Source organism: Acinetobacter sp. 3657, assembly GCF_031456775.1.
In the GTDB taxonomy this organism is placed as follows: Bacteria; Pseudomonadota; Gammaproteobacteria; order Pseudomonadales; family Moraxellaceae; genus Acinetobacter.
In genome coordinates this window covers 173,014-230,684 of the sequence record NZ_JAVDVH010000005.1, presented here as the reverse complement: position 1 = coordinate 230,684, position 57,671 = coordinate 173,014, and the positions used below count along the sequence as shown (strand labels likewise).

Genomic DNA, 57,671 nt, shown 5'->3' with positions numbered 1-57,671 from the left:
AAATCAGCAAAATCCACGTGTTAGTATCGATCCAAATGATCATTGGCGTAATAGCTATGTCACCCGTCCCTATTATCAAGAAGCTCAACTTGATACACCAGATTTAGATTATGACCGAGATTTTTCAAAAGCCTACGAACTCGGTAGTCGTGCTCGCTCTGAATATGACCGTGATACTCAATTCGAAGATGTCGAAGGTAGTTTAGAGAAATCATGGGAAGAGCTAAAAGCTGAATCTAGGCTAAAATGGGAACATGCTAAGCAAGCAGTTAAAGATGCTTGGGATAAATTATAAAACTGACATGTTGTAAAAAATGAGCTTATTTTTTAATAAGCTCATTTTATTTATGCAATATAATAATATCTATAATAAGAATGGTAGTTAAAAAAAATGGAAATACTTGACATCTTTATACATGATACAACATGGAATTTTATCCTGGAAATAATTATCCGTTGTTTTTTCATGTTTATTTTTATCCTCTTCTTCTTAAGACTATCTGGTAAACGAGGCATCCGACAACTCTCTATATTTGAATTGGCTATCATTTTAAGCCTCGGCTCAGCGGCGGGTGATCCGATGTTTATGGATGACATACCGCTTATCCAAGCATTTGTAGTCATGAGTACGATTATTATTCTTTATCGATTAGTGACTTGGGCGATGATGAAAAACGAAAAAATTGAAATACTCTTAGAAGGAGAATCACTCTGTATCATTGAAGATGGCATGATGGTGATACACGATATAAAGAAAGGAAAGTATTCTCATGATGAGTTTTTTGCTGAGATGCGTCAGCAGAGTGTAGAACATTTAGGTCAAATAAAAGTTGCTGTTTTGGAAACAGATGGTTCGCTGAGTATTTTATTTTATACAGAGAAAGAAACCAAATGGGGCTTACCTTTGTTTCCTAAAGATTATAAAAAAACTGAATATTTGAGTTCAGAAACCTTCTACTCTTGTATGAATTGTGGCGCAACGCAGCATTTACTGCATTTGGAACAGGAATGTCCACGCTGCCAAGCGAAGAGTTGGGCTAAGTCATTATCTACACCCCATCTTCATTAATCCATTTTATGTTGTAGTTTCTTTATATTGAAAATATGAAACTATTGCATCTTCATCTTTTTTTGTTTTATCTACAATATTCCCTAAGTCATCATAGCAATAGCTAGGTTGAATAACTTTATCTTTTATAGGTTGTTTTATTTTTTTAGTGGGGATGGTGACTTTTTCTACAAAACTCGCAAGCCACAATATATATTCATCTTTATTTTTACTTTTTGGTAAAATGCTTATGTCAATATTAATTGACACATTTTGTGAATTCATCAATAACTCTTCAAAATCTATATAATGATGAAGCATCTTAAAATTTGTATCTTTTACTATATGTCTTAACTCAATCATCAAATTATTAAGATCCTCAACTGGATCATCAGAGAATCCTTTTGATACTTTTAAATTACTATAAATTTTCTCTGCTAATTTTAAGTACTGAGGCATTTGTTAATTCCTTTATTTTATCCTTCATAAATTCTCTCAGAAGTAAAAGTAATCCTATGTTAATATTGTTTTAAGTTATGAAATAAAATTTAATAGAAAAAACATAAAAATCACATTAAACACGACACACATCTCATTATAATTTTTTTATGCGACCAAATTCACATTATATCATTACGTAAATTTATTTAAATATATTCAATTAAAATATCGCTCTAAGAATAGAAATCTTAAGTTAATTGTGGTTAAAAACTTCATAGAAAATTCTTAACCACAACATCCTTAACATTCTTAGTTTTTAATTAGAAGGAGTTCTACTTGATAAGTTCGTTTGAGTATTATCATTTGTTAAACCTGTCTCATCACTTTCGTTCATAACAGGAGCAGAACTACCATGTTGTAAATCATCATGCAACTGAGCCTCTCTAGAATGATCCATTTCTACTGGTTCCGCTTCTAAAGCATGGGGAGTCGTTGTCTCCTCTCGACTCATTGTATCAGCATCTTTATTTTTATCGCATCCAGCCAAACTGAATACAAAACATAACGTTAAACTTTTCAATAATAGATTATTCATCACTCTGTACCTCTATTTTGTTTTAGCTAATAGATAATAGGTTCTATACTTCCATCACAGCACTAATCAACTGACTATTTTTCCCTAGCCTGAGCTGATATATTCCTTTACTCCACCAATAAAATTTTTTCCAGTTTGTTTAATTTATCTTATTTTAGAGTCATTTTTATCATCGGCTATCACCTCCAATTTATACTAATAAAAAATAAAATTTCAGTTATTTCACAATATTTTTTGATACCGCTTACGCTGGGCTCTATAAAATTAGTCATAGACTGCTTCTTTTGACTGTATATATCTTAAATGCTTATATTATTGATATAAGCATCACCACTAAGATCAAATTCATAAAAAAGAAGCTTATTTAAGCTTCTTTTTTAATCTGAATTTATTTCATAAGTTTACTCAAAACTTTTTTACCTTTAACATCATCAGTTAAATCATGAGCATCACTTTTTTTATCATCAGACAATTTACTCTTATCCTTGTGAGATTTATAATAACAACCCAAAGCAACACCTGTACCTAATGTAATAATCGTTTTTAACATGCGATACCTCTTAAATGTATTTGAAGACCTATATTAGTAGCATTTTTATTGTAATCTTTAAGCCCTTATTTTATAGTTTTTCTTTAAAGAATGAAAACTTATGTAAAAAATATTATGTAGAATTATAAATAAACTTATAAATCAATCTTTTAAATTTATTTCAAAACATTACTAAAACCTTAATTTAATATAGAAAAAATTTCATAAACAAGAACATCAAAAAAATTATTTATCTGTCTAACCTATTTATCAGATAAGCAATATGAGTGAGATTAGAAAATGTATAAAATAAAATATTTTGAAGCTAAATCAATTCAAGGTTTTGAAGACTCTATTAACAAATGATTAAGATAAGAACGCTCCAACTATAATCACAAAGTAATTATTAAGAATATAAGTGATTGTCATGCCAACAATGCTTTAAATCCCATTTTTACTGCGCTGATAGTCTATAAATACGAATAGTTTATTTAAATTAAATACTTATCACATAAACGACATAGAAGTAAGAATATTTTCTTATAAAAATCTTACTATTCAATCACCTTTTTAAATAAACATAAAAATCAATACTATAAAAATTAAATTAGTATTAACTTAATATCTTTCCAGCATTATTGTTTCACAAAAGCATCATTACTCACACTAGCTACCATAACAAATACAATCAGTAACGAAAAAAACTTCATAATCTCTAAATAATATGGACTTGGCAGGAGCAAGAAATGCCACAATTTTTACGTATAGCTGAAAAAGTCTATAGAAACTTGCAAGAAAATAAAGCGGCTAACAATGATACCCTAGAAAATCTAAATACATTAATCATTGAAATTCGTAAAGAAATTAAAGGAACTAAATTAAAACTTCTTTACAATTTTATAGATTTTGAAGAATGTTTGAATAAGCCCAACCAAGATTGTAAGGTTCAGTTAGATATCAGTTTAATTCCTAAAATTAAAAATACAGATGAGTTCATTTTATGGTTGGCAGGTTTTATTCAAAGAATCACTACAGACGGGAAGAGAAAAGCACCTCCTCCTCTCAGAAGTGATATCCCACCAGATTTCCAATTCAATTCTAGCAAAAAAGTAGAGAAACCCCTTTCAAACATCGCCGAATACTCAAAAAGTGTCGAACAAATAGATACTTATTTTAAATCGGAAGAATTCACGACTGTACTAAATAAAGATCAGTAATTCAATAAAATTGTAGAAATGTGCCCTTGACCGTTCACACTTCTATTATTTGCTGAGTAAATTCAGCAACCGCCTGTACGGGGCGGTTTTCTTTTTTATATGATAAAAAATTACGATTTAATTAATAAGCTCTTTTTCGCTACTTATTTCGCCATCCATTTCAGGATTACTTTTTCTCAATCAGCTCAAATTTGTTAAGATGGCAAAGCTGAGAAAAGCTGAATACGTTCTCACACACTGTTGACTCAATTTTGGCACAAATAAAAGTACACCCAAAGGTATACTTTTGTGTAGATTTACCTAGATTCGACTAGCAATTGGTTAGACAGCCAAATTTTTTAAGCATGAGATTTAGTGTTTGTTTTTAAGGATTTTTATACATGAATAGCAATGAAATCATGGCTGATCTCTCTTCCCACACCCCGATGATGCAACAATACCTAAAAGTAAAAATGGAGCATCAACACGCGCTGCTGTTTTATCGTATGGGAGATTTTTACGAACTATTCTTTGAAGATGCTCGTCTTGCTGCCAAGCTGTTGGGTATTACACTAACCCATCGTGGTAAAGCCAGTGGTGAACCGATTCCTATGGCAGGTGTACCTTATCATGCAGCGGAAGGCTATCTTGCGCGTTTGGTTAAATCAGGTCGGACGGTTGCCATTTGTGAACAGGTCGGTGAGGTTACTGGAAAAGGTCCTGTGGATCGGCAAGTCGTTCGTATTCTAACACCGGGTACTTTAACCGATGATGCTTTACTTGGTAGCTATCAGTCCTCAAATCTTGTTGCGCTATGTATCCAACAAAATCAAGTTGGTTTCGCCTTGCTAGACCTCAGTGCAGGTATTTTTAAAGTTCAGCAACAAGACTATAAACCAGAACAACTCCCGATCGAATTGGCTCGTTTAATGCCAAGCGAAATTCTGATCGATGAAGATTTAGTTGATCAAGATATTATTGAGCAGATTAAAAAGAATATAGACTGTCCAATCACCAAACGCCCAAACGTTGATTTCAATTTAAATAACGCACAAAAAACCTTGTGTGATCAATTCTCCGTCTCGACTTTATCGGGTTTTGGATTAGACCCAATTCCGTTAGCAAAAGCTGCCGCGGCGGCACTGATTCACTATGCCAAAGAAACACAAAAAACGGCGCTACCCCATATTCGCGCAATTCAAATCGAACAAAGCACCGATTTTATTGCACTCGACCCAATTACACGTCGTAATCTAGAAATTATTGAGCCGTTATTTGACCATGGTACCTCCCTGTTTCAACTGGTGAATGACTGTCAAACAGCCATGGGGGGACGCTTACTCAGCCGAACCCTGATGCAGCCCATTCGTGATACAGCTGTTTTAGATGCCCGCCTTGATGCTACAGAACAGCTTTTAAAGGGATACCATGAAGCACCGCTGCGTTTAGTGCTAAAAGAAATTGGCGATATCGAACGCGTTCTAAGTCGCGTGGCCTTAGGCAGTGCCCGTCCACGTGATTTAGTCCAACTACGTCATGCCTGTGCGCAAACTCCTTTTCTACGACACGCATTAGCGCCTGTTTTACAAGCTAAACAATCTAAATTATTGACCCAACTTGATCATGAGCTTGGTGACTTTAAAAGCTTGTATCAGCAGTTAATGGCAGCGATTGTAGAAAATCCACCTGTACTCTTGCGTGATGGCAATGTAATTGCAGAAGGCTATGATGAGGAATTGGATGAATTGCGCAAGATCCGTGATCATGCAGGTCAATTCTTAATTGATTTAGAAATTAGAGAACGTCAACGTACTGGAATCAATACACTTAAAATCGGCTATAACCGCGTCAGTGGCTATTATATTGAACTCACTCGGTCGCAAGCAGAACAAGCACCTGCAGACTATATTCGTCGTCAAACCCTTAAAAATGCTGAGCGGTATATTACTCCTGAGCTAAAAAGCTTTGAAGACAAAGTACTTTCTAGCGAGTCTCGCGCATTAGCACGAGAAAAACTGTTATTTGAATCACTGTTGGATGAGTTACGCCAAAATATTGCACATTTACAGATGATGAGTAGCGCAATTGCTTATATTGACATACTTGCCAACTTTGCCCATCAAGCACGATTAAACAATTGGGCACGACCAGAATTCAGTCCTGAAACAGGGATTAAAATTCAAGCAGGTCGTCATCCTGTAGTCGAAGCTTTAAATAAAACACCGTTTACCCCAAATGATACATTTTTAGACGCCCAACACCGTATGGCGATCATTACGGGTCCAAACATGGGTGGTAAATCGACATTTATGCGTCAAACTGCACTGATTAGCCTCCTCGCCTATTGTGGAAGTTTTGTGCCCGCAAAATCAGCAAAACTTGGCCCAATTGATCGTATTTTTACCCGTATTGGTTCAGCCGATGATTTATCAACTGGAAAATCAACGTTTATGGTCGAGATGACCGAAACCTCACAGATTTTGCATCATGCCACCAACCAGTCCTTGGTGTTAATGGATGAAGTTGGTCGTGGAACCAGTACTTATGATGGCCTTTCCTTGGCTTGGGCATGTGTCCTTGATTTGACTAAGCGTGTGAAATGTCTATGTCTTTTCGCCACACATTATTTTGAGCTAACAGAACTTGGCAGTGAAACAGGTATCGATAATTATCACGTTACTGCACAGGAATTGAATGGTAATTTAATTTTATTACACAAAGTTCAGCATGGCCCCGCAAGTCAAAGTCATGGCTTACAAGTTGCAAAACTGGCGGGTATCCCAGCAAGTGTGATTAAAGAAGCACAAAAACGTTTGAAAATTCTTGAAAAGCAACAACATCACATCTTGCAAAAAACTGTGCAAACAGATTTATTCAGTTCAATTGATCCTCAAATTGAAACACAAGTGATTGAGAAAATTATTGAAGTGGAAGTCCATTCACCAGCTTTAGATTTGTTACAACGCATTGATGTAGATGATCTTACGCCTCGTCAAGCACTTGAACAACTCTATTCACTCAAAGCAGCACTGAGATCCTAAAGACATTTTCCCAGAACGAGTGACTGAGACTTGTTCTGGGGAAAAATTTGTGAAAAAGATAAACCGCATCGTTATATCATCCCCCCCATCATCAGAATAAAATGAGTAATCAATCGAAGGGACAAATGCTGAATTTTGTGCTCAGAAAACTACAGGTTTCAGAAATCGATTTAATCTGGCAACAGATCAGTCGTCGCGAATTAATCACTCAAATGTACGTGCAACACAAACAACATTTAGACATAGTCGATTGTTTTTATGATGTTGAGAATTGGGATGCCTTTCATCTAGATAATGATCCACCTTTATTAAAAAAAATCCATCAACAAGGCGGATTATGTATCGGGGTATTTAACTCACATGATCAGCTAATTGGTGTTCAAGTCGTATCCAATCAACTTATAACAGATTATCCTGAAGCAAAATTACTGCAATACTTTTATGTCGATGCAGATCACCAAGGTCAAGGCATTGGGGCATTACTCATGCATTCCGCAATAGAGTCAGCACAACAATTGGGTGCTAACCAACTCTATATTTCGGCAACGCCAAGTAAACGAACTGTAGACTTTTATCTCAAACATGGTGCCCACCTATTAACACAACCAGATCAACATCTATGGGGGTTAGAACCAGAAGATATTCACCTGATGTGTTCTATATAGTCATTTATAAAAAACAACGCACAATGAAATCCTAAAGGGAAAGATAAAAACAACTGATTAAGACAAATACTTAATCGCATTATGTCTTTAAAATCAACGAATCAATAGAACATATTTATTTTTATCAATATGTTATCCTGTTTTTCATATGTATAAATAAACAATATCAATAAAAGCAATTGTTTGTTCCCCCCATTTTTGCCTACAATAGCCCATTCCAAACAAAAACCGTATTTTTAGGTAGCTGTCGCCATGACCTTTGTTGTCACTGAAAATTGTATTAAATGTAAATATCAAGATTGTGTTGAAGTTTGCCCTGTCGATTGTTTTTACGAAGGCCCGAACTTCCTTGTCATCAATCCAGATGAATGTATTGACTGTGCGCTTTGTGAACCTGAGTGCCCAGCAAATGCGATTTTCTCTGAAGATGAACTACCTGAAGGTCAAGAAATCTTTATTGAGCTCAATACTGAATTATCTGAAAAATGGGCAGGTAACAATATCACTCAAATTGGTGAACAACCTGCTGACCGTGAAGAATGGAATGGAAAACCAGACAAACTGCAATATTTAGAAAAGTAATTGAAAAGACCAGTTTTACTGGTCTTTTTTAATACTTGAATCACACATTTCTTTGCAATTGTCCCATTATACCTGCGTTATTTTGCATTAAAATAACGTGTCTATAAATTATGAACTGCCTTTTATGTTGCGAAATAAATTACAGGGTTTTTTATCATTTTTTATCATCCCTGTGATGATGGTCGGCTGTGTCAGTTCAAAGACAGAAGTAAGTAAAGGTAAACGAATCCATATTCCTCAGGAAAAAGTAACGGTTACTCGACCAACACCAGATAAAGTAGAGCCTGCATCCTATCGTCGCTGGTTAGCACAAGGTGAAAACTATGCTCGTGTTCGCGAATATGAACAGTTTTTAACACGTAATCAAGTTGCTCACATTATCCCAAGTTTTGAATTATTAAGAACCGCAAGAGATTGGCAAAAATGTGGCCGCAATGAGTATGCAGTACCAAACCGTGAATTGTGGGGCAACTCGCTTTCAACTTTACGTGTATTTAAATACCTGATTTCTGCCAAAATCTTAACCGATTTTGAAGTGACCTCTGTCTATCGTGATTTACCTTTAAACGAATGCGCTGGTGGTGCAAGTTCATCTAAACATTTATTTAACTCTGCCATTGATTTTCGCATTGGTCCTGAATACCCTCGGCCGCAGGATTATGCATTTATTGAACAATCCAAATTTAAATTATGTCAGTTTTGGGTTCAGCATGGTCAAAGCTTAAATCTAGGTATTGGTCTATATCGCTCAGGTCAGATTCATATTGATACTCAGGGTTATCGCACTTGGGGACCAGACCTAACCCGCAACAGTTCAATGTGTAACTTTTAAAATAGAAAAATAGCTTCCCCAAAGAGAGCAAAATGCTCTCTTTTTTACGCGAACAATGATGAATAATGAAGCAATCAAATTGCACTCTGAGCATAAATGTTTAAAATGCTGCAAACAGATTCAAAGGAAAGCCTGATTATGCAACAGATGTGGACCGACATTGACGACTATATTAATGCACATTTAATCCCCTCAGATCCTAAACTTCAACATGCATTAGACAATACCGATACGCAAGGTCTTTCTAATCATTTGGCTGTTGCACCGAATCAAGGTATGTTCCTGCAAATGTTGATTCAAATGAATCAATGTAAACGTGTATTGGAACTTGGAACTTTTGCCGCTTATAGCACAATTTGGTTGGCACAAGCGTTACCAGCTGATGGTTACCTACTCACGGTTGAAGGACGAGATAGCCATGCTGTCATCGCCCAAGAAAATATTGATTATGCCGATATGCCTACCCATATTGAACTTAAAAAAGGACGCGGCGCAGATATCATGAATCAACTCATTGCAGAATCCAGTGAGGCATTTGATTTGATTTTTATTGATGCAGATAAACAAAGTTATCCTGAATACTTGGAGCTCAGCTTGAAGCTATCTCATTCAGGAACGATTATTGTATTGGATAATGTGATTCGTTCAGGCGCGATATTGGATGAAAATAATAAAAAACCAAGTATCGAAGGCATTCGTGAGACCTTCACCGCACTGAAAAATCACCCGAAGCTTTTATCTTGTACAGCACTACAAACAGTGGGTTCAAAAGGACATGATGGCTTCGCAATTGCGATTGTAAAGTAAAGATCAAAAAACGAACTGATTTTTTTAGTTATTAAATATCAACCACATACAAATATACAAAGTGCTTTTCCATATAGTTATCCACAGTATTTGCGGATAACTATATGGAATAAAATGAATTACTTAGCCACCAATAACGGTACATTTGCATTTCTAAATATAGAGGTTGTAATGCTGCCTAAGAAAAATTGATGAATTTTACTATGGCTAAAAGCACCTAAAACAATTAACTGCACATTATGTTCTCTTTGATATTCCAAAATATTCTGAGCCACATCACCATAACGATAAACAGGCATTACATCTAAGCCAGCATCTGTTAAATACTTTGCAGGCTCAGTTAACATTTCGGGATGATCACCGACATAAAGCAGATGGCATTGTAGCTTTTTCAACAAATCACTTTGAGCGATCCGCTGCAACATTTTCTGACAGGTTGGTGAATACTCGTATGCAAAAATAAAACGTCTAGGCGGTTCAAAATGCTCTCCAACCGTTATTACGGTACAATTTGCACCACGTATGAAGTTCTCAACATTACTACCAATTGGTTTATTTTTCTCTGCCGCACGCTCGCCAACACGACCAATAATCACCACGTCATTTTCATGCAGAAGATTAAAACTTTGTTCAAGAAAATCGCCTTTTTCTTGAATTTTGCTGCTGGTTAAACCGTATTGTTTCTCGATTAACTCTGAAATATGATTGAGTAGGTTATTACTATAATCGAGTGCTAACTCACTTTGCTTTTGCTCTAACTCAGCAAGCTCTTTGAGCAACATGGCATTACTCTCAAAGCCAATCACACCGCTTATTTCACCTAAATGATAGCTTGCAGGATAATAGTCCAAGATTTGCAACAGCACTAATTCTCTTTGCGTTTGTTTCGCAACCCAAACTGCAGCCTCAGCCACAGCATCAATACAAGGTGAAGAATCAATACATGCAATTACGCGATTCATGTTGGCCTCTCTTTAGGTTTGACACCTTAGGTCTTCTACTTATTTTTAACTTAACACAGATAAAAGCAGGATAGGTTAAATTTATGTATAGAATCTCATACGCTTTTTAATGCTTTTTATTCAGTTCTATAACGAATCAATTTTGCTGGATTCCCTGCCACAACGGCATAATCTTCAATATCTTTGGTCACCATACTATTCATCCCAACCACAGCATGGTTTCCGATTTTGACCCCATCTTTGATCCCGACATGCGCTCCTAACCAAACATCTTTGCCGATCTCAATACCCTTTGATGTCACGGGTTGCTGATAGATGGGACGATCCAATGCCATCCCATGATCAAAAGCATATAAATGGCTATAGGCCGCTATTCTGACTTGATCGTGTAGCTGAATCCCTGCGCGCCCACCATCCAAAATACTATGATGGTTTATTGCAACCTCATGACCAATGTCTAAAGGACCATGCAAGGTACAATCAGCGGCAATGAAAGTATTGTCACCAATGGTAATTTTGCGTCCTGGCTCAGCAAAAATATGTGCCAATGGTGAAATAAAACAATTCTGACCAATCTCAACCGTTTCCATTTCCATCAAATACGCTTGATATTCAGCTTGCCATGCTTCAGCCCATTCACGTTGTTTAGGCTTGAGCGACCAATACAACCACGGCATATAATTGAGACGATGTTTATGCTGCTCTCTATATTTTAATAAAGGATCATTCATCAAGTTGTTGCCTCTCTACCTCTTTCAATTACTCACTCCCTGAGAGCGAGGAACACTGTTCCACAAGCTCGCAAGAGAGGGCGTGCAAATTCTAGTCTTCAACATGTAGATGCTCACGCCCTGAGAGCGAGGAACACCGTTCCGCAGCTCGCAAGAGAGGGCATGCAAATTCTAATCTTCAACATGTAAATGCTCACGCCCTCTAGTAACATCTTGAAGTTTTTGTCTTAAAGGTTCAATTTGATGAATTTGTAGCCGTGCCTCAATAAAAACACCATTTTCGGTATAACTTTCTTGGTATTCGATGTGTTGCTGCATAAGCTCATATTGAATAATTGCCCATTCATTAAATAGACAACTCAATTGAATCTGTTTTTTCTCAATCAGCTCAATTTTTTCAGCCAATAGCAAACATTGCCCAGCACAACCACCATAAGCACGAACTAAACCACCCGTACCAAGCTTAATACCACCATACCAACGATTGACCAATACAATCACATTGGTCAAATCATTCCCTTCGATGGTTGCTAAAATCGGACGTCCTGCGGTGCCAGAAGGTTCACCATCATCATTAAATCGAACATGATGTCCAATCTTCCATGCCCAACATTGATGTGTCGTCGATGGATCTTTCACTTCTTCTAAAAAGTTTTTGACCTGCTGTTCATTTTCAACAATCGCTGCAATCGCTTGGAAACGACTTTTTTTAATTTCTTCTTCAAAAGTTACCGAATTGGCAATGGTGAATGGCATAAAACATAAATACAAACTTTAAAAAATGATTATAGCAATTTTCTGGCGCGATGTAGGGCGCGATGATAGGGTCTGTTGACATTCCATTATAAAAAATGGGTGTGATGACTGATTATCACCACACCCGACGATAAAGGTTTCAAATCAGCAGAAACTATCGTTCACGTAATGCTTCTTTGGCTTTATTAAATGGTTTAAGCAAATAATCCATAATGGTTTTTTGTCCAGTCCGAATATCTACAGTAGCCACCATACCAGGGGTAATATCGAATGCTGTACCCGCTTTGTTATAAAGCCGATCTGAATCTGTCCGAATATAAACACGATAATAAAACTGATCTTGCTTCACTTCATCACGAATAGTATCTGGTGAAATCGTGGTGACTTTGCCTTCTAGCCCGCCATATACAGCATAATCATAAGCCGTGATTTTGACCAAAGCTTCTTGATTTGGATGAATAAAGGCAATATCACGTGGCGAAATACGTGCCTCGATTAACAATTTATCCTCTAAAGGCACAATCGTCATCAACTTACCATTTTGAGGAATGACACCACCTTCAGTTGTCACATCAATCTCTTTCACGACACCACGAACAGGCGCTCTAAATACAGCACGTTGTAAGCTATCACTTCTACCTTTGACCACTTGTAGTTGAGTTTGAATATCGGTATTGGCTTTTGATAACTCCTCACGCGCTTTTACATAATATTGATTACGAATATCATTGATTCTATTTTGTAAATCATTGGCTTCACGCTTTAAACGCAACACTTCAACTTCACTGGCGGCCCCTTTTGCAACCAACGGCTCAGTCATGGCCAATTCTTGTTGCACCAATTTAAGTGCTTGTTGATTACCTGAAATAGCCTCCTCTAAATTCATGCGACGTGAATAATAAAGTGCTGTTTCTTCTTTTATGAGTTTAGGTTCTTTTAAAACTTCTTCTGGAAAAACCAAAGCAGTATTACTGACTTCGGCACGTAAACGCGCTGCTGTCGCTTGAGCAGAACTCAATAAAGATTGTGACTCTCCCACATTTGAAGCAAGACGTGTCGGATCTAACTGCGCTAGTATTTGTCCTTTTTCAACGATATCGCCTTCTCTAACAGCGAGTTTAGTTAAAATCCCCCCTTCAAGTGATTGAATGGTTTGCTCTTTTGAAGAAGGGACAACTTTACCCGTACCTGTCGATACTTCTTCTAAACTAAATGCCCATGCCCACACGAGCAATATCACTAAACCAATCCCAATTAACCATACAATAACCGATGAACCAGGTAACTTCGGTTCCTTGTAACTCACATTCATGGGACGACTGCTGGTTTGTTCTTGCTCACTCATGAATTATCCTCTTTATTTTATTAAACTATTTTTTGTTTTGCCGATGATTGTTGCAAGACTTTATCAGCAGGTCCATCCATGACAATTTTGCCATCATTCATCACAATAATACGATCAACCAATTCCAACACCGCTCGGCGATGCGTAGCGACGATTAAAGTACGATAGCCCAGCCACCCCTTTAAATGATCTATCAATTGTTTTTCTGCGACATCATCAATCGCTGCTGTCGGTTCATCGAGTAGCAAAATATTTGGCTCACGGACTAATAATCTTGCGAGTAACAATGCTTGTCTTTGCCCACCAGAAAAGCCTACGCCACCCTCTAAAACCAGATGATCCAAACCTTCTTTCTTTTCTTGAACGAAACCCAATGCACCGGTCACTTTTAACGCTTTTAAAAGGTCTTCATCGCGTGCCAACGGCGCACCTAAAGTTAAGTTTTCTCGAATGGTTCCATAGAAAAGATAGGCGTTCTGGTTGAGTAACCCCATATCACGACGGACATCAGCAGGGTCAATCAAACTCATATCTAAATCATCTAAGTGTACCGAACCTGAATTTGGAGTCTGCATTGCAGAGAGAATTTGCAATAACGTTGATTTACCAGCGCCATTTCGACCGAGAATAGCAATTCGCTCACCCGCCCGAATCTTTAATTTTGGAATCGCCAAGCTTGGTCGAGGATCATCCTCACCATACTGGAATACCACATTTTTCAGCTCATAATCACCATGTAATACTTCTTTATGTACCAAATGTGCATGATCAGCTTGATCAACTGGACGCTGCATCAATTCATCTAAACTTTGCTTTGCCACTTTGGCTTGTTGAAAACGACCAAGAATACCTGTGATCTGTGATATTGGCGCCAACATCCGTGATGATAAAATCGAACAAGCAACCAGCGCACCTGTGGTCATTTCACCTTCCATCACAGCAAAACACCCAACCAGTACCACAATGGCATAGGTAAGCCCTTGTAGCTTCTGCGTCCAAGCTGTCAATACACCAACAATTTTACGTTGTTGCATACTGATATCAGCAGAAATCTCATTCATATGATTCCACTGATTTTGGAAACGAGACTCTGCACGTAATAGCTTAATATCTTCAATTCCCTGTACAGCCTCAACCAAAATTGCATTACGAATTGAGGATTCACGCATACCTTCTTGTGCAAGTTTAGCCAGCTTCTTTTGTACCAAGATTGCAGGCAAAATCATTAGCGGTACGATCAACAACATGACCCAAAATAAGTTTCCGCCAATAATTGCAAAGATAAACAAGAATAAAAAGAAGAAAGGAAGATCTGCAATCGCCCCCATCGTGGTTGAAGTGACAAGTTCTCGCACCCCTTCCAATTCACGAATCTGAGATATGAAGGTTCCCGTTGACTTCGAGCGCTCGCTATTTTTGATTCTTAATGCATGACCAAACACCCGATCAGAAATACGTAGATCTGCACGCTTCCCAATAATATCAGAGATATAAACACGCGAAATACGCAGAACAAACTCAAAGATTGCTGCAATCAGTACACCACCAGCAAGCACCCAAAGTGTAGGTATCGACTGTGAAGGAACAACACGGTCATAGACTTGCATCGAGAAAACGATGGTCGCCAATGCCAAAACATTTGCAATCAAAGATGCAAACATAATATCGATATAGCGCTTCCAATCACTTAAAACGATTGACCAAAACCAGCTTGGCTTATAGGGCTTAATATACTCATCAATACGTGCATCAGGAACGGACTGCTCAGGGCGTAAAATATACACACTTTTTACAATGTGTTTTAAAGCGCCTACTGCAAACTTTTGTGATAAACCTTGGTCGCCACTGAGTTGAATACTGACATGCCCAGAGCCATCTGCTTTATCAATGACCCCCACTTGGCCATCGGCTAGTTCAACTAATATCGGTAAACGCCACGGATTAATGACATCATTACTGAATTTAGCTCTGCGTAAAGTGAGCCCAATTTGCCGACTGATCAACGTCAAAACCTCATCAAGATTCTGATTTTGATTCCAGTCCAACTGTAAGCGGACACGCTCTTCCGAAGGCTCAATCCGATAATGCTTGGCAATGGTTAATATTGCCTGTAACCAAGGTTGGTAATCTATTTTTGTCATCATTGTTGCACCTCAAACCCTTGAATTTTTATATTATTCAGGTCATAGGCTTGGCGAGAACGGCCTGTGGCTGCAATATATTGAGCGATACTACTATAAATATCATAACGTGCTATTTCGACTTCTGTGTTTGCACTATGAATGGCTTGTTCTGCATTAAGTAAATCGACCAGAGTACGTGTTCCCAATTTATATTGTTCCTGATAAAGCTCGCGTGTCCGTACAGTGGTTGCTTGTTGTCCTGCTAACACTTGCATTTGACGTTGCTTATTTTCAATTTGCTCTCGACTGGTTCTGATCTGATCCAGCACATTTAAGTAAACTGTATTTACCTGTGCTTTTGCCGCTTCTTCAGCAAAACTAGCGGCTCTAATTCTCGAAGATGTCGCACCGCCTTGATAAAATTGGCTACTTGCTTCCAACATAATCGCGCTATCAAAGCCACCATTTTTATCATTGTTTGGATTGCGCCCATGTATTGCTTGGCTTAACTCACCTTTTACAGCCAATGTTGGATAATTACTGACTTTGGTTTGTATTTTCTGACTACGTGCAACCTCAATTCCAGCCTGCGCTGCAATCATTTGCGGAATGGTATTAAATTGTGGCTCTACATATAAATCAGATTGTTTAATAAAATCATCTGTAATCGCCCATTGAACATTACGCGCATCAAAACCTAATAATGTATAAAGATGTTGTTGAAACTGACTGAGTAATGATTGTTGCGCAATCAACGCTGATTGAGCTGATTGCAAATATGATTGTGCTTGGACAGGATCTGCCTGACTACTGATCCCTGCATTTGCTCTTAAGTTCGCCATTTCCTGAATACGTTTAACCCCAGCAATCCGCTGATTGGCAATTCTTATGAGCTTTTGATAACGCTGAATATTAATAATCGTTTGTGTTACATCCAGCGAGATATCATCAATTTTGACTAAAACATTCGCTTGTTCTATTACTAATTTTGCTTGTTCAGTGGTAACGCCAGACTTCACCTTCCCAAAGTCATACAGCATTTGAGAGGCATTTAAAGCTAATACTTGTCGACCTCGCTCCCCCTTTCTCGTCAAATCACCTGTATTCACGCCCCCTGAAATTTGTGGATAAAACCCTGCTTTCGCTACATCTATGTTGGCATTCTGTGCGGCTAAAGTTGCCAGGGTTTGTGAAATTTCAGGATTGCGCTGAACTGCAATCTGTATCGCATCTTTTAAGGTTTTGTTTTGGTTCTCCCATAATGCAGTAGGCACAACATCCATTGGACGACCAGATCCAACGACAGGTAATTCAGTAGGCGATGAATGAAGTGAAAAATTGCTCAACTTCTGCATACTTGCAGTTTTAAATTCATCATTACTTTTAGGCGTAAATAGCTGAGACAAATTATTCTTGAGAGAATGATACTGTTCACTTGGCGTTGAGGCATGTGTAACGGGTACAGATAAAGTTGCTATACAAAATAGCCACTTTAGATCTATACATGTTTTACGTGATCCTTCATCTATATCTATATCTTTATTAATGCTCATATTCTTGTCATGTAATTATCGTTCAAAGCGTCTTCATTCTACTCTTATTTTTGTAGAAAACACCACGTTTCAAATGCCAATTTCTCGACGGATAAGTGTTTGTTTTTTGTAAATTAGTTCACACTTTTCTTATCATGCAACGGGGATGGTACATGCACCATCCAATCCAAAAACTTATATTTATTAATGAAATAGGTAGAAAAATACCAGATCACAGTCAAATTCAAATTTCTAGTAACATGATGATTGCTACTGGCATAAAAAAAGAACCCTGAAGGTTCTTTTTCAAAGCTCAAATCTATTGTCTAAACAACAAAATCATCACCCAAATAAACTTTACGTACTTGCTCATTATCAAGGATTTCTTGCGGCGTGCCTTCAGCAATCACCGCCCCCTCACTAACAATATAGGCTTTTTCACAAATTGCCAGCGTTTCTCGTACATTATGATCCGTAATGAGTACGCCAATTCCTCTGTCTTTAAGGGTCTGAATAATGTCCTTAATATCACCTACAGAAATAGGATCTACACCTGCAAATGGCTCATCCAGCAGCATAAATTTAGGGTCAGCAGCCAAAGCACGTGCAATTTCGGCACGACGACGCTCACCACCAGAAACACTCATGCCTAATGAATCTTTAATATGATTAATTTTGAAATCATTTAATAATTCATTCAGACGTTGCTGACGTTGCTGCTTATTCAAATCTTTACGCGTTTCCAAAATCGCCATAATGTTTTCGGCAATGGTCAACTTTCTAAAGATCGAAGCTTCCTGAGGTAAGTAGCCAATTCCTTTACGGGCACGCTCATGCATGGCAAGATCAGATAGATCAAGATCATCTAAATGAATCTCGCCTTTATCCATCCGAACCAAACCAACGACCATATAAAAGCTCGTCGTTTTACCCGCACCATTCGGACCAAGCAATCCGACAATTTGCCCACTTTGCATGGTAAAAGACACATCTTTTACCACCCAACGTTTACTATAGTTTTTCGCTAGATGCTTAATACATAAAGTTTGTGGTTGTTGCACCGATTGTTCCATTAATCACGCGCCCCTGGAAAACTTTTTGAACTTGATGGTGGAATAATAATTTGCACACGATTTGTTGAAGAACCTTGAGCCTCAACATCGCCTTTATTCATACTATATTTTAAGCTATCACCACGAATACTTGAGCCATTCTGATAAAGATAGGCCTTTCCAGATAAAGTCAGAATACCCGTATCCGCATTATAAACAATCTGTTGTGCTTCACCGCGCGCTAAACCCTTATTCGTATCAATTTGCTGCTGAAATTTCGCCAGTTGACCTTTAGCCGTAATGGTCTGAATTTCTTTTTTACTATTTAAGGTAGCAATAATTGAATCTGCCTGAAGTCTCATCGTTCCCTGTTCAATCACAACATTTCCCGTATAAGTTGTGATACCTGTTCGATCATTGTATGTGGCACGATCTGCAACTAAAGAAAGTTGTTGATTACGATCAGACGGCAAAGCAAAGCTTGAACTGGAAAATAATGCAGCCACAGCAATACAAGTAAACTGTTTTAAGAAAGTAAAACGATATTTAGAATTAAGAGCTTGGCGCATACTTTCCTCGAACTTTATAAAATTCATATTGACCATCATTCAAATTTGCTTTTAAACCCTGACTCACAAATTCGGTTGTTGGGGATTGAACAATGACTTGGTGTTGGGTTTCTAGTTCTCTTGTTTTTGGATAACCGGTGATTTCATCTGTATGAAACTCCATGTTGCCCTGATCCGACAAGTTTGTGACGACAACATCTCCAGCCAATACAATCTTACGGTTTTCATCATAACCATTTGCTCGTAGGGCAGAAAAAGTGGCATCAGGTTTTCCCTGTTTGTACATAACCGCTTTCAGTTGGTCAAGCTGCGAGGTTTTCTGCTGCATATCCTGCTGTAGTTGTTTTACTTCAGCACGAATGTACAAATTACCCTGTTCATCTGTTTGCGTTAAATGAACCCCGTGCGCTGAATAAGTCATATTCTTCGCTGAGTCTACATCCAACTTTTTTGCCTTGCCACTAAAGTAGTAAAAGCCGCCACTTACAGAAGCGACCACAATAGCAACAACATATAAAACTTTGGTATCCATAAACAGGGTTACCTAACCTTTGAGCAAATCAACGCTATTAAGTATATTAATGTGGTACCGCAAGATATTTTTCAAGCAGCTCTTGGTAAACACCTTTTGCCATCAATAACATATCACAGACCTCTCTTACAGCCCCACGGCCACCCATTGCTTGCGTCACCAAGTGAGCACGTCGACGTACTTCTTCATGGCCATTCGGTACTGTAATACTCATACCCGAAATGGCAAATGCAGATAAATCAGGCCAATCATCGCCCATATATAAGCAGTCTTCAGGTAAGATATTGAACTGCGCACAAGCTTCACGTAGTGCCACGCCTTTATCTTCACGCCCTTGGAAAACCAAATCTACGCCCAAATCCGACATACGTTTTTCAACAATATGACTTTTACGGCCTGTGATAATAATCACTTTCATGCCCGCTTTTTGAACCAATTTCATCCCTAAACCATCGCGAATATCAAATGATTTAATTTCATCGCCAGAATTGGTTAAGGTTACAAAGCCATCGCTTAAAATCCCATCCACATCAAGCACCAGTGCTTGTAAATGACGTGCTTGTTCTTGTAAAGCATACGATGCCATGGCTTAATTTACTCCAGCTTCAATAAGATCGTGCATACTAATAACACCAATTACTTTTTTAGCATCATCAACAACAACGAATTGGTTAATTTTTTTCTCGTGCATTTTTTCCAATGCTTCCACGGCTCGAGCTTCTTGAGAAATCGTCATCGGATTTTCCGTCATCACAGCGGATACAGCAGCATTCACATCAAAACCCTGTTGCCGATCGATCATTCGACGCAAATCACCATCAGTAAAAATCCCCAATAAGGTATCTTGCTCATCCACAACAGTGGTCAGGCCCAACCGTTTATCAGAAATCTCATACAGCACCTTATTCATCGGTGTATCAGGATAAACTTTTGGCAACTCTGCACCGGTATGCATCAAGTGTTTCACATGTAAAAGTAGACGCTTGCCCAACGCACCCGCTGGATGTGAACGCGCAAAATCATCAGCGGTAAATCCACGCGCTTCCAATAATGCAACTGCCAAAGTATCACCTAACACAAGTGTTGCGGTGGTACTCGATGTCGGTGCTAAACCTAAAGGACAGGCTTCATCTGCTAAACCCAGCGTCAAAGCAATATCCGCATTTTGTGGCATTGGACCTTTATCATCACGACTAATGGTAATCAAAGGCACTTCTAGATGCTTGATTAAAGGCATCAACATCATAATTTCATCACTCTTTCCAGAGTTAGAAATCGCAATCAAAACATCTCCACGCACCAACATGCCTAAGTCACCATGTCCTGCTTCACCCGGATGCATAAAGAATGATGGCGTACCTGTTGAAGCAAAAGTCGCTGCCATTTTGCGACCGATATGACCTGATTTGCCCATACCCGTGATCACGACGCGCCCTTTGCACTGCAATAAGATTTCACATGCACGATCAAAGCGCTCATCAATTTGTGTGGCAAGCACTTCTATGGCTTGTTGTTCAATACGCAAGGTTTCCAATGCGCTTTTTTGGAAATTTATGACTTGTGACATGTGAGTTTGACTCAAAGTAATGCTCAATCCACTTGATAGTAGATGATTTTAATCAAAAGAATACGGCAGATTCTAGCATAACTGTGAATTATACACGTTTCTAAATGTATAAGTTTTCAAGGAAGATGAAGAGATATAAAACAAGCTAAAATCAACCATAATAAAAATACTTGTTCCCTCTGATCTTTTTTCTCCAGACAACTTTATGAAATATGGTGCATACGTTATGATGAATCACGATTTTTGTAGAGTGTTTGAAAACCCTTATGCAACCTTTTGTTTTATATAACTCAGAGCAACGTAAAAAAGTTGAATTTGTCCCACTTAACGAAGGACAAATCGATATCTATGTCTGTGGTATGACCGTATACGATTACTGTCATATTGGACATGCTCGCGTTATGGTTGCATTCGACTTCATTACCCGCTTCTTGCGTAGTCAAGGCTGGAAAGTTCGCTACATTCGCAACATTACTGACATAGACGACAAAATCATTGCACGTGCCAATGAAAATGGTGAAAGCATTCAACAACTCACTGCTCGATTTATTGAGGCAATGAATGAAGATGCGACAAACTTAGGTTGTATTGCACCTGATGAAGCACCGAAAGCCACAGATTATATTGATCAGATGCAAAGCATGATCAGCACTTTAGTAGATAAAGGTGCGGCTTATCCTGCTGCAAATGGTGATGTCTATTTTGAAGTGACTAAATTCAATAAATATGGCCGCTTATCAGGTCGCAAACTAGATGATATGCAAGCAGGTGCATCAGAACGTGTTGATGTCGAAGTTGATAAAAAACACCCTTTTGATTTTGTACTTTGGAAGCATGCCAAAGCCAATGAACCTGCTTGGGCTTCTCCTTGGGGCAATGGTCGTCCCGGTTGGCATATTGAATGTTCTGCCATGTCGACCTGCTGCTTAGGCAATCACTTTGACATTCATGGTGGCGGCTCGGATCTGATGTTCCCTCACCATGAGAATGAAATCGCGCAAAGTGAAGCTTCTACTGGCGAACAATATGTAAATTATTGGATGCACGTTGGTTTCATCAATGTTGATGGCGAGAAAATGTCTAAATCTTTAGGCAACTTCTTTACCATTCGTGATGTGATGGAAAAATTCCATCCCGAAGTCATTCGCTATTTCATCGTGTCGTCGCATTATCGTAGTCCAGTCAACTTTTCCGATGTTGCATTAAAAGAAGCCAAAACAGCACTTAGCCGTTTTTATCATTCTTTTAAAGCCTATCAACAAGTTTATGGACAAAAAACAGTTGAAACCTTAGAAGCCAGTTTCGTTGAACGTTTTAACAATGCCATGCGAGATGACTTTAATACTGCTGAAGCGATGGCGGTATTATTTGAACTAAATAAAGAATTGAATCGTGCTGTAAAAGAACAACAGGCTGAACAAGCGACCGTTCTATACTCTACGCTACGAAACCTAACCAATGTTTTAGCTTTAGTTCAACACGATGTAGATGATTTTTTAAAGTCTGATATTGGTCAAGAAGCGCTTTCACTTTCTGATACCGATATTGAAGATTTTATTCAACAACGTGTAGATGCAAAAAAAGCCAAAGACTTTGCGAAGGCAGATGCAATTCGTCAATCCTTACTCGATCAAGGTGTGGTACTTGAAGATAGCCGTCAAGGCACGATTTGGCGTCGCGCTGACTAATTTAGTCAAAAAACAACCAATCAACAACTTAGAGAGTTGACAGTTTTATTAAACACTCTATAATGCGTCCATATTGCGGGAATAGCTCAGTTGGTAGAGCATAACCTTGCCAAGGTTGGGGTCGGGAGTTCGAGTCTCCTTTCCCGCTCCAGATTCAAAGAAAGGCACTTATCGAAAGATAAGTGCCTTTTTTCTTATACATTTGATACATCTCAGTTTCATCTTAACCGTCCTGTTTTACCAAAAATTAAATAACACTTACACTCCCCTACTATTATTTCCTTTTAAAATCTCATAACTTGGGTATCAATATTTTCACAGGGTTGTATCTAAGATGAAAAAATCAATAATCGCAGTTTCGCTTGCATCTGTATTTCTAGTGGCTTGTAATAAGTCAGAAACACCAAAAGATGACCACTCAACCCCTCCTGCAGTAACAACAGAGGCTGCATCCGAACCGATGATCGATCGTGAACATACCGCAGAAAACTCTTTAGATTGGAATGGTAGCTATAAAGGTGTATTACCTTGCGCCGATTGTGAAGGTATCGAAACAAAACTAGAGCTTAATTCGGATAAAACTTTTGAATTAGAAGAAACTTATCTCGGTAAAGGTGATGGGAAATCTTTTGAAAGTAAAGGTAGCTTCCAGTTTGATCGCAACAACACATCTATTATTGAACTAGACAAAGCTGGTGATAGCCGCAAATACTTTGTTGCCGAAGGCTACTTAAAAGCACTTGATTTAGAAGGTAATGAAATCACAGGTGCACTCGCAGATAAATACCAACTCAACAAAGAAGCAGAATAATTTTATCTACACTTAAATGCTCTCAATAAAAAACCCTGCTTTATCAGCAGGGTTTTTTTTGAATCAAATCAGGGCTTAGCCACCGAATTGGTTCATTGTGTTTTTAGAATCATCACCAGCTTTCAATGCATTGTCGCCAGCGAAGATTTCTTTATGGTCATCACCGATGTCAGAACCAGCCATTGCTTGGTGTTTAACACATGCGATACCACCGCGGATTTCTTTACGTTGTACGCCAGCAACATAAGCCAACATACCTTCAGAACCGAAGTAACCTTGTGCAAGCTCATGAGTAGAAAGCGCAGCAGTATGGTAAGTCGGAAGTGTGATCAAGTGATGGAACACACCCGCTTCACGAGAAGCATCTGCTTGGAAAGTACGGATTTTAGCATCAGCATCAGCAGCCAATTCAGTCTCATCGTACTCAGCGCTCATTAATTTAGCACGGTCGTAAGCAGAAACGTCTTTACCTTCAGCAACCCAACGATCGTAAGCTTGTTGACGGAAGTTTAAAGTCCAGTTGAATGATGGGCTGTTGTTATAAACAAGCTTCGCATTTGGAACAGTTTCACGTACACGGTTAACCATGTGAGCGATTTCGTCAACGTTTGGAGTCGCAGTTTCGATCCAAAGAAGGTCAGCACCATTTTGAAGGCTAGATACACAGTCAAGTACAACACGGTCAATTTGAGTGTCAGCACGGAACTGATATAAACCAGAAGCTAAACGCTTAGGACGGTGTAATTTACCATTACGTTTGATCAAGATTTCGTCTTCTTGAGCATCAGCAATATCAATTTCAGAAGTTTCTAAATAGCTAATGTACTGAGAAGCGATGTCACCTGGCTCTTTAACCACTGGGATTTTTTGAGTTAAGTCAGCGCCTTCAGAGTCAGTACGTGCAACGATGATACCGTCATCAAGACCCATTTCTAAGAATGCATAACGTAATGCATGGATCTTAGCGATGAAGTCTTCATGTGGAACTGTTACTTTACCAGCTTGGTGACCACATTGTTTCGCGTCAGATACTTGGTTTTCGATTTGAAGTGCACAAGCACCTGCTTCGATCATTTTCTTAGCAAGTAAGTAAGTTGCTTCTTCGTTACCGAAACCAGCATCGATGTCCGCAATAATTGGCACAACGTGAGTTTGGAAACCATCGATTTGAGCAGTGATTTCAGCAGCTTTAGCTGTATCACCCGCTTCTTTTGCTTTTTTAAGCGCGCGGAATAAATCGTTTAATTCTTTCGCATCAGCTTGACGTAAGAAGGTGTAGATTTCACCAATTAACGCAGCAACTGAAGTTTTTTCATGCATAGATTGGTCAGGAAGTGGACCAAATTCTGAACGAAGTGCAGCAACCATCCAACCAGAAAGGTAGATATAACGACGTTCAGTTGTACCGAAGTATTTTTTGTTCGCAATCATTTTTTGTTGCGCGATAAAACCGTGCCAGCAACCTAATGATTGAGTGTATTTGCTAGAGTCAGCATCATATTCAGCCATATCACGACGCATAATTGCAGCGGTATATTTAGCAATATCTAGACCTGTTTTGAATTGGTTTTGCAATTGCATACGCGCAGCATCTTCTGGGCTAATATCGCGCCAAGTGTCGCCGAATTTTGCTTTTAGTTCGCGGATTGCATCAATCGCTGTTTGATATGTAGTCATGATATATTCCTTTGAGGATTGGCATCGAATGATTGCTAAAAATCATGCTTTTCGCAGTCTAGATTTCAAGCACTTCATCAACATGTTTCACAGCTTAGTCTTTGCAAACGAATTTATCCAATATTCTAGGTTAATCTTCAGTATTTTTTTAAAAAATACATGGATAAAGACGTATTCACAATAACATATAACCAATTTAAGATATTGTTTTAAATTATATTTTTTTCATTAAAAGTTCATCAGCACTGTCTCGATGCTGTTGTAACACGCAATATCTGCTTTCTTTAAATCAGAAAAAGCGTCTAAAAAAACCGATTCGATAGCGCTTCATTCTGATCTTTTTTATTATACCCATATTCTTTCCTCCCAAAAAACAGCGTAAATTGACTGCTGAACAAGACAGAATTATGCTTTCAATAGCTTACGCCATTCATTACTGTGCAATTGTTTTTATATCGTATTAAGTTACGCAAACTGCTTTAAATATGTCATAATCCAGCACAATTTAAAGATTTTATTTTCGGTATTTTTTTTATGAATCTGGAACGGGTCGATCTCAATTTATTAATATATCTTGATGTACTTCTTCGTGAAAAAAATGTCACACGCGCCGCGGAACAGCTCGGTGTTACCCAACCAGCGATGAGTAATATTTTACGTCGTTTACGTAATTTATTTAATGATCCTTTATTGATCCGTTCATCAGAAGGCATGACCCCGACTGAACGTGCTTTAGAATTACAACCTCGTATTCGTGATGCACTCTCAGACCTTTCGATGATTCTGGAACCGCGTACCGAGTTCAGACCGTATACCAGTACTCGCGTGTTTCGCATTATGACATCTGACTATGCTGAGGCAACTTTAGTTCCTCGCTTAGTCAAAGCATTACGCTCAGAAGCACCCAATGTCGTACTCGACTTTTTGACCCCAAGCGATGTCTCATATCGAGACATGGAACAAGGCAAAGTCGATTTAGCCATTAACCGTTTCAATGAAATTCCGCAAAGCTTTCACCAAGTCTTGGTTTGGCGTGATAGCTTTAGTTGTATTTTGAATGATAAGCACCCTGCCGTTACCCACCTCAACCTCAAAAGTTATTTAGATGCTCAACATATTTGGGTATCAAAAACAGGTATGGGCGTTGGCTTCGGTGTAAATCCAGACAAACAAGCGGGTTTAGGTTGGATTGATCAAGCATTAGAACGTATAGGTCAACGTCGTAAGATATCAGTCTTTACCCGACACTATCAAATGCCTGCCCTTTTAGCTCAAAATGTTGATTTAATCGCAACGCTCCCAACACGGATGGCACAACTACAAACACAAAATCAAAGACTGGTCATCAAAGATCCTCCTTTTTATATTCCAGAATTTGAACTTAAAATGGCTTGGTGTCCTTTACTTCATCATCATCCAGCGCACCGTTGGTTAAGACAACTGATTCTATTTGTCGCGCGACAAATGATTGAAGAAGAAAACCGTGAGTTTTTATTAAATAATTCACAGTTTTCACAATACTAAAATTAGCTCATTACCTTAAAGTCTTTTCACTTTAAAATATGAGTAGTGCTGAGTTGATCTAAAGATTAACTCAGCGTCTTTTTTATGTTAAAACATTATGATAATTAATAATGATGAAAATCTAGGTGACGTGTGAGTCTCGTACAAAATATCATTATCATTGCCATGCTGATTGTTGCAGCAGGCTTTTTATCACTTACTGAAATCGCGCTAGCAGGTGCTCGCAAAGTTAAACTTAAGATTCTCGCGGAATCTGGAGAGCATCGCGCTCAAAAAGTGCTCGACCTACAAGAACAGTCTGCTGATTTCTTTGCCGCTTCACAAATCGGGCTAAATGCTGTTGCTATTTTAGGTGGTATTTTAGGTGAAGCAGCGTTTCGACCTCATTTTATTGAGCTGATTAGTCGCTTTTATACAGGACCATGGTTAGAAAACATTGGGTTCGCCGTTTCCTTTACTTTTGTGACATCACTATTTATTCTATTTGCCGATTTGATGCCAAAACGTCTGGCAATGATCGCACCAGAAAAAATTGCGATCAGTGTCATCGATCCGATCCAAATCTTTATTAAGGTCTGCAAACCCTTGGCTTGGGGCATCAATGCGATCGCAAACTTGTTATTCCGTCTGTTTAAAGTGAATACTGTGCGTGATGACAATATTACCTTTGATGATATTTCCGCAGTCATGGATGCTGGCGCTCAAGCAGGTGTTTTACAAAAACAAGAACATCATTTCATTGAAAATGTATTTGAACTAGAAGAACGTACTGTTCCATCAAGTATGACCACGCGAGAAAATGTGGTTTATTTTACCCTGAAAGAAAATGAAAGTAGTATTCGCCAAAAATTAGCTGAATACCCTTATTCAAAGTTTTTAGTCTGCAATGAACATATTGACCAAGTTATTGGCTATGTCGATACCAAAGACATTTTGGTCCGTATTTTAAATAATCAATCTTTGCTACAGCTCAATGAGTCTACGATTCGTACGGTTCTCATGCTTCCAGACACCCTAACCTTATCAGAGGTACTGGATCGGTTTCGCTCAACCAAAGAAAAATTTGCAGTCGTTATCAATGAATATGCATTCGTGGTTGGTGTCATTACCTTGAGCGATATTATGATTACAGTAATGGGCGATTGGGTTACACCGCTGGAAGAAGATCTACAAATTATTAAACGTGATAATCACTCATGGTTAATTGATGGTAGCACCCCAATAGAAGATGTAAAGCATGTCTTGGAAATTGAAGAATTCCCTGAAAACGAAAACTACGAGACGATTGCAGGTTTTATCATGTATCGTTTACGCAAGATTCCCCGCCCAGCCGATGCCGTAGAATATGCTGGTTTCAAATTTGAGGTGGTCGATATTGATCATTATAAGATTGATCAGCTGCTGGTGACTCAAATCCTATCTAGCCAAGAAAGTGAGTCTTTTTCAATTCAAGAAGACTAAAATCAAACTGAAGAACAAAGCCCATTGACTGGGCTTTGTTTTATTTCATGACAAACCAAATTAAGATGGCCAAAATAAAGAAGATCAAAACAAAAAGTTTGATTCCCCCTCGACTACGCTGGGCCAACTGTTCTTGGATACGCGCCTGTTCTTGCGGATGATCTTGTAAATATTGATCCACTAAATCTTTCGATTCTTTTAAGCCTAAACCCGTTTTTTCACGGGTAATCTTGATGGCATCAATTAATTTACCTTCTCGTAATACTTGTAAAGCCTCTGGCGGAATCTTCGTAGCTAAACGCATAAAATCAACAATCCTTGTTATTTTCAATGAGAGGATTCAAGCACGACACCGCGTTTATGATGTTTTAATTACCACCATAAAGTGAAATTAACTCATCGAGTGTTGCTTGATAATGAATCGAAATATCTTCAGCTAAAATCTTGTAGGCGTTATCAAACTGAACCATCGGCCAACCTTCCTTCCAGAACGGGAAAATATTGTGCAGACCTTCAGTGACAATTGCATCTTCACGACTAATTGCTTGAGCCACTTGCGAGAGTACTTGTGCAGTTTCAGCACCATCAATCGCAAGATAATCAATACCACGTACTTTTAAAATACGAATACGATCTTTTTTATAACGGATTTTTTTTGCTTGCCCTGCATTCAAACCCAATGCCAGTGTAACAGCTTCAACAAATTTATCTTCAAAACTTGTATGCAATGCCACCAATGCTTGTTTATGTGCTTCTTGGCGACCTGCTTTACCACCATTCACGATCATCTCTTTGGCTTCAACATCAAGCTCATCTTTTCTCATAGACTGTAAAATGTCTAAAATTTCGATATCGCTTAAAGATTCAGGAGAGTGCTCAGTCATGGGAGTCCTTGGACAAAAATATAAAGGGCTATTGTCGCATAAAAGCGATATCAAAGTAGGATAAAATTAAATACGATTTTAGATACAAACCACAAAAAAGAAGCCCGCTTTCGCGGGCTTCTTTTCAATCAATCTAAGCAATTATAGACGGACTAATGTCACAATCTTTTCAGCTGCATCTTCAACTGATTCAGCTGCTACCTCAGTATCAGTAGTATCAACCGTTGTTGTAATGACAACCACACCTGTTGCACGCAACAAGTTGATTTGCTCAACTGTTAAATCTGCTTTAGCAATTGCAACCACACCTTGTTGAATCAACAAGCTCTCTAAAGCATGCGCTTTTTCGATCAACTGTGCAGACACACCAATCACCGCAGGTTTTTGACCTAAACGAGCAGCACGATCTTCTGCGGTCACAGGATTGCTATGTGCAGTCCATTCCACTGCAGCCTCAACCATACCCGCACCAACCGTTACATTGCTTAAACGATCAATAAAAATGAATGAACCTGTATAACGACTGTCTTGATATTGGTCAAATACCACTGGTGCATCAAACTCAACCACAACATCTGCAATGGCATTTAACTCAAGCTCTTCAACTTGAGTATGCTCAAGGGTATTTACATTAACACGGTAATTAATTGTAGTTACTTTCGCAGGAACAGTTTGCGTACCCACTTTCAAGTTATACAGTTTGCCTTTTACCAAAGGATGTTCGGTCATCCACACCACAGATGCACGTACACTACGTGAAATCAGCGGTTGTTCGCCCGCACGTACTAAAACATTACCACGAGAAATATCAATCTCATCATTTAAAGTTAAGGTTACGGCTTGGCCTGCAAAGGCACGTTCAAGATTGCCATCATAGGTGACAATCTCTTTAACCGTTGATTTTTTACCTGATGGTAAGGCTAAAATTTCATCGCCAACATTAATACTGCCCAATGCAATCGTACCGGCAAAGCCACGGAAATCGAGATTAGGACGATTGACATATTGAACAGGGAAACGGAATTCTCGCTTATTTGATTCGCGTTTAATTTCCACTGACTCAAGAATATTCATCAAGGTTTGACCCTTGTACCACGGCGTACTTTCAGATGGATTGACGACGTTATCACCATTCAACGCAGAGATCGGTACAAAGACAATATTCTCAGGACAACGATCGCCGAGCTGGCTAACAAAGGCATCATATTCCACTTGGATTTCATTGAAACGCACTGCTGAGAATTCAACCAAGTCCATCTTGTTAATTGCAACCACGATATTTTTGATACCGAGTAAACTTGCAATAAAGGTATGACGACGCGTTTGTGTTTGCACACCATAACGTGCATCAATCAAGATAATCGCAAGATCCGCAGTAGACGCACCTGTCGCCATATTACGAGTATATTGCTCATGTCCTGGTGTATCCGCGATGATGAACTTACGCTTTTCCGTTGAGAAATAACGATAAGCGACATCAATGGTAATACCCTGCTCACGTTCAGCTTGTAAACCATCTACAAGTAAAGCAAGGTCAGGCGCATCACCCGTTGTACCGACTTTCTTACTGTCACGCGTGACTGCTTGCAATTGATCTTCATAAATCAATTTTGAATCATAAAGCAAACGACCAATTAAGGTACTTTTACCATCATCGACATTACCGCATGTTAAGAAGCGCAATAAGTCTTTTTGTTCATGCTGTTTTAAATAACCCAAGATATCTTGGCTAATAAGATCTGATTGATGAGACATTGCTCAAAACTCCACAAAATTTGAAATCGGATTTTGTAATCTCCCTAAATCCCTCTTTTAAAAGAGGGACTTACTTAAGGAAATTAGAAATAACCTTCCTGCTTTTTCTTTTCCATCGAGCCCGCTTCATCGTGGTCAATCATACGACCTTGACGCTCTGAACTGGTTGCTAAAAGCATTTCTTGGATAATTTCAGGCAAGTTATCCGCTTCAGATTCAACTGCACCTGTCAGTGGGTAACAACCAAGTGTACGGAAACGTACCGATTTCATTTGTGGAACTTCACCTTCTTTTAAACGCATACGCTCATCATCCACCATGATCAACGTACCACTGCGTTCAACCACTGGGCGAACTGCAGAGAAATAAAGCGGAACCAATTGGATATTTTCCAAATAGATGTATTGCCAAATATCTAACTCAGTCCAGTTCGACAATGGGAAAACACGGATGCTTTCGCCTTTGTTGACTTTACCGTTATAGAGATTCCAAAGTTCTGGACGTTGGTTTTTAGGATCCCAACGATGTTTGGTATCACGGAACGAATAAACACGTTCTTTGGCGCGTGATTTTTCTTCATCACGGCGTGCGCCACCAAAAGCTGCATCAAATTGGTATTTATCCAAAGCTTGCTTTAAACCCTGAGTTTTCATGATGTCAGTATATTTCGAACTACCATGATCAAATGGGTTAATTCCAGCGTCACGACCTTCTTTGTTTTGATGCACGATCAAATCAAAGCCATGTGTTTTTGCCATGTTGTCACGAAAGGTGATCATGTCTTTAAATTTCCAACCCGTATCTACATGTAGAAGTGGGAATGGAAGTTTTGCTGGATAGAATGCTTTTAAAGCCAGATGCAACATCACCGCTGAGTCTTTACCAATCGAGTAAAGCATGACAGGGTTTTCAAATTCGGCAGCAACTTCACGAATGATATGAATACTTTCAGCCTCAAGTTGTTTGAGGTGCGTTAATCTATTTTCAGTCATGTACACCTACCTCCTTATCCATGTTACCCATAAAATCTATAAGTGGTATTAAACCACCACTTGGAAGACCGTGTGGAGGAACGAGTGCCATAACAACTCCAATTTTTCGTGATATCAATATGCTTACTAGTGGCTTATTCACCAGCCAGTAAAGTTTATTCATTATAATAATTTAGATCGACTTCTTTAGCTTGTTTTTTCATATCAATATGCAAAATTGTGATATGCAAACATCAATGAAATATCAACAAACCCGAATAACGTACGCTAAATATTTTAGGATTCACATGATTTTATTCATGCAAAAAAAGAAGCCTAGATAGGCCTCTTTTTCTACAAATAGCGCTTAGAAACGGAACATATTTCGCTCTAACGGAATTTCCACACCGACTGAGATACCACCATCATTTCCATTCACATCAGAATCACTAACCCAACCATTAATTTTTAATGGAATCGTTGGTTTCACATAATGTGTCCACGTCAGGTCCAAACCTTTAACTTTATCATTTTTCGCAAAAGCTGAATTAATCGCTAAATCGGATTGATTGACTTTAGCGTATAACATTCGCCCACTTAAACGATTCATGGTATCAAAGCGAATATCACCACCTACAGAATACATTTGACCATCCCCCCCTATCGCATGGCCGAGTGGAAAACCATGTTGATAGTAACCATCTTTATATATTGTATGACTATACGAAATACCTTTTGCACTACCATTGGTACGTGTATCTGCCCACTCAGCATAAAGTTGGTAAGGCATGTTGTTATAACTTGATGAGAAATCCGTACCAGCTAGGTACATTTTTTTTGCTGGTAGACCACCTGCTTCATCTTCACCCACATATTGTCCATAGACACCCACTGGGGTATCTAATAAGGACTGTAAGTTTAAACGAAAATCAAAGCCTGCAATTTGATTTGATGGATCTGCTTTACCTGTTCCACCATTGTCTTTTGTTCCCAGCATTGCATCCCATAGTGAGCTGAAGCTTTCAGGACGACCTTCCCCCCCCCACTGCAACATACGAGAAGCACCTAATTCCAAATATGGCAAAGGTTGAGCAGTTACACGTAAACCGATTAATTTAGCATCTGGCACCGCTTCATAATCATCGAGCTGCCCAGCAAAAGCTTGATATTGCCAAGGACCTATCCAAGACAACCATTTTGTTTCGAAAGCGTTTTGTACCGCGCGTTGTGCCGTTACACCATACACAGGTCGACTGGCATCACCACGAATTAAACTGCCATCATGACCTGGCCCCCAATACGTTGGAATTTGACCTGCGATAACCCATTGATTCCAAAGATTTCCAGCAATATAAGAGCCTTCAACATTGACATCATGTCCATGATCAATCAACGGGTCTTTCTCACCATTGACTCTGATTTTTGCATCCCAATTTTCACCACCAGCATTAAACTCTAAAGCTGCTTGGTATTGAGATTTTTGGCTATCACCAAAGGCTTGTGGCACAGTTTTGAGATCAGTTCCCGCATGCAAGCCAACTTTAGCCGTTGCATTGTCAGCAGCTAATGCATGAACAACTGAGTCCACAACTTTCTGTTGTGCTTTATTGTTCACTTGAGCCTGTGATAATGCACGTTTAATCTCATCACCACTCATTGGCCATGTTGAGGTGCTGATTTGAATAACGCCTTGTTGATTCAACCAATTCAAGTCGGTACGTAAATTTTCATCATTCAACACAATGCCTTGTGCAAATGATGCAGAAGAAAGAGAAGCAAATAATGCAACATAAAGCGATTTTTTTAAAAACATATCTAAGCTGTTCTCAAATTTATTTATGAGCACATCATCGTTTTTTTATAGATGCTTTTCAATCACCAAACCAATCAATTACATTTCTTAACATGGGATAAAAAAATTGACAGCTCAGGATATCACTGAGTACCCTTTGTTTTTTCTTTAACCCTATTGAAATCAGATAATGAAAAAACTTATTCCAACGCTTGTCCTTGGCGCAGCGATTTGTATGCCAGCTTTTGCTCAACAAGCATCAAAAGAGTCGGTAAAAGAGTTATTAAAAATCACTAAATCAGAACAACTCATCGATCAATCCAACGAATATATCCATAAATTTACAGCCTCAAGCATTGAACAAATAACTCAGGGGCAGGAAATCAATACCAAAAAAAAGAAAGCCATTGAAAATTACAGTCAAAATATTGCAAACATCCTAAAACAGGATTTTACATGGGCAAAATTAGAACCCGACATGATTAAAATCTATGCTGAAGAATTTACACAAGAAGAAATCAACGGCATGCTTGAGTTTTACAAAACGCCTGTTGGTCAATCTACGATTGATAAATTACCGATTGTCATGAAAAAAAGTATGCAAGTTGGATACCAGCAAATGAATGAATTAATGCCGAAAATCATACAAGCAGGTGAAAAACTTGAAAAAGAGATGCAGGAAAAATAATAAATAAAAGCACATATAAAAAAATAGCCACAAATCAGATGTGGCTATTTTTATTTGACTTCAAATTAGTCTTTACGGCGCATATGCGGGAACAATAGAACGTCACGAATACTCGCTGCATTTGCAAACAACATCACCAAACGATCGATACCAATCCCTTGACCAGCGGTTGGCGGCAAACCGTATTCCAATGCTTCGATGAAGTCTGCATCATAATGCATTGCTTCATCATCACCAGCATCTTTCTCTGCGACTTGTGCTTGGAAACGTTCAGCTTGATCGATCGGATCATTTAACTCCGAGAAACCATTTGCCAATTCACGACCACCAATAAAGAACTCAAAACGATCTGTGATATGTGGATTATCATCATTACGGCGTGCAAGCGGTGAAGTTTCAGCAGGATATTCAGTAATGAACGTCGGCTGACGGAGTTTAGTCTCTACTGTTTCTTCAAACACGATAGTTTGTAATTTACCTAAACCAAAACCTGGTTTAACCTGCTCTTTTAAAACGTCTTTGGTGAATTTAGCCAAGAATTCACGATCATTGACATTTTCAGGTGTGAAATCTGGATTATGCTCAAGAATCGCATCAAACATTGAGATTTTCTTGAATGGGCCTTTGAAGCTATACACTTCTTCACCATAAGGTACATCAGTAGAACCCAAAATATCAACGGCCAACTTTTCAAGCATGTTTTCAGTCAGTGTCATCAAGTCTTTATAATCAGCATAAGCTTGATAAAACTCAATCATGGTGAATTCTGGGTTGTGACGGGTTGAAACACCTTCGTTACGGAAGTTACGGTTAATTTCAAACACACGCTCAAAGCCACCAACAACCAGACGCTTTAAATATAACTCTGGCGCAACACGCAAATAGAGCTCCATATCTAAAGCATTATGATGCGTAACAAACGGCTTCGCAGATGCGCCACCTGGAATTACATGCATCATTGGCGTTTCTACTTCCATGAAACGTTCATTGATTAGATAGTTACGCATACCCGCGATCACTTGAGCACGAATCTCGAAAGTTCTGCGCGTTTCTTCATTTACGATCAAGTCTAGGTAACGCTTACGATATTTCGCTTCAGTGTCAGTTAAACCGTGGAATTTGTCTGGAAGTGGACGCAAAGATTTGGTGAGCAATTCAAATGCTTCAAGGTGGACATATAGGTCACCCTTACCCGAACGACCAATGTAGCCTTCAGCCGCAATAATATCGCCCAAGTCTAAGCTTTTAATCGTTTCTAAAACGTCTGCTGCTAAACCTTTACGGTCAACATATAACTGGATACGGCCTGTCATATCCTGAATCACAATAAATGATCCACGATTCAGCATGACTCGACCCGCGAGTTTTACATAAACTTTTTCAGCACCTTCGATTTGTGCTTTATCTTGATCTTTGAATTGTTGTTGCAAGTCAGCCGTATAATGCTCACGTTTGAAGGTATTCGGCCAAGGGCTTTTGCCTGTCTGTTTTGCAGTCTCTTGGATTTGCTTTAATTTGGCATGACGCTGTGCGATTAAATCGTTTTCGGAAAGTATTTGTTCAGAAGTCGATTGAGCGTTTTGTTGCGTCATTTCTGCCTCGATTTAAGTAAAAAAATAAAGGCGAATAGAATAGCAGATCACAACACATTTTCGTATCATTTCAGCTTTATAATCTCGAAAAAAGCGAATCTTTATCGATTTTCAGCCTTTCCGATCGGGTAATTACAATATAAATATCCAATAAAGTTTAACTTATTTTTCAGCTAAGTATTTCACCATTGCCAATCCTTGATCAAAGCCTTTATTCATCATTTCTGTATATTCTGGCTGAATATCCACTTCTACATGAAGCTGAGTACCCTCCTCGACATCAGTCAACAGATACTTTTCTAATGCACCAGCCCACGACTTTACGTCATCACTATCTAAGTCTTCTTTCCCATCCATAATCATACCGAGATGTTTAAAGACAACTGTATTCGGCTCATCTAAATGTTCAATGGTAGATACCATGCCATTTCCTTCACCATCACGAAAATAGGTTTTGCCACCCACTTCCCAGTCGGTTTGCATTGTTGAACTACACGAAAAAAACTTTGTCCATGTTTGATAGGTTTCGGTTGCCCATAACACATCCCAAACTTTCTGTTTAGGTGCGTGTATTTTTATCGAATAAGATAAGGTTTCCATATGTTATTGCTCCATCTTGGTTGTAATAATGATGATATCTCAAGTTCAGGTGTTCATTTTTCAATCAAACCATATTTATACATTTGCACCTTTTTAAATTACATCGTGATATTTACGACTATAAAAATTAGAGTAATTGCACAAATAACAAGACTTTCAGCTAGAATTGCCATATTACTTTTTCTATAAATGATTAAACTCTTGCATTTACTTTACTTAAAAGTCGATCTGCGTAAAAATCTAACTCCCAATCAACACAAGTTTGTTGTATTGCAGCGATCGTAGCGACATTATGGAATAGTTTACTGAAAGGCAATTTGAGCATACCTATCAGTTTGGAGAGTCACATGAAAAAATATCAATGTATCGTTTGTGGGTGGATTTACGACGAAGCAGATGGTTGGCCACAAGACGGCATTGCAGCAGGAACTAAATGGGAAGATATCCCAGATGATTGGACTTGCCCAGATTGCGGCGTTTCAAAAGCTGATTTTGAAATGATTGAAATCTAAGATTGTCAAAAAGGCCATGATCACATGGTCTTTTTTTCTATAATTTATTTTTAAATGAAAAAATGTTGGAGAATATAATGCATCCTATCATCATCATCGGATCAGGTATGGCAGGTTATACCGTTGCTCGTGAGTTTCGCAAACTGAGCCCAGAACAAGAACTCGTTATGATCTGTGCAGATGATGCGGTAAATTATGCAAAACCAACGCTATCCAATGCATTTGCTGGCAAAAAAGCACCTGAACAAATCGCTTTGGGTGATGCCGCAAAAATGGCAACCCAACTGAACATGCGTATTGAAGCAGAAACTTGGGTCAAAGAAATCAATGCCGAAAATCATGAAATCATATTAGAAAAAAATGGTGAAACTATTAGCCAACCCTATTCAAAACTGGTGCTTGCGGTCGGTGCAAATCCAATCCGTTTAGCCATTTCTGGTGACGGTAGCGATGATATACATGTTGTAAACTCACTGATCGACTATCGCACATTCCGTGAGAACTTAGCGAAACGTAAAGACAAACGTGTGGTTATTCTAGGTGCTGGATTAATTGGTTGTGAATTTGCCAACGACTTGCTGCATAGTGACTATGACATCACGGTGATTGATCTCGCGCCACAACCCCTTGGTCGTTTGTTGCCTAATCATGTTGCTGATGCATTTAAAACCAACCTAGAACAAGCAGGGATCAAATTCGCCCTATCTACTACGGTAGAAAAAGTCACTAAAATTAATAATGGTGAAGACTACGAAGTTACTCTCGCCAACGGTAAAACCTTAATCGCTGATATTGTACTTTCCGCAATTGGCTTACAACCAAATACAGCTTTAGCCAAAGCAGCAAGAATTCAAACCAGCCGTGGAATCATTACCAATACATTATTGGAAACGAATCAAGCCGATATCTATGCGGTTGGTGACTGTGCAGAAGTAAATGGCACACTGCTTCCATTTGTGATGCCAATCATGCAACAAGCGCGCGCTTTGGCAAAAACACTCAGCGGTCAAAATACTGCGGTACATTATCCTGCGATGCCAGTTGCTGTAAAAACGCCAGCTGCGCCATTGACCGTTTTACCTGCACCAATCGGTGTCGAAGTAAACTGGGAAACTGAAGAGTTTGATGATGGTATGCTTGCAAAAGCCAATGATGCTGAAGGTACATTAAGAGGTTTTGTCCTGCTCGGTGCAACAGCAAGTAAACAACGTTTAACTTTAACCAAACTTGTTCCAGATTTAATTCCTGCACAAGTTTAAAGTCTAACTATAATGAGTTTGTTGTGAAATCAAGACCAACAAACTCACGATTGATAAAAAGAATTCAACTCGGAATAAATCCCATGAACAGTGCCTTTCAATTCAATGCGTCGCCTTATACTTCATTTATGCAAGAAACCAAAGTCACTTTGGGCAATGGAATTGAGTTACATGTTGAAATTGGAGGCAACCCTGAACACCCAACGATTTTGCTGATCATGGGATTGGGTGCTCAAATGCTGTTTTGGCCTGATTTTTTTTGTAAATCTTTGATTGATCAAGGTTTCCGCGTTATTCGTTTTGATAATCGTGATATCGGTTTATCTTCAAAAATTCGTAATAAAAAACAACGTCTCAACACCATGAAATTGATGAGTCGCTTTATGTTGGGCTTAGGCAATGAAGGTGCGCCTTATACGCTGTATGATATGGCCGATGATGTGGCGATGTTGATTGACCAATTAGGTCTCGGCAAAACCTATATTTTAGGTGCCTCAATGGGTGGCATGATTTCCCAAATCGTTGCAGCAAAATATCCTGAGAAAGTTGAAAAAGTTGGCTTATTATTTACCAGTAACAATCAGCCCTTTCTAAAATTACCACATCCGAAGCAACTTTTTAGTTTACTTGGTAGACCTGAAGCGCATGATGAAGAAGCAATTGTTAATCACAGTTTAAAAGTATTTCAAATTATTGGCTCGCCAGGTTATGTGAACCAACTCGAAACAATTCAAACCATTCGTAAATTATATCGCCGTAGTTTTTACCCAGCGGGTGTACTTCAACAATTTTTAGCAATATTATGTACGGGTTCTTTGTTACCTTTAAACAAGAATATTACTCAACCAACCTTGGTTGTACATGGTTCAAAAGATCGTTTGTTACCACCAAGTCATGGGAAAGCAGTTGCAAAAGCAATTTCTGGTGCTAAGTTTGAATTAATTCAAGGAATGGGGCATGATATTCCAGCACATTTCATTCCTCAACTTAGCGGTTTGTTTGTTCATCATTTTAGATCATCACACTAGGACACTATGGCTGCATTACCCTCATTAAGACAGCTATCATATTTAGTTACGTTGTCAGAAACATTACATTTTACTGAAGCAGCACGCCGTTCATTTGTTACCCAGTCCACATTGTCTGGGGGGATTATGGAATTAGAGCGTCTGTTAGGTGGCGTCTTAGTTGAACGTGATCGTCAAAACGTTCGCTTAACCCCTTTAGGTGAACAAGTTGTAGCGCGCGCACGTGTGTTATTGGCTGATGCACAGGACCTCATGCGCTTAAGTCGAGAAATGAGTGAACCACTAACTGGTGATTTGCATCTGGGTATTATTCCAACCATTGCGCCGTTTATTTTGACTCAGTTGCTTGATGAAGTTCATCAACACTTACCCAAAATCCAACTGCATCTCCATGAAGCGCAAAGTGAAAAAATTGTAGAAAAGCTCGAACATGGCAATCTTGACATGATTGTGCTGGCACTTCCTTTTGATACTCGTGGTCTAAAAGTCTCTGAAATTGCGAAAGAGCATTTGTCGCTTGTTTACAACAAAAACGATAGTAATGCGATTCATGCAAACAGTTTAGATGACCTTGATCTGACCCGTTTAATGTTACTCGAAGAAGGTCATTGTTTACGTGATCATGCTTTAAGTGCCTGCCCTGTCGGTGAGCGTAAAAATGATCACCGCTTAAAAGCAAGTTCCTTACCGACCTTAGTCGAGATGGTATCTTCCGACCTTGGCTTTACGCTACTACCTGAAATTGCAATCAAAAATAGTATGCTGAGTGGCAATGATGCGATTGCGATTAAATCAATTCAAGATGCACCAAGCCGCACACTTGCATTAATTACCCGTAAAAGCACCCCACTACAAAGTGAGTTTGATGTGATCTTAGATATTCTTAAAAAAATCACATCACATTTAGAATAATTAAAAAGCCTGTAGTTGAACGATTCAACTACAGGCTACTTTCAACTAAAATAAATCAATGATCATTTTATCTCTAACAAATTAACCTGCTCAACCTGCACATCACTCATACGCTGACCTTGATCAAGCAGTTGATCAAAGTAAGACTCCACCACTTTTGCTTGATCGGCCGTACTTTCAACCTTATACATATTTTGACGAAACTCGTTACTTGAACGTAAACCTTTGGTATACCAAGCAATATGTTTACGTGCAATACGACAACCAGAGTACTCACCATAAAATTGATATAGCTCAGCCAAATGCCCCAATAAAACCATTTTGACTTCAGCAATATCTGGTGCGGCCAGATGTTCGCCTGTTTGCAGATAATGACCAATTTCTCTAAATATCCAAGGTCGTCCTTGCGCAGCACGGCCAATCATAATGGCATCTGCCCCTGTATAGTCCAAAACATATTTGGCTTTTTCTGGACTATCGATATCACCATTGGCGATCACAGGAATACTCAGAATTTCTTTTACTCGTTTGATCAGTTCATAACGTGCGTTATTTAAATACATATCTTCGCGCGTACGTCCATGCAAAGCTAAAGCAGCGATTCCCGCTTGTTCTGCACGTTTAGCGACACGTAAAATATTTTCTTCGCCGTTCAAGAAACCAAGTCGGGTTTTTAAAGTTACAGGAACATCAACTGCGGCCACTACGGTATCCAAAATACGAGCAACGAGGTCTTCATCTTGCAACAACGCTGAGCCTGCGAGTTTGTTGCAGACTTTTTTTGCTGGACATCCCATATTGATATCAACAATTTGTGCACCATTGGCAACCTGATAACGCGCGGCTTCAGCGAGTTGCTCTGGATCAGAACCCGCAATCTGTGCAGAAATCGGGGCAAGCTCACCATCGAAATTTGCTCGATATAAGCTTTTTTTGGTCATACGTAAAGTTTTATCTGCTGTCATCATTTCACTAACAGCATGCCCTGCACCAAAGTATTTGCACAGCGTTCTGAACGGTCGGTCAGTTACACCCGCCATCGGAGCAACAATCAGATTATTTGACAGTTGATAGGAACCAATATACATATATTTTCTTACAATTTTTGATCAACATAGTATACTTCATTCGCCCATTCAGCTCATCTTTTTATGCGGTGTTGTCTTGATTATGAACAAAACCTCTCCGACTCATCCTTTATTAAAAGCGATGAGCATCCTTGCAACATGTGTTGGTTTAACCGCTTGTGATAAAGCATGGTGGTCAAATAGTAAAGAACCTGAAATGCAAGCTGAGCACATTAAAAAAGTCATTCCATCACGTGTGAATGACCGTCAATCGTGGGCGCAAGATATTCATGACATTATGCAGGAATTAAGTATTCCTCAAACCAAACAAAATGTTTGTAGTATTGTGGCTGTGGTGGATCAGGAATCAAATTTTATTGCAGATCCACAAGTGGCTGGCTTAGGTGAGAAAGCAGTCCAAGAAATTAACACGCGTTTAAAAGAAAAATTTGAAGCCAAATTAGGTGAAAATATCGGAGGAACCATTGCAGGTTACTTTGAAGAGGTTTTAAAAACCCAACCCTCACCTGAAGATAACTATATGCGTCAAATGCGACGCGTTAAAACTGAACGAGAACTTGATTTACTTTATCGTGAAATTTTTGCTTATATGGCAAAGCACTATCATATCAGTGCTTTAACAGGTGCAGCCAAGTTGGTGGGGCAGGACATCAGTGAAAAGATGAATCCAATTACGACACTCGGTTCAATGCAAGTCCATATTAATTATGCCAAAGAACATAAACGTATCGGGATGAGTACAGCCGAACTACGCGATGATCTATACACACAATATGGTGGTCTATATTATGGCATCCATCGTTTAATGGTTTACCCCGCCGATTATGATAAAGCAATTTATCGTTTCGCTGATTATAATTCAGGAATGTATTCTAGCCGCAATGCTGCATTCCAAAGCATGTTGGATGCATTAACCGACATTGAAATCGGTTTAGACGGCGATCTGCTTATTTATAATAAAGAAGGCAATATCCGCACCACGCAAAGTCAAACTGAAAAAGCCTTGATTTCTGTTTTTGCTGCAAATAATGTTTTGGTCACGCCGCGCCAAGTACGCAGCGATCTCAAAAAAGAAAAATCGAAAAAACTAGAAAACACCCAAACTTATCTTGCGCTACAAAATTTATATCAAAGCAAAACAGGGAAAGACGCAAAATATGCGATCATGCCCCAAGTTGTGATTTCAGGTCCTAAGCTGAGTCGTGATTATAATACCAATTGGTTTGCGAGCCGTGTAAATGGACGATATGAGACATGCATGCAAAGAGCAAAACAGATAAAACTTTAAACCTTGCTTTATTTGATTTTGATGGGACACTTTATCCAAAAGATAGTTTTACTGGATTTATTTTTTTCACTTTTCCAAAACACCATATCGTAACCCGAGGCTTGAAAATCTTGCCTTGGATTATGGCTTATTATTTAGGCTTATATCCTGCTCATGCAATGCGTCCTCGCTTATTTCAAAGCATGTTTAGAGGAGTTTCAGCAGACTTACCTCAAAGTTTAGCACCACGCTATGCGCAAAAAATCATTAAAGAATTAGACCAAAATCTACTTCAACAGCTTTATTTACACCAGCAACGTGGTGATCATGTGGTGCTTGTCTCAGCCTCAGTTGACTTATATTTGGCACCAGTTTGCGAACTTCTAAATATTGAACTGATTTGTACGCAAACAGAAATTAACAATGGCATTTTATCGGGTAACTACAACTCTAAAGATTGTAGCTGCGAACAAAAGAAGCTCAGAGTATTGGAAAAGTATAATCTGGACCACTACCAACAAGTCTATGCCTATGGCAATAGCCATGAAGATCTTGAAATGTTCAGTCTCACCGATCAACACTTTATGGTTGGTCGTGATGATACGCTACCTGAGCTAGTCGATGCACATCCGATTGAAGCGATGCATAGGCAAAAGAAATTAGAAAAAGACTCTACATGAGAAGAATTATTAGTTATCATTTGTTCAAATAAATCGTCTTGTGAATTGACCATGAATGCTCATACTGCACCTCAGGCCAATGTCTTAACTATCCAGCAATTGAGCAAACAATATGGCTCACGATTTGCTGTAAATCAGGCGACGTGGTCTGCGACCAGTGGGCAAATCGTCTGTTTACTTGGACATTCAGGTTGTGGAAAGACCACAATGCTGCGTTTGATTGCAGGCTTAGAAACGCCAAGTAGCGGTTCAATTCAACTCGAACAAAATACCTTATGGGATGCCCAACAGCAGGTTGCCGCCGAAGACCGCAATATTGGCTTAGTGTTTCAAGACTATGCACTTTTCCCACACTTGAGTGTGTTGGAAAATGTCATGTTTGGTTTAAAAAAATTCCCAAAACCACAACGACAAACGATAGCAGAACAAGCATTAAAGCATGTTTCGATGCATCATCATCTACACAGTTATCCTTATACCTTATCTGGTGGCGAGCAACAGCGTGTGGCTTTAGCACGTGCCCTTGCACCAAAACCTCATGTCTTACTCATGGATGAACCTTTTTCTAATCTTGATCACCGTTTACGAGATCAAATCAGACAAAGCACTATCGAAATTTTAAAAAAAACAGCCACGACAACGATTATCGTGACTCATGATCCTGAAGAAGCGCTGCAAATTTCAGATCAGATTATTCTGATGCATCAAGGTAAGATCATTCAAATCGGCACCCCGAAACAACTTTATTTACAACCGAAAACCTTATTTGCTGCACGTTATTTTTCTGCTTTAAATGAAATACCAACGCAACGATCGGATCACCAAATTACCAGCATTTTTGGAACGATCGCTGTACCTCAGCACTTAAATACAACTCAGCAGCCGATTCAGTGTTGTTTCCGCCCTCATCAACTCAATGTGTTCCGTGTACCCACTGAGGGGACTTTAGCTGCCAAAGTGATTTCATCGAGCTTTATGGGACATACTCAATTACTGCGTTTACAGCTTGATTTGCAAGATATTATATTACTGGCTCACGTTGACCATCGACAAAATTTTGCTGAAACTAAACAGGTTTATCTTTCTGTAGATTTAACAACATGTTTTTTCTACGCATCGGATGACAGTTTCAACACAGATCACCTTAGTACTGAACAAACACTTCAAGTTTAAACCTTGTGATTAGGAATTAGAAAAAATGGAACAACTGTCTAAGCGTCATATTGTTTTAACAGGACTCGTTGCACTTACGAGTAGTTGGGTAAATGCTGCTCAAGTCAACCTGTATACCACAAGAGAACCTGTTTTGATTCAACCGCTCTTACAAGAATTTAGCGAGAAAACAGGTGTTAAGGTGAATACTGTTTTCATCAAAGATGGTTTACTCGAACGTGTTAAAGCAGAAGGTCGTCGCTCTCCTGCCGATGTCATGCTTACGGTTGATTTTGGTAATTTAGTCGATATCGTTGAAAGTGGTTTAACTCAACGTGTCAACTCAAAAGTTCTCGATCGTGCTATTCCAGGGAATTTACGTGCTGCAAATGGACACTGGTATGCTTTATCTATGCGAGCACGTGCCGTATATGCCTCTAAAGATCGTACCCCGCTCACCGCAATCAACTATGAAGATTTAGCCGATCCAAAGTGGAAAGGTAAAATTTGTATTCGTTCAGGTAGCCATTCATATAACACCAGCTTAATTGCAGCCTACATCACCCACCATGGTGAAAAAGCCACTGAACAATGGCTGCGTGGCGTAAAAGCGAATTTGGCGCGTCCAGCAAGTGGTGGTGACCGTGATGTTGCACGAGACATCCTTGGCAAGATTTGTGATATCGGTGTAGCTAACACCTATTATGTCGGTACGATGCGCACAGGTGATGCCGAACAACAACGTTGGGGCAATGCCATTAATGTGGTATTACCACGTTTTAAAAATGGTGGTACGCATATCAACGTTTCAGGTGCAGTAGTCGCAAAACATGCGCCGAACCGTAAAGAAGCGGTTCAACTGCTTGAGTTTTTAGCATCAGATCATGCCCAAGCAATTTATGCGCAAAGTGGTTTTGAATACCCAGTAAAAGCTGGCGTTAAAATTGATCCGATTATTGCCAGCTTCGGTAAACTTGAAGTCGACAAAATTCGACTCAGTGATATTGCACGTCATCGTAAAACAGCCAATCTTTTAGTCGATAAAGTTCAATTTAATCACTAAATCTTGTCCGACTGACAGGCGGCAAGTGACTTGTCGCCTGTTTAGCTACCCAGTTGAACTTTCCTCCCTTTCCGTATACTCAAACCCTCGACGATGAAAAAAAAATATACCTTTAATTTATTATTTTCACTCAGTGGGCTATTGACGCTGTTGGCCTGTTTACCTGTATTGGCGTTGATCGTAACGGCATTACAAGGCAATAGTGATATTTGGGAACATCTGATTCGTTATGTCCTCCCACCGACACTAATCGATACGACGTTATTACTTCTTGGCGTAGGGATACTCACGATCTTGATCGGAACAGGCAGTGCATGGTTAGTTACGGCTTATCAATTTCGAGGGCGAGCCTTTTTAGACTGGGCGCTATTGTTGCCCCTCGCAGTACCCACTTATATTATTGCCTATAGCTATATTGATATCTTACATCCGATTGGGCCATTACAAAGCGTACTTGGTGGCTGGTTTGGCTGGGAAGCACAACCTGCATGGTTTCCCAATATTCGCTCGGTTTGGGGCTGTATTTTTTTATTAAGTTTTGTGTTGTATCCCTATGTCTATTTAAGTACACGTGCCATGTTTCTCATGCAATCAGCCAGTCTGGTTGAAGTTGCACGTAGCCTGGGATTGAAACCAAACCAAGTTTTTTTACGTGTCGCCATTCCCCTTGCACGCCCCGCGATCGCAGTCGGTGCGAGTTTGGCCTTAATGGAAACCATTAATGATATCGGTGCGACTGAATTTTTAGGTGTAAAAACACTGACCCTGTCGATCTATTCAACATGGACCAACCAATCTGATTTGGCCAGTGCCGCTCAAATTGCGATCTTCATGTTAATGATCATTACCTTATTGGTGGTCGTAGAACGACTGGGACGACGTAAACAACGTTATATGAACTCAGCCCAACGCAGCCGACTGATGCCTGCTCAAGCTGTCACAGGAAGCAAAGCGCTGTTATTCTTCGGACTTGGTTTGATTCCGATTTGTATCGGCTTTCTGATTCCAATCAGTCATTTATTGGTCGAATCTTATAAGCGCCTTCAATATGCGGGTTTTTCAGATTATTTATTACAAGCCTCAATCAATACACTTAGCTTGGCAAGTCTTGCAACTTTGATCACGATTTTTATTGGTTTCTTGATCGTCAGTGCTGCTCGCTTTAGCCAAAACACATGGTTTAGTCGGATCTCTAGCTTGGGTTATGCGATTCCGGGTACGGTGCTTGCGATTGGGTTAATGTTATCTTTAGGAAAAATCGACCATGCGGTCGCGGACTTTCTTGAATTCAAACTTGGGATAAACACTGGTTTATTATTTTTAGGTACTACGTTCACCCTCATCTATGCCTACTGTGTTCGTTTCCTTGCGATCGCAATTGGTGGAATCGAATCTGGCTATAATCGTATTCATGGGGTCTTTGATGATGCCGCACAGAACTTAGGACAAAATAAGTTTGGTATCTTATGGCGAGTTCATCTGCCCCTGTTACGTCCAGCGATCATCTCAGCAGCATTATTGATCTTTGTTGACTGTATGAAAGAGTTGCCTGCTACCTTATTGCTTAGACCGCTCAATATGGAAACACTCGCCACCCAACTCTATGCTGAAGCCTCAAGAGGTACTTATGAAGATGGTGCTATCGCTGCGCTCTTGATTGTGTTGGTGGGACTGATTCCAGTGATTTTACTGGCACGTATGGGCAAAAATATTCAACAACATAAATAGTCCAAAAACTTTAGGCATTAAAAAAGACTTCTGATTGAGAAGTCTTTTTTAATGCTAACAAAGCAATATCTGGATTAGTAAATCGCCATATGGTTACGATGGATCATTTCCAATGAACGTGCCTCACCTAAGAGTTGATGCACTTTATCAGAACTCAGCCCTTTAACCATATCTGCTGAACGAGAACTGAAATTCACACGCCCAACCGCGATGCGCTGTCCTTTCTGATCAACACACTCAACCACGTCACCACGATCAAAATGCCCCTCAATCGCTTTTACACCAACAGGCAATAAACTGCGATGCTTGAGTTTGATTGCTTCAACCGCACCCGCATCAATCACCAGACGCCCTGCAGTTTGCAAATGTGCAGCTAACCATTTTTTGTTTGCAGTGACACGATCATTATCAGTGGTGAACAAAGTACCTAACATTTCACCAGCCATCAAACGTGCAAGTACATGTTCACTTTCGCCACTGGCAATCAATGTTGGACAACCTGAACGTGCAGCCAAACGTGCAGCACGAACTTTGGTTACCATACCACCACGACCAAATACACCACCACCGCCTGCCATTTCAAACAAACTGTCATCCAGTGCACGCACAGCAGAAAAGAGCTTGGCATTTGGATTACTACGTGGATCCGAGTCAAACATGCCTTGTTGATCAGTCAAAATAATCAACAACTCAGCCTGAACCTGACCTGCTACCATTGCAGCCAAGGTATCATTATCACCAAAACGAATTTCGTCTGTAGATACCGTATCGTTTTCATTAATTACGGGAATCACACGCCAATCAATCAAGTTTTGCAATGCATCACAAGAATTGAGATAACGGCGACGGTCTGCGAGATCATCATGCGTGAGTAAAACTTGCGCCGTTTTGATTCCATGTTGATCCAATACGTTTGACCATGTATGAATCAAGCCCATTTGACCAATGGCAGCACATGCTTGCAAACTAGGGAGATCAGTGGGTCGATTCGCAAATTTCATGCGTACCATCCCCTCTGCGACTGCACCTGACGACACGAGTATAATTTCATGTCCTGCATTGTGTAGATCTGCAATTTGTTTCGCCCAATGCGAAATTGCATTTAAATCTAAACCTTGCCCATTTGCAGTGAGTAAAGATGATCCGATTTTAACAACGATTCGTTTACACGTATTGAGCTGACGTTGCATATCGACCACTTCTATCATTTTTCCCTCAATTTGTTTCCCCCCAAATTGCGACGAAAGCATCGCAAAAAGAGGAACTAAAAAAGCCTAGTCACGAATGTAGACGCTTTCTACATCACTGTCGTCTTCATCGTCATCAAAGTCTTCATCATCGCTCTCTAGACCAGCTAAACGCTGTGCTCTACGCATCTCACGATAAGCTTCTTTTGCTGCGATGGTTTGTTCACGTGTCTCAACTTCAAGCTGCTCACGAAAGGCTTTAACTTCTGCTGCATACTCAGGATCTTCAACTTCGCGTTCACGTTGTTGTTCGATTTGATCCATGAGGTAATAAACGACTTCTTTGGTGCCTTCAGCAAGTAAGCCAGATGTTTTGAACACTGGTCCTGTCCATTGCAATTCATCTAAGATGTGTTGACACCACTCTTCTCTTGAATCTTCTGCAATTTGATCAAGCTTGTTCAATACAAGAACAACTGGAAGCTTAGCCAAGGTTGGTGAGAACTTCACTAACTCAGCCGAAATCGCTTTGGCATTATATGCTGGATCAGAACCATCAATCGGCTCTACATCAACGATATGTAAGAGAATACGAGTACGCGCTAAGTGTTTAAGGAAGCGAATCCCTAAGCCAGCGCCTTCTGCCGCACCTTCGATCAATCCTGGAATATCAGCCATTACAAATGAGCGATGACGATCGGCATCGACCACGCCTAAATTAGGCACCATCGTGGTAAATGGATAATCTGCAACTTTTGGTTTTGCAGCACTGACCGCACGAATAAAGGTTGATTTACCTGCATTCGGCATACCCAGTAAGCCAACATCCGCAAGTACTTTTAACTCTAAACGAACTTCGCGATATTCGCCTTTAATACCTGTCGTACATTTACGTGGTGCACGGTTGGTTGATGATTTAAAGTGCGTATTACCTAGACCGCCATCACCACCATGAGCAACTTTAACGCGCTGACCATCAGCCACTAAGTCACCAATAATGTCACCAGATTCTGTATCAACAATCGTGGTACCGACTGGAACTTTTAATATAACGTCTTCACCGCCACGCCCTGAACAGTTCGCACCCGAACCATTTTTGCCACGTTCTGCACGATAGCGACGTGTATAACGGAAGTCTACAAGTGTGCTGGTATCATCATCGGCTTGGATATAAATACTTCCACCACGTCCCCCATCTCCACCATCTGGACCACCAAAAGGGACAAATTTTTCACGGCGAAAACTAGCTACGCCATTGCCACCGTCGCCAGCCTCTACGATTATGACTGCTTCATCAACAAAGCGCATGCGCCAATCCTCTAAATTCTATAAAACGGGATATTTTGCCACATTTTCGTAAATTACTCGAATATTAAAATCAGCAAATGCCCTTATAGACTGCAAAAAAGCGTGATTTCGCTCTTTTAAGGTCTTACATTCTTCAATGGCACGTCCATTTGCATCTCTAAATTTGCTTTCGTCTCTTGGACGGCGTTAAACATGGTTGCATTGAACGATGAAATCGAATTCATATCGATGGTATCGTTGATATAAAAACTTGGATTGAATTGATGTTTAATCGGTAAATTGATTGATTCATCAAAAGCAAAATAAACAGGTCCGTCAAATACGATTTTCACAGGGATGGTATAAGCACGCTTCAACTGAAATGGAATATCTAACTTTACGGGGATATCTAGTTTTAAAGGAAATTTGGGCAGGAGCTTCTTTTGGTAAATTAGATCCGTTGTCGTCTCGATTGGCATCACCTGATCGACTTTGAGTGTGGTTTCATAATCAATATTCACTGTAATCGGCGTTTCCACTTCAAAACGCAGATCTGCTAAGTATTTTCCCTGCAAAGGTAACTGCAAAGTACGATCCATCACTAAGGTACTCTTTAACTCCCCCTCAGATCTGACTCGTAGGTGATCACCGACCTGAATCTTGGTCGAAAGTGACTCAGGCAACCGAATATCTGCTTGCTGCGCGGACACCATGACTGATGCTTGAATATTGAGATAGAACCAAAACAAGATCGCAACCAAGGTGGTTAAAATGACAAAACTGATCAACACACTTTTAAATGATTTAAGCATCAGCATCACTCACCTGCTTTCGCATCTTTTTTATTTAGACTCGCATCAACAGACTGAGATTGCACGCGATCCAAATACATACTCGATAGCGGAATCTTAAGTTCACCCTGCGCAATTTTGACAGGCAAAGTATTTTTTACATCAACAGAGGCATTGAGTTCTGAAGTAATCGGGACATTTAATTTTCCTTGAATTGGAATATTGGCATTGAGTTGTGTTTTTAATGGAATATTTAAATTCTCTTTTAAAACTGTTTTTACGGGCGCATCAAACTTTAAATGTACGTTTTGCTGTAACGGCACTTGGATATTAATCGGCACATCCAGTTGCAAAGGAATCGTTCCTTTTAAAGGCAAAGTCACATCTTTACCCAGAATTTTGACCTGTACTTTTGTATCTATCGGTAAGTTTTGATTGACCTTAATCACTTCTTGAACTGGAATCATGGTGCTAATCGGAACTGAACTATCGAAATAAACACGTGGTGTGAGTGTCTGAGTTAAAGCAACATTCAATTGCTCATTAATTGGAATTTGCGCATCGACACGTCCATTCACTTCGACATCTAAAGCATCTTTCACTTTAACCCGAACTTGTAAAGGTTCTTGTAAATCAATCGCGACTTTTTGATCTTTCAATGGAATATTGATATTAAAGTGTTTAAACACCCACATCGCGATATAGACACCACACAAGTTGGCAATAATAATCAAAGCAAAAACTGCAAACAAACGCTTAAACTGCAACAATGAAGTATTCCTAACTAATCAATTCCCTTTCTCATTATTCTCAACGATTTTTGTGTTTTAATCTGCTTGTATTCTGTACAGTCAATAAAAAACCCAGTCGAAACTGGGTTTTAATTTTTAACCTAAAAACAAATTATGCATTTGTTTCAGCAGGAATTTTTGTATAGTTTACGCCACACATTTGTTCTGCAATACGTAACACTTGGCAGCTATAGCCAACTTCGTTATCGTACCAAACATAAGCAGTTAAACGAGTACCAGAGGTAATTGTTGCTTGCGCATCAAACACACCCGCAGTACGTGAACCAATAAAGTCACTTGATACCACTTCACTTGAGTTGGTATAGCCAATTTGACCTTGTAAACTAGAGTTAATCGAGATTTGACGAATGTATTCGTTCACTTCTTCACGATCAACTTCTTTCTCTAAGTTCAAGTTCAAGATCGCAAGAGAAACGTTTGGTGTTGGAACACGAACAGAGTTACCTGTTAACTTACCTTTCAATGCAGGTAGAGCTTTAGCAACAGCTTTCGCAGCACCTGTTTCAGTGATGACCATGTTCAAAGTTGCAGCACGACCACGACGATCAGCTTTATGGTAGTTATCAATCAAGTTCTGGTCATTTGTGAATGAGTGAACTGTTTCAACATGACCATTTAATACTTTGTACTTGTCATCTAAAACTTTTAATACAGGTGTAATTGCGTTAGTGGTACAGCTTGCAGCAGAGATGATTTTGTCTTCATCTAAAATATCAGTGTGGTTTACACCAAATACCACGTTTTTCATTTCGCCTTTACTTGGCGCAGTCAATACAACACGCGCAACGCCTGCACATTTCAAGTGTTGGCTCAGGCCTTCAGCATCACGCCATTTACCTGTATTGTCGATTAAAAGTGCATTATTGATGCCATAAGCGGTGTAGTCTACTTCGCTTGGGCTTGATGCATAAATCACTTTAATGAAGTTACCATTGGCAATGATTGCTTCATTTTCTTCATCAACAGAGATCGTTCCAGCAAAAGTACCGTGGATAGAATCACGACGTAACAATGAAGCACGTTTTGCCAAGTCACCATCAGATGATTTACGTACAACGATTGCTTTAAGGCTTAAACCACGACCTAAACCTGATTGGCTGATGATTAAACGAGCCAAGATACGACCAATACGACCGAAACCGTATAGCACCACATCTTTAGGTTGTTCAGAAGTTGCCTTACCTTCGATTGATGACACTGCTTTTGCAACAAAAGCGTCTACATCACCACCTTCATTTTTATATTCAACAGCAAGTTTACCGATATCAACTTCAGCAGAACCAATGTTTTGAACTTTCATTAACGCTTCCAAGATTGGGAAGGTATTGACAACTGAAAGCTCAACATCAAGCATACGTGTACGACGATGTGATTTTAAGATCTGGATTACTGAACGGTTTATTAAAGAACGACCGTAAACAGAAACAACAATATTCTTCTCACGGTATAATTGACCAATCAACGCAATCATGTGTTCCGCGATTTCTTCACGGTTTTTCCAACGGCCTTGATGTTCTGCGTGTAGGGCAACGATAGTGTCTTTGCTCACAGTTACGTCCTCTAATTTAATATCTATACTGGGCGTGAATTTTAAAAACGCCTAATTGTAATAGAATTATCATCAAGATTGAATCAAAAGCTGCTCAAGTTGTTGAGATTTTGTCGCAATCAGCCATAAATTCATAAAATACCTATAATTATTTTTGTGATTTTAGGTAAAAATCTTTTTCAATCATCGTAATAGCCGTGATCCATTTTAAAGCAATCCCTGTTCATTGGTCGTCATCTAAGCGTTTTGGGTACTGTTTTAAATTAAGTTCCAAATGTTGCTTTCGTTTTCTCTGTTGCAATAAATGTACAGCACCTTCGATCACTAAAACCAGTACAGCCAACCAAATTGGAATATAAGTGAACCATTCCTCTGCGCCGATTTTCTCTCCGAGCAACAAGGAAACAAGTGCTAAAAGCACTGGTTCTAAATATCCCAATAAACCAAAAATAATCAGTGGCAGATAACGACTTGCTAAAATAAAGCTTCCCAAACCAATTGCACTTAAGCATCCAAGCCCCATGATGATCGCAATGAGAACTGGCGCATCAAAAAACTTGAGATACGGCGTATTCCCTGTTTGAGTAAGGAAAATTGCAATAGGAAGAATCAGCAATAAATCCCACCAAAAACCACCTAAATTATCCGTTTGAATTTTTTTACGGATCACAAAATACGCGGTATAACCAATCGCGACGAGTGCAGTTTCCCATGCAATGCTGCCCAAGCGCCAAAACTCATGTCCCACACCAAACATCGCCAAAGCAACTGCGACACATTGAAACTTGGACAGCTTCTCGCCATACAGCACACTTCCGACCAAAACCAAGATCAGCGGCAATAAGAAATAGCCCAATGAAACTTGCAAACCACGACCATGCATTGGTCCCCATAGGAATAACCACAGTTGCACTGAAGTGAGTAATGAGGTCGTCATTAGAAACAATAACAAACTTGGCTTTGCCATAATCCGTTTAAATATGGTTTTGATATGAATCAAATCGCCACTTAACCACATGAACAAGGTTAAAAATGGCAAAGTCGCAATGATACGCCAGCCAAAAGTTTGCTCGCTATCAAATGCGCCTAATACTTTGGTGTAAAAAAATAAAACACCAAAGGTTACAGAGGCCAAAACTGAGTAAATAATACCTTTGAGCATTTTGACCTCTATCTAGGCTAGAAAAAATCGCTAGCGAATGCATGATTTATCCACTATATGCAAATAAAAAAACCATGCAAGCATGGTTTTTAGAGAATATAGCTTATTTAACGATATTCAGGATAAATCACATCACCAATATCATAACCAACCGTTTTGGCATAATTCAGATATTCATGAATAATTTCTTTATTCGGTGTTGGAGTCCGCGAAAGTACCCATAAATATTTGCGGCGTGGTTCACCGACCAATACAGTCTGATACTCTTCATCTAGTTTTAGAATCCAATAATCACCACGCCCAACTGGAATCCAACGTACACCTTCAGGTAAAAAACTAACACGCAATTTGCTGTTAAATGGCGCGTTTGCGACAAAGGCTTCGCCTAAACTTTGCTGTAAATTTCCATCGATATCGTAGCATTTGTTATCTACCACGATATTGCCATTTTCGTTCACTGTATATGTAGCAGAGATGTTATAAGCGCACTTACGCTCAAAAAACATCGGTTTACGTGCAACCTCATACCAAATACCCAAATACTTATCTAATTCTACTTTTTCAACGGCAGGCAAAGGCTTTGATTGAGCATAAGCGTATGTCCCGATAGCCAACCCAGTCAGGACTACGCCACCAATTGCAATTTTTGCTAAACGCCAACTCGATTTTGGGAAATTTGTAATCAATGGCATGATAAATCCTCAAAACAGAAATTTGTTATAAATAGTCATATAGTTAGCTTATTAAGCTAGCCTATTTTATAAACAAAAACTGTTGAGAAATGTATCACTATTGAGAATTTCTCTCCTATATTACGATTGCAGCATATATGCTTTTAAGCGCACGATTTCATCACGTAACCTTGCTGCCTGTTCAAACTGTAACTCTTTAGAGGCTTTGAGCATCTCCTTCTCAAGTTTACCGATCTGCTTCGCAAACAATTTTGGATCCGATAAAAGGTGTTGTTCATCAGCACTGATTGCTTGCGCTTGATCAAGCACTTTGTCATCGATTTCATCATCAGTTAACACTTCGCCTGAATCAATTTCTTTGGTTGTCTGGCGCACGGTACTGCGTGGCGTAATACCATGCAATAGATTAAATTCAACTTGTTTCGCACGGCGTCGATCTGTTTCATCTATGGCTTTGCGCATCGAATCAGTAATACGGTCCGCATATAAGATTGCTTTGCCTTTGACATTCCGTGCTGCACGCCCAATGGTCTGAATCAATGATCGTTCTGAGCGTAAGAAACCTTCTTTATCGGCGTCCAAAATCGCCACCAAAGAAACTTCTGGCATGTCCAAACCTTCACGTAATAAATTGATCCCGATCAGAACATCGTGTACCCCTGTTCTGAGATCATGAATAATTTTAACGCGTTCAACCGTATCGATGTCCGAGTGCAAATACGCGACTTTGACGCCATACTCTTTCAAATATGACGTTAAATCTTCGGCCATCCGTTTGGTCAATGTCGTCACCAGCACGCGTTCATTCAAATGCTTACGCAGATTAATTTCAGATAAAACATCATCAACTTGAGTTAGTACAGGACGCACTTCAATTTCAGGATCAATCAAACCCGTTGGACGTACCACTTGCTCAACGATCTGTTCAGATTTTTCCATTTCATAGCGTGCAGGGGTTGCACTGACATAAACAGTCGTCGGTACAATTCGTTCCCACTCTTCAAACTTCATCGGACGATTGTCCAGTGCACTCGGCAAGCGAAAACCATAATTCACCAAGTTTTCTTTACGTGAACGATCGCCTTTATACATCGCACCAATCTGAGGAACAGTGACATGCGATTCATCAATAATCAACAAAGCATCTTCAGGAATATAATCAAAGAGTGTCGGCGGTGCTTCACCCGATGGACGCCCTGAAAGATGACGTGAATAGTTTTCAATGCCATTGGTATAGCCCAATTGCTGCATCATTTCCAAATCATAACGCGTACGTTGCTCGATGCGTTGGGCTTCAAGCAGTTTGTCGTGTTCACGGAAAAACTTAAGTTGATCTTGCAACTCATCTCTGATGGTATCAATCGCACGGGTTAAATGATCTTTTGGCGTAACATAATGGCTTTTTGGATAAATCGTAACTCGCGGAACTTTGCGTACCAATTTTCCAGTTAAAGGATCAAACCAACGGATCGAATCAACTTCATCATCAAACAACTCAACGCGAATCGCATCCTGATCTGATTCCGCAGGGAAAATATCAATAATTTCACCGCGAATACGATATGTACCACGCAAAAACTCTAGTTCATTACGGGTATATTGCATCTCAACCAGACGACGGATAATGTCATCACGACCGATTCGATCACCTTGTACAATATGTAACAACATCTGCATATAAGCATTTGGATCACCCAAACCATAAATCGCAGAAACCGATGCCACAATAATCGCATCTCGACGTTCTAATAATGCACGTGTTGCCGAGAGACGCATTTGATCAATGTGATCATTAATGGCTGAATCTTTTTCAATAAATGTATCTGATGACGGTACATAGGCTTCGGGTTGATAGTAATCATAATAACTAACGAAATACTCAACCGCATTGTTGGGGAAAAATGATTTGAACTCACCATAAAGCTGAGCTGCAAGGGTTTTATTATGTGCCATGACAATAGTTGGACGTTGGGTTTGGGCAATCACATTTGCCATGGTGTAGGTTTTACCTGAACCTGTAACGCCCAGTAGCAGTTGATTACGAAAACCTTGTTCAATGCCACTGACCAATTTCTCAATCGCCTGTGGTTGATCGCCTGCAGGTTGATAATTGGTGACTAATTCAAATGGTTGGCCAGTCTCTTGCATATTCTTCATCTTGCTACGCTCTTATCGTTTTATGATATTGAGGTTAATCTTACAGATACAACCCCAAATCCCAGTGAGACGAAAAACTTCTAAAATTTTCAACCAATGACATATTCATCTTGACCAATAATTCAGCCATTACTTGTTTAATTTTTTGCTAAATCATCCCACCGTACGTCAGATTTTTAGCCGAATTATCATTAAAAACTAAAATATAAATACGATCTAATAAGTTGATCTAACAAAATAATTTCAAATAAAAGAGACATACATCACACTATCATTAAATTAATGTTACAAATTACCGATTTACCCGCTGTTTGATCAGCTTATGATCTTAAGAACAATAAGTATCACAATATTCTTAGAATGAGAAATGATGTAAGCATGGAGGCTTCATTTGAAAATGCAATATAAATTCATTGTCATCACGACTTCAGTTCTGACAGCGATCGCTTTTGCTGCAACCTACCAAATCCCACCACAACAACCTAAAAAGCTTGCAACCCACAATGTCATCGATCATGAGCTGCTGAAAATAAAGGCTCAGCAGATATTAAAATCCGTTGAGACAGTCGACAAAACCAAAACACCAATTGTTCCGCCACCGCTTGCGCAAAGGGATTACATCATTGTATTCAAGGATAGCTTGGGGGCATCTACACTACCTCAGCTCATTCACAACCAGTACAACGGTCAAATAAGACATACCTATCATAAAGCCATTCAGGGAATTGCTATCCGTATTCCTGAAGTTGCCAGCAGCGCTTTTTTAAAAGCAATGCAACAACACCCCCTAGTGAACTACATTGAAGAAGACACAATCATTCAAGTGAATGCCACACAAACAAATCCATCATGGGGACTCGACCGTATTGACCAAAGATCTTTGCCGTTAGATAAAAGTTATCGCTATGGCCAAACTGGTGTAGGTATAAATCTTTATGTACTTGATACAGGTATTTTAGCGAGTCATCAAGAGTTTACAGGACGAGTAAAAAAAGGC

At 39.4% G+C, this 57,671-nt stretch carries 54 protein-coding genes and 1 tRNA gene (2 of these 55 only partly in view); 24 read left to right on the top strand and 31 right to left on the bottom strand.

Annotated elements, in window-relative coordinates; all coding sequences use genetic code 11:
- Together J2Y37_RS08230 and J2Y37_RS08225 are read left to right on the top strand one after the other, a co-directional pair.
- Nucleotides 1–295, top strand: the 3' portion of a protein-coding gene (locus J2Y37_RS08230; protein ID WP_349032503.1) for a hypothetical protein. The gene continues 26 nt to the left of window position 1, outside the view; the window shows 295 of its 321 coding nt (coding positions 27–321); the start codon falls outside the window, past its left edge; its stop codon occupies nt 293–295.
- Between the two features lie 96 nt (nt 296–391).
- Nucleotides 392–1,069 carry a YetF domain-containing protein gene (locus J2Y37_RS08225; RefSeq protein WP_349032502.1) on the top strand — a complete coding sequence of 226 codons (678 nt, stop codon included), beginning with the start codon at nt 392–394 and terminating at the stop codon, nt 1,067–1,069.
- A 6-nt stretch (nt 1,070–1,075) separates the two neighbouring features.
- On the opposite strand, the gene J2Y37_RS08220 is transcribed toward J2Y37_RS08225, so the two are convergent.
- The 3 genes from J2Y37_RS08220 to J2Y37_RS08210 form a co-directional block, all read right to left on the bottom strand.
- Nucleotides 1,076–1,507, bottom strand: coding sequence for a hypothetical protein (locus J2Y37_RS08220; protein ID WP_349032501.1), 432 nt, complete (start codon nt 1,505–1,507; stop codon nt 1,076–1,078).
- Between the two features lie 298 nt (nt 1,508–1,805).
- Nucleotides 1,806–2,084, bottom strand: a complete 279-nt coding sequence (locus J2Y37_RS08215; protein ID WP_241323445.1) for a hypothetical protein — start codon at nt 2,082–2,084, stop codon at nt 1,806–1,808.
- 388 nt (nt 2,085–2,472) lie between these two features.
- A complete protein-coding gene (locus tag J2Y37_RS08210; protein ID WP_349032500.1) occupies nt 2,473–2,634 on the bottom strand; it encodes a hypothetical protein in 162 nt (53 codons plus the stop codon).
- Nucleotides 2,635–3,359: 725 nt separating this feature from the next.
- Here J2Y37_RS08210 and J2Y37_RS08205 point away from each other — a divergent pair.
- The 6 genes from J2Y37_RS08205 to J2Y37_RS08180 all read left to right on the top strand — a co-directional run bounded on the left by J2Y37_RS08205 (nt 3,360) and on the right by J2Y37_RS08180 (nt 9,736).
- Complete coding sequence (locus J2Y37_RS08205) at nt 3,360–3,830, top strand: hypothetical protein (RefSeq protein ID WP_241323446.1); 471 nt, start codon at nt 3,360–3,362, stop codon at nt 3,828–3,830.
- A 380-nt stretch (nt 3,831–4,210) separates the two neighbouring features.
- Nucleotides 4,211–6,850 (top strand): DNA mismatch repair protein MutS, encoded by a 2,640-nt coding sequence (mutS, locus tag J2Y37_RS08200; RefSeq protein ID WP_349032499.1) that lies wholly within the window; start codon nt 4,211–4,213, stop codon nt 6,848–6,850.
- A gap of 101 nt (nt 6,851–6,951) precedes the next feature.
- Nucleotides 6,952–7,515, top strand: coding sequence for a GNAT family N-acetyltransferase (locus tag J2Y37_RS08195; protein WP_349032498.1), 564 nt, complete (start codon nt 6,952–6,954; stop codon nt 7,513–7,515).
- A gap of 252 nt (nt 7,516–7,767) precedes the next feature.
- The gene (fdxA, locus tag J2Y37_RS08190; protein WP_241315235.1) at nt 7,768–8,097 is read left to right on the top strand and encodes a ferredoxin FdxA; all 330 of its coding nucleotides are present in this window, start codon (nt 7,768–7,770) and stop codon (nt 8,095–8,097) included.
- Nucleotides 8,098–8,221: 124 nt separating this feature from the next.
- Complete coding sequence (locus tag J2Y37_RS08185; protein ID WP_349032497.1) at nt 8,222–8,929, top strand: hypothetical protein; 708 nt, start codon at nt 8,222–8,224, stop codon at nt 8,927–8,929.
- Nucleotides 8,930–9,067: 138 nt separating this feature from the next.
- Entirely contained in the window at nt 9,068–9,736 is a 669-nt protein-coding gene (locus J2Y37_RS08180) for an O-methyltransferase (RefSeq protein ID WP_349032496.1), read from the top strand.
- Between the two features lie 119 nt (nt 9,737–9,855).
- Here the strand turns inward: J2Y37_RS08180 and J2Y37_RS08175 are convergent, their stop codons facing one another.
- The 11 genes from J2Y37_RS08175 to J2Y37_RS08125 all read right to left on the bottom strand — a co-directional run bounded on the left by J2Y37_RS08175 (nt 9,856) and on the right by J2Y37_RS08125 (nt 20,905).
- The gene (locus J2Y37_RS08175; RefSeq protein WP_004668757.1) at nt 9,856–10,698 is read right to left on the bottom strand and encodes a universal stress protein; all 843 of its coding nucleotides are present in this window, start codon (nt 10,696–10,698) and stop codon (nt 9,856–9,858) included.
- A 116-nt stretch (nt 10,699–10,814) separates the two neighbouring features.
- Nucleotides 10,815–11,429 carry an acyltransferase gene (locus J2Y37_RS08170; protein WP_349032495.1) on the bottom strand — a complete coding sequence of 205 codons (615 nt, stop codon included), beginning with the start codon at nt 11,427–11,429 and terminating at the stop codon, nt 10,815–10,817.
- Between the two features lie 171 nt (nt 11,430–11,600).
- Nucleotides 11,601–12,185 carry a YigZ family protein gene (locus J2Y37_RS08165; protein ID WP_349032494.1) on the bottom strand — a complete coding sequence of 195 codons (585 nt, stop codon included), beginning with the start codon at nt 12,183–12,185 and terminating at the stop codon, nt 11,601–11,603.
- Between the two features lie 154 nt (nt 12,186–12,339).
- Entirely contained in the window at nt 12,340–13,530 is a 1,191-nt protein-coding gene (locus J2Y37_RS08160) for an HlyD family efflux transporter periplasmic adaptor subunit (RefSeq protein ID WP_005196074.1), read from the bottom strand.
- Between the two features lie 20 nt (nt 13,531–13,550).
- Nucleotides 13,551–15,674, bottom strand: coding sequence for a type I secretion system permease/ATPase (locus J2Y37_RS08155; protein WP_349032493.1), 2,124 nt, complete (start codon nt 15,672–15,674; stop codon nt 13,551–13,553).
- On the bottom strand, nt 15,671–17,206 hold the full coding sequence (locus J2Y37_RS08150; RefSeq protein ID WP_241324072.1) for a TolC family protein: 1,536 nt from the start codon (nt 17,204–17,206) through the stop codon (nt 15,671–15,673). Before J2Y37_RS08150 ends, J2Y37_RS08155 begins: the two co-directional genes overlap by 4 nt.
- 305 nt (nt 17,207–17,511) lie before the next feature.
- Nucleotides 17,512–18,258: an LPS export ABC transporter ATP-binding protein gene (lptB, locus tag J2Y37_RS08145; RefSeq protein WP_004668771.1), complete on the bottom strand. Its 747-nt coding sequence runs from the start codon at nt 18,256–18,258 to the stop codon at nt 17,512–17,514.
- A complete protein-coding gene (lptA, locus tag J2Y37_RS08140; RefSeq protein ID WP_004668773.1) occupies nt 18,258–18,806 on the bottom strand; it encodes a lipopolysaccharide transport periplasmic protein LptA in 549 nt (182 codons plus the stop codon). Before lptA ends, lptB begins: the two co-directional genes overlap by 1 nt.
- Complete coding sequence (gene lptC, locus J2Y37_RS08135; RefSeq protein WP_005196062.1) at nt 18,790–19,338, bottom strand: LPS export ABC transporter periplasmic protein LptC; 549 nt, start codon at nt 19,336–19,338, stop codon at nt 18,790–18,792. The genes lptA and lptC overlap by 17 nt, the downstream gene beginning before the upstream one ends.
- A 46-nt stretch (nt 19,339–19,384) precedes the next feature.
- Nucleotides 19,385–19,924 (bottom strand): HAD-IIIA family hydrolase, encoded by a 540-nt coding sequence (locus tag J2Y37_RS08130; RefSeq protein WP_349032492.1) that lies wholly within the window; start codon nt 19,922–19,924, stop codon nt 19,385–19,387.
- Between the two features lie 3 nt (nt 19,925–19,927).
- Complete coding sequence (locus tag J2Y37_RS08125) at nt 19,928–20,905, bottom strand: KpsF/GutQ family sugar-phosphate isomerase (protein ID WP_349032491.1); 978 nt, start codon at nt 20,903–20,905, stop codon at nt 19,928–19,930.
- 266 nt (nt 20,906–21,171) lie between these two features.
- Here J2Y37_RS08125 and cysS point away from each other — a divergent pair, with 266 nt between their 5' ends.
- From cysS to J2Y37_RS08110, 3 genes are all read left to right on the top strand, one after another.
- Nucleotides 21,172–22,593, top strand: coding sequence for a cysteine--tRNA ligase (cysS, locus tag J2Y37_RS08120; protein WP_349032490.1), 1,422 nt, complete (start codon nt 21,172–21,174; stop codon nt 22,591–22,593).
- Nucleotides 22,594–22,668: 75 nt separating this feature from the next.
- A tRNA-Gly gene (locus tag J2Y37_RS08115) sits at nt 22,669–22,744 on the top strand.
- 183 nt (nt 22,745–22,927) lie between these two features.
- A complete protein-coding gene (locus tag J2Y37_RS08110; RefSeq protein ID WP_005196059.1) occupies nt 22,928–23,404 on the top strand; it encodes a copper resistance protein NlpE in 477 nt (158 codons plus the stop codon).
- 75 nt (nt 23,405–23,479) lie between these two features.
- Here the strand turns inward: J2Y37_RS08110 and J2Y37_RS08105 are convergent, their stop codons facing one another.
- Nucleotides 23,480–25,081, bottom strand: a complete 1,602-nt coding sequence (locus tag J2Y37_RS08105) for an isocitrate lyase (RefSeq protein WP_004668784.1) — start codon at nt 25,079–25,081, stop codon at nt 23,480–23,482.
- A 534-nt stretch (nt 25,082–25,615) separates the two neighbouring features.
- Between J2Y37_RS08105 and J2Y37_RS08100 the strand changes: the two genes are divergently transcribed.
- Nucleotides 25,616–26,605: a LysR family transcriptional regulator gene (locus J2Y37_RS08100; RefSeq protein ID WP_004668785.1), complete on the top strand. Its 990-nt coding sequence runs from the start codon at nt 25,616–25,618 to the stop codon at nt 26,603–26,605.
- Between the two features lie 132 nt (nt 26,606–26,737).
- Entirely contained in the window at nt 26,738–28,066 is a 1,329-nt protein-coding gene (locus J2Y37_RS08095; protein WP_349032489.1) for a hemolysin family protein, read from the top strand.
- A 40-nt stretch (nt 28,067–28,106) separates the two neighbouring features.
- Here J2Y37_RS08095 and J2Y37_RS08090 read toward each other — a convergent pair whose 3' ends face one another.
- The 5 genes from J2Y37_RS08090 to J2Y37_RS08070 form a co-directional block, all read right to left on the bottom strand.
- Nucleotides 28,107–28,370, bottom strand: coding sequence for a ribosomal protein L7/L12 (locus J2Y37_RS08090; RefSeq protein ID WP_004668790.1), 264 nt, complete (start codon nt 28,368–28,370; stop codon nt 28,107–28,109).
- A gap of 64 nt (nt 28,371–28,434) precedes the next feature.
- Nucleotides 28,435–28,950: a hypothetical protein gene (locus J2Y37_RS08085; RefSeq protein ID WP_004668792.1), complete on the bottom strand. Its 516-nt coding sequence runs from the start codon at nt 28,948–28,950 to the stop codon at nt 28,435–28,437.
- Between the two features lie 141 nt (nt 28,951–29,091).
- Nucleotides 29,092–30,705, bottom strand: a complete 1,614-nt coding sequence (gene cysN, locus J2Y37_RS08080; protein WP_349032488.1) for a sulfate adenylyltransferase subunit CysN — start codon at nt 30,703–30,705, stop codon at nt 29,092–29,094.
- A gap of 83 nt (nt 30,706–30,788) precedes the next feature.
- A complete protein-coding gene (gene cysD / locus J2Y37_RS08075; RefSeq protein ID WP_004668796.1) occupies nt 30,789–31,697 on the bottom strand; it encodes a sulfate adenylyltransferase subunit CysD in 909 nt (302 codons plus the stop codon).
- Between the two features lie 346 nt (nt 31,698–32,043).
- Complete coding sequence (locus J2Y37_RS08070) at nt 32,044–33,489, bottom strand: capsule assembly Wzi family protein (protein WP_349032487.1); 1,446 nt, start codon at nt 33,487–33,489, stop codon at nt 32,044–32,046.
- Nucleotides 33,490–33,658: 169 nt separating this feature from the next.
- Between J2Y37_RS08070 and J2Y37_RS08065 the strand changes: the two genes are divergently transcribed.
- Nucleotides 33,659–34,156: a DUF2059 domain-containing protein gene (locus J2Y37_RS08065; protein ID WP_349032486.1), complete on the top strand. Its 498-nt coding sequence runs from the start codon at nt 33,659–33,661 to the stop codon at nt 34,154–34,156.
- Between the two features lie 65 nt (nt 34,157–34,221).
- Here J2Y37_RS08065 and lysS read toward each other — a convergent pair whose 3' ends face one another.
- Together lysS and J2Y37_RS08055 are read right to left on the bottom strand one after the other, a co-directional pair.
- On the bottom strand, nt 34,222–35,748 hold the full coding sequence (lysS, locus tag J2Y37_RS08060; RefSeq protein ID WP_004668804.1) for a lysine--tRNA ligase: 1,527 nt from the start codon (nt 35,746–35,748) through the stop codon (nt 34,222–34,224).
- Nucleotides 35,749–35,910: 162 nt separating this feature from the next.
- A complete protein-coding gene (locus J2Y37_RS08055) occupies nt 35,911–36,348 on the bottom strand; it encodes an SRPBCC domain-containing protein (protein WP_349032485.1) in 438 nt (145 codons plus the stop codon).
- A gap of 347 nt (nt 36,349–36,695) precedes the next feature.
- Between J2Y37_RS08055 and rubA the strand changes: the two genes are divergently transcribed.
- The 4 genes from rubA to oxyR all read left to right on the top strand — a co-directional run bounded on the left by rubA (nt 36,696) and on the right by oxyR (nt 40,059).
- Nucleotides 36,696–36,860, top strand: a complete 165-nt coding sequence (gene rubA / locus J2Y37_RS08050) for a rubredoxin RubA (protein WP_004663059.1) — start codon at nt 36,696–36,698, stop codon at nt 36,858–36,860.
- A 77-nt stretch (nt 36,861–36,937) separates the two neighbouring features.
- On the top strand, nt 36,938–38,119 hold the full coding sequence (gene rubB, locus J2Y37_RS08045; RefSeq protein ID WP_349032484.1) for a rubredoxin reductase RubB: 1,182 nt from the start codon (nt 36,938–36,940) through the stop codon (nt 38,117–38,119).
- A gap of 83 nt (nt 38,120–38,202) precedes the next feature.
- Entirely contained in the window at nt 38,203–39,147 is a 945-nt protein-coding gene (locus J2Y37_RS08040) for an alpha/beta hydrolase (RefSeq protein WP_004668810.1), read from the top strand.
- A gap of 6 nt (nt 39,148–39,153) precedes the next feature.
- The gene (gene oxyR / locus J2Y37_RS08035) at nt 39,154–40,059 is read left to right on the top strand and encodes a LysR family transcriptional regulator OxyR (protein WP_004668812.1); all 906 of its coding nucleotides are present in this window, start codon (nt 39,154–39,156) and stop codon (nt 40,057–40,059) included.
- 62 nt (nt 40,060–40,121) lie between these two features.
- Here the strand turns inward: oxyR and dusB are convergent, their stop codons facing one another.
- Nucleotides 40,122–41,147, bottom strand: a complete 1,026-nt coding sequence (gene dusB / locus J2Y37_RS08030) for a tRNA dihydrouridine synthase DusB (RefSeq protein ID WP_004668814.1) — start codon at nt 41,145–41,147, stop codon at nt 40,122–40,124.
- A gap of 82 nt (nt 41,148–41,229) precedes the next feature.
- On the opposite strand from dusB, the gene J2Y37_RS08025 reads away from it, so the two are divergent.
- The 5 genes from J2Y37_RS08025 to J2Y37_RS08005 all read left to right on the top strand — a co-directional run bounded on the left by J2Y37_RS08025 (nt 41,230) and on the right by J2Y37_RS08005 (nt 47,037).
- Nucleotides 41,230–42,435, top strand: coding sequence for a DUF1615 family protein (locus tag J2Y37_RS08025; protein WP_004668816.1), 1,206 nt, complete (start codon nt 41,230–41,232; stop codon nt 42,433–42,435).
- Nucleotides 42,402–43,094, top strand: a complete 693-nt coding sequence (locus J2Y37_RS08020) for an HAD-IB family hydrolase (RefSeq protein ID WP_005195894.1) — start codon at nt 42,402–42,404, stop codon at nt 43,092–43,094. The genes J2Y37_RS08025 and J2Y37_RS08020 overlap by 34 nt, the downstream gene beginning before the upstream one ends.
- Nucleotides 43,095–43,145: 51 nt before the next feature.
- Nucleotides 43,146–44,267: an ABC transporter ATP-binding protein gene (locus tag J2Y37_RS08015; RefSeq protein WP_349032483.1), complete on the top strand. Its 1,122-nt coding sequence runs from the start codon at nt 43,146–43,148 to the stop codon at nt 44,265–44,267.
- A gap of 25 nt (nt 44,268–44,292) precedes the next feature.
- Nucleotides 44,293–45,309: an extracellular solute-binding protein gene (locus tag J2Y37_RS08010; protein ID WP_005195889.1), complete on the top strand. Its 1,017-nt coding sequence runs from the start codon at nt 44,293–44,295 to the stop codon at nt 45,307–45,309.
- A gap of 93 nt (nt 45,310–45,402) precedes the next feature.
- Complete coding sequence (locus J2Y37_RS08005) at nt 45,403–47,037, top strand: iron ABC transporter permease (protein WP_349032482.1); 1,635 nt, start codon at nt 45,403–45,405, stop codon at nt 47,035–47,037.
- A 74-nt stretch (nt 47,038–47,111) separates the two neighbouring features.
- Here J2Y37_RS08005 and proB read toward each other — a convergent pair whose 3' ends face one another.
- The 8 genes from proB to uvrB form a co-directional block, all read right to left on the bottom strand.
- Nucleotides 47,112–48,245, bottom strand: a complete 1,134-nt coding sequence (gene proB, locus J2Y37_RS08000; RefSeq protein WP_004668826.1) for a glutamate 5-kinase — start codon at nt 48,243–48,245, stop codon at nt 47,112–47,114.
- Nucleotides 48,246–48,311: 66 nt separating this feature from the next.
- Entirely contained in the window at nt 48,312–49,532 is a 1,221-nt protein-coding gene (cgtA, locus tag J2Y37_RS07995) for an Obg family GTPase CgtA (RefSeq protein ID WP_004668828.1), read from the bottom strand.
- 116 nt (nt 49,533–49,648) lie between these two features.
- Nucleotides 49,649–50,329: a hypothetical protein gene (locus J2Y37_RS07990; RefSeq protein WP_004668830.1), complete on the bottom strand. Its 681-nt coding sequence runs from the start codon at nt 50,327–50,329 to the stop codon at nt 49,649–49,651.
- Nucleotides 50,329–51,072, bottom strand: coding sequence for an MFS transporter (locus J2Y37_RS07985; protein WP_121928422.1), 744 nt, complete (start codon nt 51,070–51,072; stop codon nt 50,329–50,331). Before J2Y37_RS07985 ends, J2Y37_RS07990 begins: the two co-directional genes overlap by 1 nt.
- Nucleotides 51,073–51,205: 133 nt before the next feature.
- Entirely contained in the window at nt 51,206–52,663 is a 1,458-nt protein-coding gene (locus J2Y37_RS07980; RefSeq protein ID WP_005195884.1) for a glyceraldehyde-3-phosphate dehydrogenase, read from the bottom strand.
- 223 nt (nt 52,664–52,886) lie between these two features.
- Nucleotides 52,887–53,825 (bottom strand): EamA family transporter RarD, encoded by a 939-nt coding sequence (rarD, locus tag J2Y37_RS07975; protein WP_349032481.1) that lies wholly within the window; start codon nt 53,823–53,825, stop codon nt 52,887–52,889.
- Nucleotides 53,826–53,932: 107 nt separating this feature from the next.
- The gene (locus J2Y37_RS07970) at nt 53,933–54,517 is read right to left on the bottom strand and encodes a lipocalin family protein (RefSeq protein WP_349032480.1); all 585 of its coding nucleotides are present in this window, start codon (nt 54,515–54,517) and stop codon (nt 53,933–53,935) included.
- A 120-nt stretch (nt 54,518–54,637) separates the two neighbouring features.
- On the bottom strand, nt 54,638–56,674 hold the full coding sequence (gene uvrB / locus J2Y37_RS07965; RefSeq protein WP_349032479.1) for an excinuclease ABC subunit UvrB: 2,037 nt from the start codon (nt 56,672–56,674) through the stop codon (nt 54,638–54,640).
- A gap of 397 nt (nt 56,675–57,071) precedes the next feature.
- On the opposite strand from uvrB, the gene J2Y37_RS07960 reads away from it, so the two are divergent.
- Nucleotides 57,072–57,671, top strand: partial view of a S8 family serine peptidase gene (locus J2Y37_RS07960; protein ID WP_349032478.1) — the start only. The gene runs 1,038 nt beyond the window's last position; only the first 600 of its 1,638 coding nucleotides appear in the window; the start codon lies at nt 57,072–57,074; its stop codon lies off the right edge, out of view.

Bases quoted from the DNA above. Each gene is read 5' to 3' on its own strand.
- J2Y37_RS08025 (WP_004668816.1), top strand. From the start codon at position 41,230: ATGAACAAAACCTCTCCGACTCATCCTTTATTAAAAGCGATGAGCATC.
- J2Y37_RS08065 (WP_349032486.1), top strand. From the start codon at position 33,659: ATGAAAAAACTTATTCCAACGCTTGTCCTTGGCGCAGCGATTTGTATG.
- fdxA (WP_241315235.1), top strand. From the start codon at position 7,768: ATGACCTTTGTTGTCACTGAAAATTGTATTAAATGTAAATATCAAGAT.
- J2Y37_RS07970 (WP_349032480.1), bottom strand. From the start codon at position 54,517: ATGCCATTGATTACAAATTTCCCAAAATCGAGTTGGCGTTTAGCAAAA.
- cysS (WP_349032490.1), top strand. From the start codon at position 21,172: ATGCAACCTTTTGTTTTATATAACTCAGAGCAACGTAAAAAAGTTGAA.
- mutS (WP_349032499.1), top strand. From the start codon at position 4,211: ATGAATAGCAATGAAATCATGGCTGATCTCTCTTCCCACACCCCGATG.
- J2Y37_RS08165 (WP_349032494.1), bottom strand. From the start codon at position 12,185: ATGCCATTCACCATTGCCAATTCGGTAACTTTTGAAGAAGAAATTAAA.
- dusB (WP_004668814.1), bottom strand. From the start codon at position 41,147: ATGTATATTGGTTCCTATCAACTGTCAAATAATCTGATTGTTGCTCCG.
- J2Y37_RS08180 (WP_349032496.1), top strand. From the start codon at position 9,068: ATGCAACAGATGTGGACCGACATTGACGACTATATTAATGCACATTTA.
- J2Y37_RS08170 (WP_349032495.1), bottom strand. From the start codon at position 11,429: ATGAATGATCCTTTATTAAAATATAGAGAGCAGCATAAACATCGTCTC.
- J2Y37_RS08100 (WP_004668785.1), top strand. From the start codon at position 25,616: ATGAATCTGGAACGGGTCGATCTCAATTTATTAATATATCTTGATGTA.
- uvrB (WP_349032479.1), bottom strand. From the start codon at position 56,674: ATGAAGAATATGCAAGAGACTGGCCAACCATTTGAATTAGTCACCAAT.
- J2Y37_RS08040 (WP_004668810.1), top strand. From the start codon at position 38,203: ATGAACAGTGCCTTTCAATTCAATGCGTCGCCTTATACTTCATTTATG.
- J2Y37_RS08160 (WP_005196074.1), bottom strand. From the start codon at position 13,530: ATGAGTGAGCAAGAACAAACCAGCAGTCGTCCCATGAATGTGAGTTAC.
- cysN (WP_349032488.1), bottom strand. From the start codon at position 30,705: ATGTCTCATCAATCAGATCTTATTAGCCAAGATATCTTGGGTTATTTA.
- J2Y37_RS07990 (WP_004668830.1), bottom strand. From the start codon at position 50,329: ATGCTGATGCTTAAATCATTTAAAAGTGTGTTGATCAGTTTTGTCATT.
- J2Y37_RS08090 (WP_004668790.1), bottom strand. From the start codon at position 28,370: ATGCGTTTAGCTACGAAGATTCCGCCAGAGGCTTTACAAGTATTACGA.
- J2Y37_RS08005 (WP_349032482.1), top strand. From the start codon at position 45,403: ATGAAAAAAAAATATACCTTTAATTTATTATTTTCACTCAGTGGGCTA.
- J2Y37_RS08130 (WP_349032492.1), bottom strand. From the start codon at position 19,924: ATGGCATCGTATGCTTTACAAGAACAAGCACGTCATTTACAAGCACTG.
- lptA (WP_004668773.1), bottom strand. From the start codon at position 18,806: ATGCGCCAAGCTCTTAATTCTAAATATCGTTTTACTTTCTTAAAACAG.
- cgtA (WP_004668828.1), bottom strand. From the start codon at position 49,532: ATGCGCTTTGTTGATGAAGCAGTCATAATCGTAGAGGCTGGCGACGGT.
- J2Y37_RS08020 (WP_005195894.1), top strand. From the start codon at position 42,402: ATGCATGCAAAGAGCAAAACAGATAAAACTTTAAACCTTGCTTTATTT.
- J2Y37_RS08015 (WP_349032483.1), top strand. From the start codon at position 43,146: ATGAATGCTCATACTGCACCTCAGGCCAATGTCTTAACTATCCAGCAA.
- rubB (WP_349032484.1), top strand. From the start codon at position 36,938: ATGCATCCTATCATCATCATCGGATCAGGTATGGCAGGTTATACCGTT.
- J2Y37_RS08205 (WP_241323446.1), top strand. From the start codon at position 3,360: ATGCCACAATTTTTACGTATAGCTGAAAAAGTCTATAGAAACTTGCAA.
- rarD (WP_349032481.1), bottom strand. From the start codon at position 53,825: ATGCTCAAAGGTATTATTTACTCAGTTTTGGCCTCTGTAACCTTTGGT.
- lysS (WP_004668804.1), bottom strand. From the start codon at position 35,748: ATGACGCAACAAAACGCTCAATCGACTTCTGAACAAATACTTTCCGAA.
- lptB (WP_004668771.1), bottom strand. From the start codon at position 18,258: ATGGAACAATCGGTGCAACAACCACAAACTTTATGTATTAAGCATCTA.
- J2Y37_RS08225 (WP_349032502.1), top strand. From the start codon at position 392: ATGGAAATACTTGACATCTTTATACATGATACAACATGGAATTTTATC.
- J2Y37_RS08055 (WP_349032485.1), bottom strand. From the start codon at position 36,348: ATGGAAACCTTATCTTATTCGATAAAAATACACGCACCTAAACAGAAA.
- proB (WP_004668826.1), bottom strand. From the start codon at position 48,245: ATGATAGAAGTGGTCGATATGCAACGTCAGCTCAATACGTGTAAACGA.
- J2Y37_RS08220 (WP_349032501.1), bottom strand. From the start codon at position 1,507: ATGCCTCAGTACTTAAAATTAGCAGAGAAAATTTATAGTAATTTAAAA.
- J2Y37_RS08185 (WP_349032497.1), top strand. From the start codon at position 8,222: ATGTTGCGAAATAAATTACAGGGTTTTTTATCATTTTTTATCATCCCT.
- J2Y37_RS08085 (WP_004668792.1), bottom strand. From the start codon at position 28,950: ATGACTGAGCACTCTCCTGAATCTTTAAGCGATATCGAAATTTTAGAC.
- rubA (WP_004663059.1), top strand. From the start codon at position 36,696: ATGAAAAAATATCAATGTATCGTTTGTGGGTGGATTTACGACGAAGCA.
- J2Y37_RS08195 (WP_349032498.1), top strand. From the start codon at position 6,952: ATGAGTAATCAATCGAAGGGACAAATGCTGAATTTTGTGCTCAGAAAA.
- J2Y37_RS08155 (WP_349032493.1), bottom strand. From the start codon at position 15,674: ATGATGACAAAAATAGATTACCAACCTTGGTTACAGGCAATATTAACC.
- J2Y37_RS08210 (WP_349032500.1), bottom strand. From the start codon at position 2,634: ATGTTAAAAACGATTATTACATTAGGTACAGGTGTTGCTTTGGGTTGT.
- J2Y37_RS08110 (WP_005196059.1), top strand. From the start codon at position 22,928: ATGAAAAAATCAATAATCGCAGTTTCGCTTGCATCTGTATTTCTAGTG.
- lptC (WP_005196062.1), bottom strand. From the start codon at position 19,338: ATGGATACCAAAGTTTTATATGTTGTTGCTATTGTGGTCGCTTCTGTA.
- J2Y37_RS08105 (WP_004668784.1), bottom strand. From the start codon at position 25,081: ATGACTACATATCAAACAGCGATTGATGCAATCCGCGAACTAAAAGCA.
- oxyR (WP_004668812.1), top strand. From the start codon at position 39,154: ATGGCTGCATTACCCTCATTAAGACAGCTATCATATTTAGTTACGTTG.
- J2Y37_RS08215 (WP_241323445.1), bottom strand. From the start codon at position 2,084: ATGAATAATCTATTATTGAAAAGTTTAACGTTATGTTTTGTATTCAGT.
- J2Y37_RS08010 (WP_005195889.1), top strand. From the start codon at position 44,293: ATGGAACAACTGTCTAAGCGTCATATTGTTTTAACAGGACTCGTTGCA.
- J2Y37_RS08125 (WP_349032491.1), bottom strand. From the start codon at position 20,905: ATGTCACAAGTCATAAATTTCCAAAAAAGCGCATTGGAAACCTTGCGT.
- J2Y37_RS08175 (WP_004668757.1), bottom strand. From the start codon at position 10,698: ATGAATCGCGTAATTGCATGTATTGATTCTTCACCTTGTATTGATGCT.
- cysD (WP_004668796.1), bottom strand. From the start codon at position 31,697: ATGACTGAAAATAGATTAACGCACCTCAAACAACTTGAGGCTGAAAGT.
- J2Y37_RS08070 (WP_349032487.1), bottom strand. From the start codon at position 33,489: ATGTTTTTAAAAAAATCGCTTTATGTTGCATTATTTGCTTCTCTTTCT.
- J2Y37_RS08150 (WP_241324072.1), bottom strand. From the start codon at position 17,206: ATGAGCATTAATAAAGATATAGATATAGATGAAGGATCACGTAAAACA.